Annotated in this window: 47 protein-coding genes, 3 tRNA genes and 2 pseudogenes (1 of these 52 running past the window's edge); 9 read left to right on the forward strand and 43 right to left on the reverse strand. The window is 37.0% G+C overall.

Going from position 1 to position 57,671, the window contains the following annotated elements; all coding sequences use genetic code 11:
* The 3 genes and pseudogenes from ACFIML_RS02850 to ACFIML_RS02860 all read right to left on the reverse strand — a co-directional run.
* A pseudogene (locus tag ACFIML_RS02850) lies at positions 1–76 on the reverse strand (elongation factor Tu); the annotation flags it as partial.
* Positions 77–257: 181 nt separating this feature from the next.
* Positions 258–331: transfer RNA gene (locus tag ACFIML_RS02855), tRNA-Gly, on the reverse strand.
* A gap of 31 nt (positions 332–362) precedes the next feature.
* Positions 363–446, reverse strand: a tRNA-Tyr gene (locus ACFIML_RS02860).
* Between the two features lie 205 nt (positions 447–651).
* On the opposite strand from ACFIML_RS02860, the gene ACFIML_RS02865 reads away from it, so the two are divergent.
* Positions 652–1,482 (forward strand): TrmH family RNA methyltransferase, encoded by an 831-nt coding sequence (locus ACFIML_RS02865; RefSeq protein WP_375614941.1) that lies wholly within the window; start codon positions 652–654, stop codon positions 1,480–1,482.
* Here ACFIML_RS02865 and ACFIML_RS02870 read toward each other — a convergent pair.
* From ACFIML_RS02870 to ACFIML_RS02895, 6 genes are all read right to left on the reverse strand, one after another.
* The gene (locus tag ACFIML_RS02870) at positions 1,479–2,210 is read right to left on the reverse strand and encodes a rhomboid family intramembrane serine protease (RefSeq protein ID WP_375606234.1); all 732 of its coding nucleotides are present in this window, start codon (positions 2,208–2,210) and stop codon (positions 1,479–1,481) included. The two genes, ACFIML_RS02865 and ACFIML_RS02870, sit on opposite strands and share 4 nt — an antisense overlap.
* 872 nt (positions 2,211–3,082) lie before the next feature.
* Positions 3,083–3,508 (reverse strand): DUF2155 domain-containing protein, encoded by a 426-nt coding sequence (locus ACFIML_RS02875; protein WP_375607827.1) that lies wholly within the window; start codon positions 3,506–3,508, stop codon positions 3,083–3,085.
* A gap of 91 nt (positions 3,509–3,599) precedes the next feature.
* On the reverse strand, positions 3,600–3,998 hold the full coding sequence (locus ACFIML_RS02880; protein ID WP_375606235.1) for an NADH:ubiquinone oxidoreductase subunit NDUFA12: 399 nt from the start codon (positions 3,996–3,998) through the stop codon (positions 3,600–3,602).
* A gap of 181 nt (positions 3,999–4,179) precedes the next feature.
* Positions 4,180–5,679 (reverse strand): Asp-tRNA(Asn)/Glu-tRNA(Gln) amidotransferase subunit GatB, encoded by a 1,500-nt coding sequence (gatB, locus tag ACFIML_RS02885; protein WP_375614943.1) that lies wholly within the window; start codon positions 5,677–5,679, stop codon positions 4,180–4,182.
* Positions 5,680–5,806: 127 nt separating this feature from the next.
* Positions 5,807–7,234: a trigger factor gene (gene tig, locus ACFIML_RS02890; protein ID WP_375687328.1), complete on the reverse strand. Its 1,428-nt coding sequence runs from the start codon at positions 7,232–7,234 to the stop codon at positions 5,807–5,809.
* Between the two features lie 134 nt (positions 7,235–7,368).
* A tRNA-Leu gene (locus ACFIML_RS02895) sits at positions 7,369–7,451 on the reverse strand.
* A gap of 133 nt (positions 7,452–7,584) precedes the next feature.
* On the opposite strand from ACFIML_RS02895, the gene trmFO reads away from it, so the two are divergent.
* Positions 7,585–8,997 (forward strand): methylenetetrahydrofolate--tRNA-(uracil(54)-C(5))-methyltransferase (FADH(2)-oxidizing) TrmFO, encoded by a 1,413-nt coding sequence (gene trmFO / locus ACFIML_RS02900; protein ID WP_375687330.1) that lies wholly within the window; start codon positions 7,585–7,587, stop codon positions 8,995–8,997.
* 1,183 nt (positions 8,998–10,180) lie between these two features.
* On the opposite strand, the gene ACFIML_RS02905 is transcribed toward trmFO, so the two are convergent.
* From ACFIML_RS02905 to ACFIML_RS02940, 8 genes and pseudogenes are all read right to left on the reverse strand, one after another.
* A complete protein-coding gene (locus tag ACFIML_RS02905; RefSeq protein WP_273791158.1) occupies positions 10,181–10,459 on the reverse strand; it encodes an HU family DNA-binding protein in 279 nt (92 codons plus the stop codon).
* A gap of 231 nt (positions 10,460–10,690) precedes the next feature.
* A complete protein-coding gene (lon, locus tag ACFIML_RS02910; RefSeq protein WP_375606239.1) occupies positions 10,691–13,117 on the reverse strand; it encodes an endopeptidase La in 2,427 nt (808 codons plus the stop codon).
* A gap of 183 nt (positions 13,118–13,300) precedes the next feature.
* Positions 13,301–14,575 carry an ATP-dependent Clp protease ATP-binding subunit ClpX gene (gene clpX, locus ACFIML_RS02915; RefSeq protein WP_375606240.1) on the reverse strand — a complete coding sequence of 425 codons (1,275 nt, stop codon included), beginning with the start codon at positions 14,573–14,575 and terminating at the stop codon, positions 13,301–13,303.
* Between the two features lie 183 nt (positions 14,576–14,758).
* Positions 14,759–15,391 carry an ATP-dependent Clp endopeptidase proteolytic subunit ClpP gene (clpP, locus tag ACFIML_RS02920; RefSeq protein ID WP_375606241.1) on the reverse strand — a complete coding sequence of 211 codons (633 nt, stop codon included), beginning with the start codon at positions 15,389–15,391 and terminating at the stop codon, positions 14,759–14,761.
* A gap of 146 nt (positions 15,392–15,537) precedes the next feature.
* A pseudogene (locus tag ACFIML_RS02925) lies at positions 15,538–16,345 on the reverse strand (hypothetical protein).
* Between the two features lie 10 nt (positions 16,346–16,355).
* Positions 16,356–17,732 (reverse strand): Trk system potassium transporter TrkA, encoded by a 1,377-nt coding sequence (gene trkA, locus ACFIML_RS02930; RefSeq protein ID WP_375606242.1) that lies wholly within the window; start codon positions 17,730–17,732, stop codon positions 16,356–16,358.
* A gap of 4 nt (positions 17,733–17,736) precedes the next feature.
* Entirely contained in the window at positions 17,737–19,095 is a 1,359-nt protein-coding gene (locus ACFIML_RS02935) for a sigma-54-dependent transcriptional regulator (RefSeq protein ID WP_375606243.1), read from the reverse strand.
* A gap of 1 nt (position 19,096) precedes the next feature.
* Positions 19,097–21,364 (reverse strand): ATP-binding protein, encoded by a 2,268-nt coding sequence (locus ACFIML_RS02940; RefSeq protein WP_375614946.1) that lies wholly within the window; start codon positions 21,362–21,364, stop codon positions 19,097–19,099.
* A 173-nt stretch (positions 21,365–21,537) separates the two neighbouring features.
* Between ACFIML_RS02940 and rirA the strand changes: the two genes are divergently transcribed.
* Genes rirA through ACFIML_RS02955 form a run of 3 tightly spaced genes read left to right on the forward strand, consistent with a single transcriptional unit; the run spans position 21,538 to position 23,684 of the window.
* Complete coding sequence (rirA, locus tag ACFIML_RS02945) at positions 21,538–21,981, forward strand: iron-responsive transcriptional regulator RirA (RefSeq protein WP_375687332.1); 444 nt, start codon at positions 21,538–21,540, stop codon at positions 21,979–21,981.
* A 27-nt stretch (positions 21,982–22,008) separates the two neighbouring features.
* Positions 22,009–23,199, forward strand: a complete 1,191-nt coding sequence (locus tag ACFIML_RS02950) for a bifunctional 2-C-methyl-D-erythritol 4-phosphate cytidylyltransferase/2-C-methyl-D-erythritol 2,4-cyclodiphosphate synthase (RefSeq protein WP_375609617.1) — start codon at positions 22,009–22,011, stop codon at positions 23,197–23,199.
* Positions 23,196–23,684, forward strand: coding sequence for a CinA family protein (locus tag ACFIML_RS02955; protein ID WP_375609609.1), 489 nt, complete (start codon positions 23,196–23,198; stop codon positions 23,682–23,684). The genes ACFIML_RS02950 and ACFIML_RS02955 overlap by 4 nt, the downstream gene beginning before the upstream one ends.
* 599 nt (positions 23,685–24,283) lie before the next feature.
* Here ACFIML_RS02955 and ACFIML_RS02960 read toward each other — a convergent pair.
* From ACFIML_RS02960 to tpiA, 15 genes are all read right to left on the reverse strand, one after another.
* Entirely contained in the window at positions 24,284–24,745 is a 462-nt protein-coding gene (locus tag ACFIML_RS02960; protein WP_273791149.1) for a type II toxin-antitoxin system RatA family toxin, read from the reverse strand.
* 2 nt (positions 24,746–24,747) lie between these two features.
* Positions 24,748–25,710, reverse strand: a complete 963-nt coding sequence (gene lipA / locus ACFIML_RS02965) for a lipoyl synthase (RefSeq protein ID WP_375614947.1) — start codon at positions 25,708–25,710, stop codon at positions 24,748–24,750.
* Between the two features lie 67 nt (positions 25,711–25,777).
* Positions 25,778–27,238 carry a dihydrolipoyl dehydrogenase gene (gene lpdA, locus ACFIML_RS02970; protein ID WP_375687334.1) on the reverse strand — a complete coding sequence of 487 codons (1,461 nt, stop codon included), beginning with the start codon at positions 27,236–27,238 and terminating at the stop codon, positions 25,778–25,780.
* A 223-nt stretch (positions 27,239–27,461) separates the two neighbouring features.
* Positions 27,462–28,805, reverse strand: coding sequence for a pyruvate dehydrogenase complex dihydrolipoamide acetyltransferase (locus ACFIML_RS02975; protein ID WP_375606249.1), 1,344 nt, complete (start codon positions 28,803–28,805; stop codon positions 27,462–27,464).
* Positions 28,806–28,819: 14 nt separating this feature from the next.
* A complete protein-coding gene (locus ACFIML_RS02980; RefSeq protein WP_375606250.1) occupies positions 28,820–30,187 on the reverse strand; it encodes a pyruvate dehydrogenase complex E1 component subunit beta in 1,368 nt (455 codons plus the stop codon).
* Between the two features lie 16 nt (positions 30,188–30,203).
* Positions 30,204–31,244: a pyruvate dehydrogenase (acetyl-transferring) E1 component subunit alpha gene (gene pdhA, locus ACFIML_RS02985; RefSeq protein ID WP_375606251.1), complete on the reverse strand. Its 1,041-nt coding sequence runs from the start codon at positions 31,242–31,244 to the stop codon at positions 30,204–30,206.
* A 136-nt stretch (positions 31,245–31,380) separates the two neighbouring features.
* Positions 31,381–31,692 carry a septum formation initiator family protein gene (locus ACFIML_RS02990; RefSeq protein WP_012754998.1) on the reverse strand — a complete coding sequence of 104 codons (312 nt, stop codon included), beginning with the start codon at positions 31,690–31,692 and terminating at the stop codon, positions 31,381–31,383.
* A gap of 184 nt (positions 31,693–31,876) precedes the next feature.
* On the reverse strand, positions 31,877–32,329 hold the full coding sequence (locus ACFIML_RS02995; RefSeq protein ID WP_375606252.1) for a TM2 domain-containing protein: 453 nt from the start codon (positions 32,327–32,329) through the stop codon (positions 31,877–31,879).
* A gap of 377 nt (positions 32,330–32,706) precedes the next feature.
* Complete coding sequence (locus ACFIML_RS03000; RefSeq protein WP_375606253.1) at positions 32,707–33,117, reverse strand: TM2 domain-containing protein; 411 nt, start codon at positions 33,115–33,117, stop codon at positions 32,707–32,709.
* A 383-nt stretch (positions 33,118–33,500) separates the two neighbouring features.
* Positions 33,501–33,908 (reverse strand): TM2 domain-containing protein, encoded by a 408-nt coding sequence (locus tag ACFIML_RS03005; RefSeq protein ID WP_375606254.1) that lies wholly within the window; start codon positions 33,906–33,908, stop codon positions 33,501–33,503.
* Between the two features lie 115 nt (positions 33,909–34,023).
* Positions 34,024–35,292, reverse strand: coding sequence for a phosphopyruvate hydratase (gene eno, locus ACFIML_RS03010; RefSeq protein WP_375687336.1), 1,269 nt, complete (start codon positions 35,290–35,292; stop codon positions 34,024–34,026).
* A 69-nt stretch (positions 35,293–35,361) separates the two neighbouring features.
* Positions 35,362–36,198 (reverse strand): 3-deoxy-8-phosphooctulonate synthase, encoded by an 837-nt coding sequence (kdsA, locus tag ACFIML_RS03015; RefSeq protein WP_375687338.1) that lies wholly within the window; start codon positions 36,196–36,198, stop codon positions 35,362–35,364.
* A 36-nt stretch (positions 36,199–36,234) separates the two neighbouring features.
* Positions 36,235–37,863: a CTP synthase gene (locus ACFIML_RS03020; protein ID WP_375606257.1), complete on the reverse strand. Its 1,629-nt coding sequence runs from the start codon at positions 37,861–37,863 to the stop codon at positions 36,235–36,237.
* A gap of 127 nt (positions 37,864–37,990) precedes the next feature.
* The gene (gene secG, locus ACFIML_RS03025; RefSeq protein WP_375614953.1) at positions 37,991–38,443 is read right to left on the reverse strand and encodes a preprotein translocase subunit SecG; all 453 of its coding nucleotides are present in this window, start codon (positions 38,441–38,443) and stop codon (positions 37,991–37,993) included.
* 82 nt (positions 38,444–38,525) lie between these two features.
* Positions 38,526–39,290, reverse strand: coding sequence for a triose-phosphate isomerase (gene tpiA, locus ACFIML_RS03030; protein ID WP_375687340.1), 765 nt, complete (start codon positions 39,288–39,290; stop codon positions 38,526–38,528).
* 154 nt (positions 39,291–39,444) lie between these two features.
* On the opposite strand from tpiA, the gene ACFIML_RS03035 reads away from it, so the two are divergent.
* The gene (locus ACFIML_RS03035; RefSeq protein WP_375606260.1) at positions 39,445–41,334 is read left to right on the forward strand and encodes a peptidyl-prolyl cis-trans isomerase; all 1,890 of its coding nucleotides are present in this window, start codon (positions 39,445–39,447) and stop codon (positions 41,332–41,334) included.
* Positions 41,335–42,151: 817 nt separating this feature from the next.
* Here the strand turns inward: ACFIML_RS03035 and ACFIML_RS03040 are convergent.
* The 9 genes from ACFIML_RS03040 to tatA form a co-directional block, all read right to left on the reverse strand.
* Complete coding sequence (locus ACFIML_RS03040) at positions 42,152–43,012, reverse strand: phytoene/squalene synthase family protein (protein ID WP_375610181.1); 861 nt, start codon at positions 43,010–43,012, stop codon at positions 42,152–42,154.
* 875 nt (positions 43,013–43,887) lie between these two features.
* Positions 43,888–44,274, reverse strand: a complete 387-nt coding sequence (locus ACFIML_RS03045; RefSeq protein ID WP_375606262.1) for an Mth938-like domain-containing protein — start codon at positions 44,272–44,274, stop codon at positions 43,888–43,890.
* Between the two features lie 462 nt (positions 44,275–44,736).
* Positions 44,737–45,189, reverse strand: a complete 453-nt coding sequence (gene yajC / locus ACFIML_RS03050) for a preprotein translocase subunit YajC (protein ID WP_375606263.1) — start codon at positions 45,187–45,189, stop codon at positions 44,737–44,739.
* A gap of 684 nt (positions 45,190–45,873) precedes the next feature.
* The gene (locus ACFIML_RS03055; RefSeq protein WP_375606264.1) at positions 45,874–47,055 is read right to left on the reverse strand and encodes a peptidoglycan DD-metalloendopeptidase family protein; all 1,182 of its coding nucleotides are present in this window, start codon (positions 47,053–47,055) and stop codon (positions 45,874–45,876) included.
* Positions 47,056–47,210: 155 nt separating this feature from the next.
* Positions 47,211–47,870, reverse strand: a complete 660-nt coding sequence (locus ACFIML_RS03060; RefSeq protein WP_375606265.1) for a protein-L-isoaspartate(D-aspartate) O-methyltransferase — start codon at positions 47,868–47,870, stop codon at positions 47,211–47,213.
* Between the two features lie 133 nt (positions 47,871–48,003).
* Positions 48,004–49,281: a serine--tRNA ligase gene (gene serS, locus ACFIML_RS03065; RefSeq protein ID WP_375610178.1), complete on the reverse strand. Its 1,278-nt coding sequence runs from the start codon at positions 49,279–49,281 to the stop codon at positions 48,004–48,006.
* A gap of 61 nt (positions 49,282–49,342) precedes the next feature.
* Positions 49,343–50,125, reverse strand: coding sequence for a twin-arginine translocase subunit TatC (tatC, locus tag ACFIML_RS03070; protein ID WP_375606267.1), 783 nt, complete (start codon positions 50,123–50,125; stop codon positions 49,343–49,345).
* On the reverse strand, positions 50,122–50,526 hold the full coding sequence (locus ACFIML_RS03075) for a twin-arginine translocase subunit TatB (protein ID WP_375610177.1): 405 nt from the start codon (positions 50,524–50,526) through the stop codon (positions 50,122–50,124). Before ACFIML_RS03075 ends, tatC begins: the two co-directional genes overlap by 4 nt.
* Before the next feature lie 55 nt (positions 50,527–50,581).
* Entirely contained in the window at positions 50,582–50,884 is a 303-nt protein-coding gene (tatA, locus tag ACFIML_RS03080) for a twin-arginine translocase TatA/TatE family subunit (protein WP_375614381.1), read from the reverse strand.
* A gap of 1,641 nt (positions 50,885–52,525) precedes the next feature.
* Between tatA and ACFIML_RS03085 the strand changes: the two genes are divergently transcribed.
* The 3 genes from ACFIML_RS03085 to pgsA all read left to right on the forward strand — a co-directional run bounded on the left by ACFIML_RS03085 (position 52,526) and on the right by pgsA (position 56,414).
* Positions 52,526–53,389: a 23S rRNA (adenine(2030)-N(6))-methyltransferase RlmJ gene (locus ACFIML_RS03085; RefSeq protein WP_375606270.1), complete on the forward strand. Its 864-nt coding sequence runs from the start codon at positions 52,526–52,528 to the stop codon at positions 53,387–53,389.
* Positions 53,390–53,780: 391 nt separating this feature from the next.
* Complete coding sequence (gene uvrC / locus ACFIML_RS03090) at positions 53,781–55,760, forward strand: excinuclease ABC subunit UvrC (RefSeq protein ID WP_375614383.1); 1,980 nt, start codon at positions 53,781–53,783, stop codon at positions 55,758–55,760.
* Positions 55,761–55,832: 72 nt separating this feature from the next.
* Positions 55,833–56,414 carry a CDP-diacylglycerol--glycerol-3-phosphate 3-phosphatidyltransferase gene (pgsA, locus tag ACFIML_RS03095; RefSeq protein WP_273723320.1) on the forward strand — a complete coding sequence of 194 codons (582 nt, stop codon included), beginning with the start codon at positions 55,833–55,835 and terminating at the stop codon, positions 56,412–56,414.
* Between the two features lie 317 nt (positions 56,415–56,731).
* On the opposite strand, the gene ndk is transcribed toward pgsA, so the two are convergent.
* Positions 56,732–57,154: a nucleoside-diphosphate kinase gene (gene ndk / locus ACFIML_RS03100; protein WP_375606272.1), complete on the reverse strand. Its 423-nt coding sequence runs from the start codon at positions 57,152–57,154 to the stop codon at positions 56,732–56,734.
* Between the two features lie 267 nt (positions 57,155–57,421).
* Positions 57,422–57,671, reverse strand: partial view of a BafA family autotransporter gene (gene bafA / locus ACFIML_RS03105; protein WP_375606273.1) — the 3' end only. It continues 2,327 nt past the right edge of the window; the window shows 250 of its 2,577 coding nt (coding positions 2,328–2,577); its start codon lies beyond the right edge, outside the window; it ends in the stop codon at positions 57,422–57,424.

Below are 57,671 nucleotides of genomic sequence, written 5' to 3' on the forward strand. Positions count from 1 at the left end.
TCTTCCCATGATCAACGTGACCAATCGTACCAATATTAACATGCGGTTTTGTTCGTTCAAACTTGCTCTTCGCCATTGCTATTAATCTCTTGTTTTATTCCCTATTTTTATTAGCACCTAGGGACAGTTCTGCAAAACTTAAGTCTGACCAGACTGTAAACAGCCCAATCACCACAACTCTTAGACGGAAAACCCCACCAAATCTATAAATGGAATATCCTCCATCATACCTATTTGCCCAATCATCAACAACCATTTGGAGCGGGTAGCGGGAATCGAACCCGCATATTCAGCTTGGAAGGCTGCTGCTCTACCATTGAGCTATACCCGCATGACCCACGTACTAACTCTCCTTCGATGAATGGTGGAGGGGGTTGGATTCGAACCAACGTAGCATACGCAACGGATTTACAGTCCGCCCCCTTTAACCACTCGGGCACCCCTCCATTACACCGATAAAGTCGCGCAATGAGACATCACGACAACCATCTTGAATACCCATTCAATTCAATCTGATTGCGAAGTGGTTATGACGATTACTATTGTATCTGTCAACAGAATAAATACAATTCTGTACAAATTTCCTGCTCATAATTTTAAATCATAGATTTTTTCTCTCTATTTTTCTTATTAACACGTTATAAAGAAGCTATGAAAGAAAAAACATCACAAAATTCTCATTATGCTCGTTTGCGTCGCCGATATCGCGATACAAAAGGCTCTCCTTCTCGATCTTTTACACACCCAAAGAAGAAAGCTGCTTCTTTACAGCAAGAGATCATCCATCTTTATGGCATTCATTCTGTTCAGGCTGCTTTAGAAAACCCAAAAAGAATTTTAAAATGTCTTTACGTTACACAAAATGCCTTAAAACGATTAAATATATCCGAATCAGATTATCCTTGCTCTGTTACATTATGCACACCCAAATATCTTGATTCGCTTGTTGGAAGTGAAGCAGTTCATCAAGGTGTTGTGTTGGAAACTCTCCCCCTCAAACCATGCAAACTGTCGGAACTAACCAATACTGATCTGGTCATTGTCATGGATCAAATTACCGATCCACATAATGTTGGCGCTATTATGCGCTCTGCAGTCGCATTGAAAGCTAAAGCACTTATTACAACTTGCCGTCACTCTCCCCACGAAAGCGGTGTTCTTGCGAAAGCAGCATCTGGAGCTCTGGAAATGATTCATTATATTACCGTACGAAACCTTGCTGAAGCTCTTCAAGAACTCCATCAAACAGGTTTCACAAGCTTTGGTCTCGATTCAGAAGGTGAACAACCTCTAGAAACAGCATTAAAAGGAAATAAAATTGCTCTTGTTTTAGGAGCAGAAGGTAAAGGCTTGCGTAAAAAAACACGCGAAACCGTTTGCGCTTTAACACGCCTTGATATGCCTGGACATATTAAATCATTAAATGTTTCAAATGCAGCAACAATAGCTCTTTATGTGGCACATCAATATCTTAGATTCTAGTTTTTAATTTTTTGTGAAACATCAAAAAAACCAACCAACAAAAAACCCGCAAGAAATCCGCCAATATGAGCTTCCCATGCTATTGAGATGCCATTTTCTTCAAACAAAATAGAAGAAATACCTATGATAAAATCAGTCGTCAGCCATACACTCATATAAACAAGAACTCCCTTAGAACACAGAGCTTTTTTGACAGACAATAAAGGTCCCAAAAGTTTTTCGTTCTGCGCATTGACAGCTAGATTACCACTAGGAAAACCGTAACGTGCAATAGCACCCATCATTCCAGATACGGCACCTGACGCCCCAATAAGTGATATGGTACTTTCTTGATGAAATGTAAAATAAGTCAAAACAGAAATAACTGCCGTTAACACCCAAAAAATTAAAAAACGTAAAACACCAAAATGCCTTGCTAAAGGAGAGCCGAAAACCAAAAGCCAAACCATATTAAGAGCAACATGTTTAAAACTACTATGCATAAATGAATAACTTACCATGGTATAACAAAATGCTACAGGATGCCTCTTAAACAATGCTGGTATAAATGAAAAAAACTCAAGGCTTTCAACATAAACATGATGAGAAAAAAAATACTGAGAAATGCAATAAAGACAAAAACAAAATGCTATCAAAACAACTATAATAAATGGAACATTCAATAAGGGTTCTTTAGGTTGTTTCGGCAATCGGGAAACATCATTATGTTGGTGACTAGAAACTTTCATTGTATAAAATCTCGTATTTTTTAGAAAATGGGTTATTCTTTATACAAAATAAATATACCATTCCCAGTGATGCAGAATCTTCTCAACGCCTCCGAAGCCCCTTTTTAAATTTTCAATAGCTCTACATGAAAACACGTGTATTTTATACAAAAGATTTTAAAAAGTATGGATATCAAGAATATGATTTACAAACTTAGTGGTATCCTGCTTACTTAAATGTGAAATTACCATGCAATATACAAGAACTTACGAATAGACAAACTCACTTATGAGGTGGTGTATAATAAAAATATATAAACATTCTTTTCTTACTAGAAATATATTGATTATTGCATTTCTTAAACAAGCTATACCTCGATTGATAAACTTTAAAGAATCTTAAATCTCAATTTTTCCATTAATATGGCCTGCATTGCTTCTACGCTTTGAACGAAAAACGACATCTCTATGAGAAAAAATACCAATACAGCGTTCTCTAGATATAATAATTGGTGTTTCATGATGAATTACTTACTTGATAGTCTGTTTCCCTCATACATGCAAAAGCGTCAGTTCATCTCTTTAACAAATATAAACAAGCCTTTCATTTCAACCTTTAACAGATATAATTCAAGAACTATCTCTTATGAAACACTGAAAAAACATGTTGATTCTAATGATGCATCTTTGAATTTAAACAGTTCATGACGGAATTTTTTATTCCTTTCTCAGACAGTCTTATTGACACATCCGCCACTTGTAACGCGCAAGAGAATAGTTTGGATTATTTAATATAAAAAATTAAATGAGGTAATCATAGGAATTTGCTATTAAGTTGTAAAATGATAAAGGACTATTATAAATCAATGTATTATAAATAGATAACACACTAATTATTGAAGAGAACGATCTTGAGAACTCTGCTTGCAATCCTTTAACCACACATCATAAATAGGATGCTCAACAGCGTTCAAACCAGGACTATCTGCAAACATCCATCCTGTAAAAATACGCCGTATTTTTTTATCTAATGTTACTTCATTGACTTCAACAAAACCAGTTGTACGCGTGGGTTCATCTTTAGAACTCGTATAACATGCACGTGGTGTTACCTGTAATGCGCCGTACTGATAAATTTTACCAAGAGTAACTTCAAAACGTGTGGTCCGTCCCGTGATTTTGTCAAGACCTGCAAAAACAGCAATTCCATTGCTAATACGCTCAGCCCGCACTCCATTATTTAAGGATAAAAACACTAAAATTCCCATAAAAAAAATATATATAAAATGCTTCACCCCTAACAATAAAAAAAATCTCATCATATCAAAATCAATCGCACCTTAAAAAATAATTCTTTTCATAACATAGAGTCAAATAAGACAAAAATACACACGTACATTAAAAAACATGTTATTTTTTAGGTGACCAAGCATCATAATCTTCATGCACACAAGAATGCTCTCCATTGAAAGTGATAGCCCCCTTTGGTCGATAGCCCTCACTTGTTCCTGTCATATTTGCAACATGAGGCTTTTCCCATTCATAAGGATGATAATCCTCTTGTGTTGGTGGACACTCACAGCGATGATGAATCCAGCCGTGCCAACCTGGTGGAATAGTAGAGGCCTCAGAATAGTCTTTATAGATAACCCAACGATGCGGATAACCATCCTTATGAAGTCCTCCTTCATAATATATATTTCCAAACTGATCTTCCCCTATCCGCTTACCTTTGCGCCATGTGAAAAAACGCGTACCAATGGTATTGCCATTCCACCATGTGAAGATTTGCTTTAAAAAACGAGCCATCTGCTATTCCATTCATTTAGTGCGCTCATGAAATTAATCGTTTGAATAAAATTATTAACGATTGAAATTATCGAAAAAGTTACTAGTAAATTCAACTACAATTCCAATTGATAGGTTAACGTGCTATCCTTTAATTTCAAGAAGATATCATATGTATGGCTTCTTCTCCACCCCATAAAATTTAATCTATGCCAAGTTTCATCTTAACCAATTCATTAACAGCTTGGGGATTTGCCTTACCACCTGTTGCTTTCATTACCTGTCCAACAAACCAACTAGCTAAAGCAGGTTTGTGCTTTGCTTGCGCAACTTTATCAGAATTATTGGCAACGATCTCATCAACAGCTCTTTCAATAGCCATTGTATCCGTTACCTGCTTCATATTTCGCTCTTCTACAATTTGGCGTGCATCTCCCCCCTCATTCCAAATAATCTCAAAAAGATCTTTGGCAATTTTTCCAGAAATAACTCCTTCTTTTATAAGATCAATAATGCTTCCTAATTGATTTGGCGATACTGGTGACTCTTCAATCTCACGATTATTTTTATTTAAAGCCCCTAAAAGGTCGTTAATCACCCAATTGGCAACTATTTTTCCATCACGCCCACGCGCTACTTCTTCAAAATAATCAGCAATAGCCTTTTCTGTCACAAGAATGGAAGCATCATACACTGTCAATCCCATTTCCTTAACAAAACGTGCTTTTATAGCGTCAGGTAACTCTGGTAAGTCTGCTGCCAAAGCATCTACAAATGCTTGATCAAATTCTAATGGTAAAAGATCAGGATCAGGAAAATAACGATAGTCATGCGCTTCTTCCTTTGAGCGCATAGAGCGCGTTTCACCTTTAGCGGCATCAAAAAGCCGAGTCTCTTGATCTATGACGCCTCCATCTTCTAAAATTGCGATCTGACGACGCGCTTCATACTCAATTGCTTGGCCAATAAAGCGAATAGAATTAACATTTTTGATTTCACAACGCGTTCCAAACTTTTCACCAGGACGACGAACGGATACATTGACATCCGCACGCATAGAACCTTCATCCATATTACCATCGCAGGTGCCCAAATAACGAACAATTGTACGCAATTTTGTCATATAGGCTTTGGCTTCATCTGATGAGCGCATATCAGGCTTGGAAACAATTTCCATAAGAGCAACACCAGAACGATTAAGATCCACAAAAGACATCGTTGGATGTTGGTCGTGCATCGATTTTCCAGCATCCTGTTCAAGATGCAACCTCTCAATTCCCACTTCTATATCCTCAAATTGGCCATTCGAATCTGGACCAACAGATATGATAATCTTCCCCTCTCCTACAATGGGATAGTGAAACTGAGAAATCTGATATCCCTGCGGTAAATCTGGATAAAAATAATTTTTGCGATCAAAAACAGATTTTAAATTAATACGTGCCTTTAATCCTAACCCCGTTCGAATCGCTTGACGAACACACTCTTGATTAAGAACAGGCAACATACCTGGCATAGCTGCATCAATAAGGGATACATGATTGTTTGGCTCTGCTCCAAATTTGGTGGATGCTCCTGAAAAAAGTTTCGAATTTGATATGATTTGCGCATGAACCTCCATGCCAATTATGACTTCCCAATCACCTGTAACTCCAGAAATAAAACGCTTAGAATCAGGAATACGCGTATCAATGATGCTCATTGCCAATCCATTACCAATATTTAAAATTCACTCATGGCTTATCTAAAACCATTCTCAGTGCAATCCTAGGATATAAATCTTACAACACAAGCCCGATTTTATCGGGCTTGTGTTGTTTGCATAAATATTAAGCTTTTTTAGGAGCCTTTTTCTTAGCTGATGTTTTCTCTGCGGACTTTTCCTTCACTGCAGATTTTTTCTTTGCTGGCTTTTTTTCAATAACATCTGATTCGTCATATTCTTTCATCAACTCTTCAACCGTCACTTCTTTATCTATGACTTTTATCTGTGCCAATAAATGATCAATGACCTTTTCTTCAAAAATCGGAGCACGCAGATTTTCAACAGCTTCTGGCGTCTTACGGAAAAAATCCATAATTTCTTTCTCTTGTCCAGGATACTGGCGAACCTGATCAAAAACAGCTGCCTTTAGCTCATCCTCACTAACTTTAACACCAACCTTTACTCCAATTTCAGAAAGCACTAAACCAAGTCGAACACGACGCTGTGCAAGGACACGATATTCCTCCCTTGCCTTTTCTTCTGTAATACCTTCATCTTCAAAACTGCGCCCAGCCTTTTTCAAATCATCATTAACCTGAGCCCATATATTGCTAAACTCAATTTCTAAAAGCTCTTCAGGAATCTCAAAATTATAATCAGCATCTAAAGCATCAAGAATTTGACGCTTAATTTTTTGACGTGTCATTGAACCATATTGGCTTTCAATCTGTTCACGAATGACCTCACGTAAACGATCTAGAGATTCTAAACCAACTTTTTGCGCTGCTTCATCATCAACTTTTAATTCATCTGGTTTAAAAACAGCTTTAACAGTAATATCAAACTCTGCTTCTCTTCCCGCCAAATGTGCCGCACTGTAATTATCAGGAAATTTAACAGAAATCGTTTTTGCATCCCCAGCCTTCACACCGACCAATTGCTCTTCAAAGCCAGGAATAAATTGTTTTGACCCAAGAATCAGTTGTGAATCACTATCTGTCCCACCTTCAAATGGAACGCCTTCAAGCTTACCTTGATAATCTATGGTAATACGATCACCTTCTTCAGAAGCCCCCTCTTTTAGGGAATAATTACGTGTAGAAGAAAGGACGCGTTTGACTTGATCATCAATCTCCTGTTCAGGGATAGTTGCAATTTCACGGATAACTTCAATATGTTTAAAATCTTTAATGTCAATTTTTGGTAAAACTTCATACTTTAAACTAAAAGTAAAATCAGCCTTGCCATCTAGAATTTTTTCATCTTCATCTATGTCAATTTTTGGCTGCATCGCTGCACGTTCATTACGGTCCGCTAAAATAGAACGAGGCGCCTCACTGAGTATCTCATTGAGAATCTCCGCCATAAAGGATTTACCATACATTTTTCGCAAATGCCCACTAGGCACTTTACCCGGACGAAAACCATTAAGCTTGATTTTTCCCTTGGTATCATCCAACCGTTCATTCAACTTTTCTTCTAAATCTTTCGCTGGAACCACGATCTTAATTTCGCGCTTCAGTCCTTCATTAAGCGTCTCGGTAACCTGCATTAAACACCTTCATTTTTCTAAGGAGAGGGATATGCCCACTCTAATAATCATTACATTCTAACACTTCGAGTGTTACATTACCATGAAGCGGAATTCCAGACACGTAGAAATCCGTAGCACTTAAGGGATTGCTTTGGTGCGGATGGAGGGACTCGAACCCCCACGGTCTCCCGCCAGAACCTAAATCTGGTGCGTCTACCAATTTCGCCACATCCGCCAAACTGACAAGCTAATAACCTTATACAAGCGGCGTCTCTATACCATTAATTACAGAAAAAAAGCAAACAAATATATTAAAAAAAACAAAATCTACGCTTTTCATACACGGTTGCTTACGCTAAAAGTCGATTATGTTAAAAACATTTGATACTCCAATCCATATCATAGGTGGCGGCCTTGCAGGGTGTGAAGCAAGCTGGCAAATCGCTCAGTCAGGAATTTCTGTTATTTTGCATGAAATGCGACCCCTAAAAAAATCAGATGCCCATAAAACCGATCATTTAGCAGAACTAGTTTGTTCAAATTCATTTCGTTGCGATGATTCATCAACAAATGCCGTAGGACTTCTCCATGCTGAAATGCGATTAGCGAAATCATTAATTATGAAAGCTGCTGATACCAATAAAGTCCCTGCAGGGAGTGCTCTTGCCGTTGACCGTGATGGATTTTCAAAAACCGTCACAACAGCACTAGAAAACCACCCTCTTATAACAATCAAACGTGAAGAAGTTCAAAAAATTCCTAAAGCTTGGAAACATGTTATCATCGCAACAGGTCCCCTTACCTCATCTGCACTTGCTCAAGAATTACAAGCAATCACCGGAACAGAATCGCTCTCTTTTTTTGATGCTATTGCACCTATTATCCATACCGATAGTATTGATATGAATATTTGTTGGTATCAATCTCGCTATGATAAAATTGGTCCTGAAGGAACAGGAAAAGATTACCTTAATTGTCCCTTAAATAAAGAACAGTATGAAACATTCGTTCAAGCGTTAAAAAATGCCGACAAAACAGAGTTTCGTGACTTTGAAAAAACACCCTATTTTGATGGATGCCTACCCATTGAAATTATGGCTGAACGCGGACTTGAAACTTTAAGACATGGACCTATGAAACCTATGGGCTTAACCAATGCCCATAACCCTACAGTTAAACCTTATGCTGTTGTTCAATTACGCCAAGATAATAAACTTGGAACGCTTTATAATATGGTCGGCTTTCAAACAAAACTGAAATATGGTGAACAAATTCGCATTTTTAGAACGATTCCCGGTCTTGAAAAAGCAGAGTTTGCGCGTCTTGGTGGTCTTCACCGCAATACCTACCTCAACTCGCCAATCATTCTTGATCAAACCCTTCGTTTAAAACAAAAAAAACGACTACGCTTTGCAGGGCAAATTACCGGATGTGAAGGTTATGTAGAATCAGCGGCAATAGGGCTTCTTGCTGGACGTTTTGCTGCTGCCGAATATCATCATAACTGTCCTTGCCTACCCCCACAAACTACAGCATTCGGAGCCCTATTGAATCATATTACAGGGGGACACATCATAGATGAAAAAGTAGAAACACAATCTTTTCAGCCAATGAATATCAATTTCGGACTCTTTCCCCCTATTGCTTCTATTAAACATTCAGGAAAACGCTTGCCAAGTAAAGAAAAAAAATTAGTAAAAAAACAAGCCATAACAGCGAGAGCTCTCAATGATTGTACTCAATGGTTAGCAGATAAAGAATCAAAGAGCTTCTGTTTATAAAAAACATACGATTCGCCTCTCACCTACTGAATAGATCTTTATGACTCTCGTGAAAAAATCATTCTAAAGCCTTTTAAAGACTGTCTCCCCCAATCAATAAATACTACCCTACGTTTCATCATTTATTCAATTTTGCAGGTGCTGTAAAATAACTTTTTGCTATAAAAAAACTTTACTGCTATCAACAATTTAATATGATTTAATGACTAAAAACAAAATAATCATATAAATATATTATGAATAATCAAAAAAATAAATAGATGGAAAATACACAATTAATACTCTATTATCTTTACTAATAGTTTTTATATTATGTAATGTATATTATTTGATAACAGAAGTTTTCTGTTTTGTAACTTCCTCCCTCAAAATTTGTGATATTCTCTCATTTTAACTCCTGTATGATGAAGAAAAAACGCTCGCCTGCATATCACAAGTAAAATAAAGACAGGAAGAAAAAATATTTTAAGACAGAGCCCAATCTCTCTTTCATTTCAAGCACCAAGAAAAATCACAATATTAAAAACGAAAAAGAATGATGATGCTACTTTATCAATTTACAATGAATTGATTTATAATAATAATTTGTATCTTTCTATATTGCATGAAAAACCTGAATATCGTAAAATTCTTTTATTTCAAACTCATCTTATAGTAAAACAATGAAAATCATCCGCTTGGTGCTTCACAAGCGAAGTTAGTGTGTAAATAAAGAACTATGAAAAAATGAATAAAACTACTCCTTGTGAATCCATCTCAAATACTGAAAGCTCGTCACAATAGTATAGGAACTGAAAATAGCATGACGACACCAACCTTACTCTTTTATTAAGCGTAAAAATGGTGCTATATAATAGTTTTTATACACTTCATAGAGCTTTGTGTCTTACTCTATTTACAGGTCTTTATTTTTAAATAAAGACCAAGCACTTTAAGGTATAATAAAAGCTCCCATCACATTTTATAAACGATACAGTACTCTATTCCATTAAAAATGGCTAAAAACAATCCACTCCAAATCTACGGTATTTTACGCAATATTTAAAATCATTTAAAAATACCAAAATATATAAATAAGAAAAATGCCGCAAAGATTCAGAATTTTTATATGAAAAGCGAGCATAACACATGTGTTAAAAAAACCCGCTTATAAATAAATCGGGTTTTTTTAATGTAGCCTAAATTATTTTTTATTAACTGCTTCTTTAAGGCTTTTTCCTGCAGAAAACTTGGGTACAGAACGTGCTGGAATATCGATTTCAGCACCCGTTGAAGGATTACGCCCCTTTGTTGCCGCACGATGAGAAACTTCAAAAGTGCCAAAACCTGGAAGACGAACATCTCCCCCTGAAGCTAAAGCTTCTGTTACAGAAGCCATAAAAGCATCCACAACAGCACCAGCTTGCGCTTTCGAAACACCTGCCTTTTCAGCAACGGAGCTAACCAATTCACTTTTATTCATAAAATATTTCCTTTCCCTATATTACCTGACAACATGACTTAATCATGTTATTGCTCAGTTTATTGAAAAGTACAGCAAACAGAAGTCTTATTTTTATCCAAAACATTGTTTTTTTAGCAATAATCATAGTTATTCACGGAATTTTTCACTTTTTCCAACAAAAAACAGAATAATAACCTCAAAAACACCTTCTACCACCTAAAAAATGCCATTATAAATGAGATAAGTGAATCAGTGTGCAATCTGTATTCCTTCACTATCGCTGCCCTCTGATCTGATGGGGACAGCCACTGCAGAAGGCTCCTTCCATTCAATAGTATCAGGAAAATGAACCAAAGCGTGTTTCAAAACTTCACTCACATGACTTACCGGAATAATTTCCATGTTATTTTTGACATCATCAGGAATGTCAACCAAATCTTTTGCGTTTTCTTCAGGAATAAGGACTTTTTTTATCCCTCCTCGAAGAGCTGCTAAGAGTTTTTCTTTTAATCCACCAATTGGTAAAACACGTCCACGTAAAGTAATTTCACCAGTCATTGCAATATCTTTATGCACCGCTATCCCTGTAAGTACAGAAACAATTGCTGTCACCATTGCAATCCCAGCAGATGGGCCATCTTTGGGTGTCGCCCCCTCTGGAACATGAACATGGATATCGCGTTTTTCAAAAAGTGGAGGTTCAATACCAAAATCAACAGCACGAGAACGTACATAAGATGCTGCTGCTGAAATGGACTCTTTCATAATGTCACGTAAATTTCCAGTTACAGTCATCTTGCCTTTTCCAGGCATCATGACCCCTTCAATGGTCAATAACTCTCCACCAACTTCTGTCCACGCAAGGCCTGTCACAACACCAATTTGATTTTCTCCTTCAATCTGATTATAGTGGTAACGTTTAACACCCAAAAAATCATTGATATTATTTTCTGTAACTTTTACAGATTTTTGATTTGTTTTGAGAATTTTTGTAACAGATTTACGGGCAACTTTCATGAGTTCACGCTCAAGGTTACGAACTCCTGCTTCACGTGTGTAAAACTGAATAATCGACCTGAGCGCTCCATCAGAAATGCTGAGTTCTTTTTTAGACAAACAGTGATCTTTTAGTGCCTTTGGTAAAAGATGCTGTTTAACAATTTCCATTTTCTCACATTCAGTATAACCCGCAATACGAATAATTTCCATTCGATCCATTAATGGACCTGGAATATTAAGCGTATTTGCCGTCGTGATAAACATGACATCAGAAAGATCATATTCAACTTCCAAATAATGATCAATGAATGTACCATTTTGTTCAGGATCAAGAACCTCTAATAAAGCGGATGAAGGATCGCCACGAAAATCTTGGCCCATCTTATCAATTTCATCAAGCAAGAAAAGTGGATTAGATTTTTTTGCTTTTTTCATAGACTGGATAATTTTTCCAGGCATCGATCCAATATATGTTCGGCGATGTCCACGAATTTCTGCTTCATCTCGGACACCTCCCAATGAGATACGAACATACTCACGTCCCGTTGCCTTTGCAATAGAGCGCGCTAATGATGTTTTCCCCACACCAGGAGGACCTAACAAACAAATAATGGGACCTTTTATCTTTGATGCGCGACTTTGTACAGCCAAATACTCAATAATTCGCTCTTTAACTTTTTCAAGACCGAAATGTTCATTATTCATGACCTTTTCAGCAAAATCTAAATTGTTTTTAATCTTAGATTTTTTACCCCAAGGCATTGCTAATAACCAATCAAGATAATTACGTACAACTGTCGCTTCTGCAGACATAGGAGACATATTCCGTAATTTTCTCAATTCTGCTCCAGCTTTTTCCTGTGCTTCCTTGGATAGTTTTGTATTCTTGATACGTTCTTCTAATTCAGAGAGTTCATCTCGGCTATCATCACCTGCTCCTAACTCTTTTTGAATAGCCTTCATCTGCTCATTGAGATAATATTCTCGTTGGTTTTTTTCCATTTGCCGTTTAACATGCGAACGAATACGTTTTTCAACCTGCAAAACAGAAATTTCTCCTTCCATGAAGGACAAAACACGTTCAAGACGGGCCCGCACAGGTAAGAGCTCTAATATCTCCTGTTTTTCTGCAAGTTTAATCATCAAATGAGAAGCAATCGTATCGGCAAGCTTAGAAGGATTATCAAGCTGGCCAATCGCATTCACAACTTCAGGAGAGATTTTTTTATTAAGCTTTACATAGTTTTCAAAATAAGCAATCACTGACCTTGAAAGAGCTTCAATCTCAACATCACTCTCTCTAGGTTCTTCTGTAACAGTCGCAAAAGCCTGATGATAACCTTCACTTAAAGCAAATTGACTAATTTTTGCACGTGCAGTTCCTTCAACCAAAACCTTTACAGTACCATCAGGAAGCTTTAAAAGTTGAAGAATATTAGCAAATGTACCAATATGATAAATATCCTCTGATTTTGGATCGTCATCAGAAGCATTTTTTTGTGTCACCAAGAGTATTTGCTTATCAACCGCCATCGTTTCTTCAAGAGCACGAATTGATTTTTCGCGACCCACAAAAAGTGGAACAATCATATGGGGGAAGACAACAATATCACGAAGAGGTAAAACAGCATAAACCCCATCTCTTACTTCATCTGTCTTTTCATCAATATATTGCATAACTCTCCTTTCTGGAGCCTATGAGCTATCTACAACAATTAGCCCACCTGTAGAAAATCTCAGCTCTTCACTGTACATGAAGTGGTAATTACTCATACATAAATCAAGCATTATAATGATATTATTAGAAATACCTATCAAATACCGTTCATTACCACCTTTTATATTGCGCATCGCACAATGTCATGCTGATACATTTTCTTTATCTTCTGCACGTTCTGAGTAAATATAAAGAGGACGCGCTTTCCCATCAACGACATCACTCGAAATAACCACTTTTTGAACGCCTTCAAGAGCCGGTAGCTCAAACATCGTCTCAAGAAGGATCTTCTCCATAATAGAACGTAAACCACGAGCACCAGTTTTACGTTCAATTGCTTTCTTTGCAATAACACGTAAAGCATCTTCATGAAATGCTAACTCAACATTCTCCATTTCAAAAAGACGCTGATATTGCTTTACTAACGCATTTTTAGGTTGGGATAAAATTTGCATGAGGGCGTTAACATCTAAATCCTCTAAGGTGGCGACTATAGGAAGCCGCCCAATAAACTCTGGTATTAAACCAAATTTTATAAGATCTTCAGGCTCTAAATCACGAAAAATTTCACCGACACAACGCTCATCCGGAGCCTTAACAGTCGCAGAAAAACCAATAGAAGTTTTTTCACCACGCCCTGAAATAATCCGTTCTAAACCTGCAAAAGCTCCCCCACAAATGAATAAGATGTTTGTGGTATCAACCTGAAGAAACTCTTGTTGCGGATGTTTACGTCCACCTTGTGGAGGAACAGAAGCAATCGTTCCTTCCATAATCTTTAATAACGCTTGCTGAACTCCTTCTCCCGAAACATCTCTTGTAATAGAAGGATTATCTGCTTTACGAGAAATCTTATCAACCTCATCAATATAAACAATACCACGCTGCGCACGTTCAACATTATAATCTGCTGCTTGAAGAAGCTTCAAAATAATATTTTCAACATCTTCTCCCACATAACCCGCTTCAGTCAAAGTGGTCGCATCCGCCATCGTAAAAGGCACATCAATAATACGTGCTAATGTTTGTGCAAGATAAGTTTTACCACAACCCGTTGGACCAACAAGAAGAATATTTGATTTAGTTAACTCAATATCATTGCTTTTAGACTGATGCGCCAACCGTTTATAATGATTATGAACAGCAACAGAAAGAACACGCTTTGCATGCTGCTGACCAATAACATAATCATCAAGAACTGTTATAATTTCCTGTGGCGTAGGAACACCATCACGCACCTTAACCCCAGAAGACTTATTTTCTTCCCGAATAATATCCATGCAAAGCTCTACACATTCATCACAGATAAATACAGTAGGCCCCGCAATGAGCTTACGCACCTCATGCTGACTCTTGCCGCAGAACGAGCAATAGAGAGTATTTTTTGATTCGTTCCCGCTATTGCTAATTTTGCTCATTTTTCTTTCCTTTCACCACGATATATGAACACTTCGCCTTTTCAAAGGAAGCTTTTCATCATGAAAACTAAAAGACATATAGAAAACCATGCATGTCTCAATATTTTTAGGTGTTTCTCTAAACTTTGCGATATTTTTATAAAACTCTTTATTTTAAAGTAGCTATTTTTTCTATAAAAATTCTTAATCTTTTTCTTCTTTTTCAGTTTCTGCACGATATTGTATAACATCATCAACTAAGCCAAACGCTTTAGCTTCTTCTGCTGTCATAAAATGATCGCGATCGAGAGTTTTTTCAATGACCTCATAATCTTGACCTGTATGTTGAACATAAATTTCATTTAAGCGCCGTTTCATCTTTATAATATCTTGTGCATGTCGCTCAATATCTGAAGCCTGGCCTTGAAAACCACCAGATGGCTGATGCACCATAATACGCGCATTTGGCAATGTAAAACGATGCCCCTTTGCTCCAGCTGTTAACAATAAAGACCCCATAGATGCCGCCTGCCCCATGCACAGCGTAGAAACAGGAGGACGAATAAACTGCATAGTATCATAAATAGCCATACCAGATGTCACAACACCACCTGGAGAATTAATATAAAGACTAATTTCTTTTTTAGGATTTTCCGCTTCCAAGAAAAGCAATTGTGCACAAACAAGCATTGCCATACCATCTTCAACAGGACCATTAATAAAAATAATCCGCTCCTTTAAAAGACGGGAAAAAATATCATAGGCCCGTTCACCACGATTGGTTTGTTCAATAACCATAGGAACAAGGCTTAATGTCGTTTTCATTAGATCACTCATATTTTTACTTTCCGTTCATATAACAATCGCTCTTTACACATTCAATGTTTTTATCCATTTGTTAACATTACTCTCTTGTGCAAGCTACAATCAAAAGCCGTTTAGGATAGATTAAAATCCCAATTATTAAAATAGCAATAATAACTCTACCTAAAAAAATCATGAATATCAGGAATGCGAGATACCGCCCAATGGTAAAAACTTCCTTCCTGAGGTTTTTGCGTCGTCTTTATCTTTCTGTGAATATGAAATCCTATCAAGCGTGAATCGGTGAGCGGTTTTACGCCAAAAGCTGGTTCAAAGATATATTCAGACTTTCGCCCAGTCCAATAATAAAAAGTTTCCTTTTCCTTTGCTTCATGAAAAAAACCATATCTTTTTGCTAATCGTGAAATACCATCATTACCAAATATCGTAACGCCAAAATTTCCCGGTAAAATCGGCATTTTTTCCTCTTTAACCAGAACGGTCTCCAAACACGACGCTTAAACCCAAGCCAATGAGGAATAATTTCTGCGCCTGCCCAATAATCTTCAAATACTTTTATAATAGGGTTATCGGGCGGAAAATAAAGTGCAGAAACGCCCACTCTTATATTATTTTCTCTTGCCAACCAAACCTTCTCCGTATCTGGCTGAAATTGTTTAACAAGGTAAACATCTGTATCTAACCAAACACCTTGTTGATATTTCATCAGCATAACACGAAAAAAATCCGAGAACTGAACAATTGTACACCATAGTTTATCATCAGAAAAATCGGGGTCAAGGCGATAAATTGCTGAGCGTGGTAAAATTGATTCGGCTTCATGCAGCTCAACACCAGCAGGAAGATTATCTATTTTTTATCATAACTAAAAAGCTTAACGCGCTGTCCAGTTTTAACCATTGAGGACAAACAAAGCCTATCCACCAATCTTAATTGTCCACTATACCAAAAAGTACAAATATCCATAGATAATATATCAAAAATATTCTAAACTTACGCGAAAGAGTTGTTCAACATCACGAACGAACTCAGCAAGAGCAAAAATCACTATTCTATCACCAGATAAAATACGCGTATCTGCCGAAAGCTGTATTATTGTCTTATTGCGATAAATTGCACCAATTCTCAAACCATCTGATAAATTGAGCTCTGATAATGACTTACCAACCAATGAAGATGTTTGCATCACTTCAGCTTCAATAATTTCTGCTCGGCCATTAAAAACTGAATGAACAGAACGAATACGCCCACGGCGCATTTGTTGCAAAATTCTCGATATTGTAACGCTATGGGGATTAAGATATGCATCCACACCAACAGCACGACTAAATTCTTGATAGGCAACATTATTAATCAATACCATATTGGCTTTGCAGCCCAATCTTTTAGCAATAATAGCGCTTAAGAGATTAACCTGATCTTGATTGGTTAATGTAATCATTAAATCGGACTGATCAATTCCCGCATCTTGAAGAATCACTGGATCTAACACATTACCGTATAAAACTGTTGTTTTTTCAAGCTGATCAGCAATTGTGAGGGCTCTTTCTCTATGCGCTTCTATAATCTTCAATTTTAATTTATGGAAACGCTTTTCAATAGCCTGTGCAACATAAAGGCCAATGTGACCACCCCCTGCAATAATCATGCGGTGGGCATCTTGTTCTTTATGACCAAAAAGCCCAACAGCACGACGCATCTGTTCACGAGCAACAACAAGATAGGTTATATCACCGACACGTAATTGCGTTTCTGAATGTGCAATCAATAATTCCGAGCCACGTTTAATAGCGGTAACCGTTGTTTGAAGATCTGGAAAAAGCTCTGTTAATTGACGCAAAGGTGTATTAATAACGGGGCAATCTTCCATGCATTCCAAGGCTAACGCAACAATATCATCATTACAAAAATAAAGAACATCTATTGCACCAGGTAAAGCAATACGACGCAAAACCATTTCCCCAACTTCAACTTCTGGCGAAATAACCACATCAATAGGAATATTTTCTCTAGAAAAAAGCGTCTTATAACGTGGTTCTAAATAAGATTGTGAGCGAATACGAGCAATTTTTGTGGGCACATTAAATAATGAATGTGCTACTTGGCAAGCTACCATATTAACTTCATCAAACAAAGTGACAGCAATCAACATATCAGCTTTGTCTGCATCTGCAGCCAAAAGAACTTCAGGCCGTGAACCGTGACCAACAAAACCTCTCACATCCAATGTATCGCGAATCTTTTCAATTAATCTTGTTTCAATATCAATAACAGTAACATCGTGATTTTCAGCAGCAAGACGCTCTGCTATCCCATAACCAACCTGTCCTGCTCCACAAATAATAATACGCATCGCTTTAAGAAACTCCAAGCGCTTTAAGTTTACGGTGCAAAGCTGAACGCTCCATGCCTATAAATTCAGCAGTACGCGATATATTTCCACCCAAACGTCCAATCTGCGCCACTAAATATCTCTTTTCAAACAATTCTCGTGCTTCACGCAACGGTAAATCCATTATACTCTCATCCGAATCCATTTGAAGACGTGGCAAAGAATCATTCACTTCACTGGGAAGAAAATCCGCTGTTATAGGACCATCCCCATCCCGCACAAGAATAAGAAGACGCTCAATATTATTACGTAATTGTCTTACATTACCCGGCCAAGCATGCGTTTGCAAAATAGCAATCACATCATCACTGATTTCACGTGGCTTAATCCCAACCTGTTGTGATATTGTTTTTACAAAATGATGGACAAGTTCTGGAATATCTTCACGACGAGCAGAAAGGGGCGGAACAGTAATGGGAACAACGGAAAGACGGTGGAAAAGATCTTCTCTAAAGCGCCCGTCAGAAATAAGGTTTTCAAGATTTTGCGCTGTCGAAGAAATGATACGAACATCTACTTTAACACGTTTTGTACCGCCAACTCTCTCAAATGTTTGCCCCGTTAACACCCTAAGAATCTTACCTTGAGTCTCACGTGGCATATCAGCAATTTCATCAAGATAAAGTATTCCGCCATGGGCTTCCTCTAAGGCACCGATTTTACGCTCTCTTCCCTCCATTTCGCTGCCAAACAGCTCTATTTCCATTCTTTCCGGAGTAATCGTTGCAGCATTTATTGTAACAAATGGCCCATTCGAACGCGTGGAGAGCGCATGAATAGTTCGTGCAACAGTCTCTTTTCCTGCCCCTGAAGGACCTGTTATCATGATGCGACTATTGGTTGGTGCTACTTTTTCTATGATTTGACGCAAATTTTTTATAACTGTCGATTTTCCGAGCAACTCTAATGTCTCGTTCGAACGTTTTCGCAATTCTAAAAGCTCACGTTTTAAATTTGAATTTTCAAGTGTTCTCTCTGCAACCAATACAAGTCTATCAGCTTTAAAAGGTTTTTCAATGAAATCATAGGCTCCTCGCTTTATAGCGGAAACAGCCGTCTCAATATTACCATGACCAGAGATCATAACGACCGGAAGAGCTGGATAGTGTGTTTTAATTTCATCAAGCAGTGCTAAACCATCGAGGCGACTCCCCTGTAACCAAATATCTAAAAAAATGAGCTTTGGAATACGTTCACTAATTTGAGCTAATGCTTCATCAGAGTTACAAGCAACACGCGTTTCATAGCCTTCATCATCCAAAATACCAGCAACAAGTTCACGAATATCCGCTTCATCATCAACAATCAAGATATCTGATACCATACTATTCCCCTATCTTATGATTTATAGCTTGTATAATACTACCCTGCTTACCCCCAACCGTCGGAAACATCAAACGGATCATCGCACCACGACCTTCATAAAAACTCTCCGGTGCATCATGAAGCTCCATGGAACCACCGTGATCTTCAATAACTTTGCGCACAATGGCCAGCCCGAGTCCTGTTCCTTTCTCCCGTGTTGTTATATAAGGTTCTAATAACTTTTGTCTTTGCTCTTTAGGAAGTCCTTTTCCGTTATCAACAACATCCACAACCACCCATTCTTCTTGATGATAAGAACGGACAAGAATATGACCGTGAATATTTTCCTCTCGCATAACTGAATCTATGGATTCGCTCGCGTTTTTGATCACATTGCAAAAAGCCTGTACAATGAGACGGTTATCAAATGCACCCATAAGTGGTAGAGTTCCTAAATCTTGCTCAAAATGAATATCATGTCGCGTCACTTCTATCAAGAAACATGCTTCGCGCAACAATTCTCGTATATCTAAAATATGCATTTTGGGTTTGGGCATACGTGCAAAAGAGGAAAACTCATCAACCATACGCCCAATATCTCCAACCTGCCGAATAATTGTGTCAATACACCGCTCAAAGACCTCTCTATCTTGTGTAATAGCTTTGTTATAACGTTTACGAATGCGTTCAGCGGATAACTGAATAGGTGTAAGAGGATTTTTAATTTCGTGTGCAATACGTCGCGCAATATCCGCCCACGCCGCTGTACGTTGCGCTGCAACAAGGTCTGTAATATCATCAATTGTTAGAACCCAAGATTGCCCCTGTCCATCATCCTCCTCCATCGTAACTTGAACATTACAGACACGCTCTTTTCCTGCAACGTTTAAAGTGACCTGCTCACGATGGTTTTTCCGATCCAATGAACGCACAAACTGAAAAACCTGCCAAATTTCAGCACTTAAAGATAAAAGACTTTTTCCAACAACGTGCTCAGAGCGAATATCAAACATCGCTTCAATAGATCGATTGATAATGGTGATATCACCATTATCATCTATCCCTGCTACTCCCGCTGTTACACCCGATAATACAGCTTCAGAAAAACGCCGTCTTTCATCAATTTGATCACGCACTGCAATCAATTCATTACGCCGACTTTTCAATTCACTGACCATGTAATTAAAAGTTTTGGATAATTGCCCAATATCGCCATCTTTTGCTCGTACTGGCACGAAAATTTCCATATTTCCAGAAGCAACATCATCGGCAGCACTAATGAGAAGACGAATAGGACGTACTAAGCGATCAGCAACAGCAATAGCAGCCCAAATGGCTGATAAGAATAAACTAAAAAAAAGACACAAATAAAGCATACCAAATGCAATCTGTGTCAGCAGGCGATTTTCATTTAAATCACGATAACGATCTGTATTAACTTCTGTCAAACGCAAAGCAGATAAAACACCTTTATCAACGTCACGCACCAAATATAAAAATGTGTTTGGAATATTGGTAAACTTTAAAATAATACCAAAATAATCATGAACGCCTGGTTGAAAAGAAAAAGGTCTCGCACTGGTTGCACGTTCAATAAGATTGGAAGGAGGAATTGGCAGTTTATCTTCATCACCAAGAGCGCTCGATACAAAAATAGCTCCGCTAGAACTTAACAAAAATGCACCACGCAAATTGCGTCCTAGAGCATGACGCGTCAATTGCATCCTATATTCAGCTGGATTACGTTCTAAGAGTTTTTTGTTATCAAGTGCAAATGCCATCGCGTAGGATAAATTTTTTAAATTTTGAAGCATTTCATCTGCATAAGCATTTGCTAAATCAATAGAAGAGCCCACAATTTGCCGCGTTGTTGTATCAAACCATCGATCAAGTCCCAAATTCAGTGCTGGCCCTGACACAAGAGCTACAGCAACAGCTGGCATTGTTGCAACAAGTGCAAACAATGAAATAAGGCGTACATGAAGACGTGAGCCTGCACGCCTTGAACGCCAAGCACGAATGATCGGAATCATCTCATAAAAAACGATGACAATAAGCCCTAAAACCCAAAAACTATTAATTCCTATAAGAATAAGGGTTACTGTTCTACTGGGAACAACAGGAGTTAAGCCAATAAGAATAATGAACGAAACAGAGGCCGTAAGTAAAGCCAATACAATAATTGTAATCCCTAAAAAAATATATACCTTACTTAAACGATACAACTCATCGTTATAAGTATTTTTATCTATGTCTTGAAGATTCGTCACAGATGTTATATTCGTCATGAGCTTACATACCCTTATCTCATTATTATCATATAACCTTTTGTAGCAAAAATTGACAATACTAATACTACATTTACAATAGGGCAAATATAGTCAACGAGAAAAAACTTCTACATTTTGCAAAATATCTTTAAAATAGACTGTGTTCGACAATACTTTACGAAGGAAATGAGATGCGATTAACAAAACAAACAAATTATGCTCTTCGAATGCTCATGTATTGTGCAGATAATCAGGGAACTCTCAGTCGTGTTCCAGAAATTGCTAAAGCATATGCCGTTTCAGAGCTTTTTTTATTTAAAATCCTTCAGCTGCTTGTTCAAGCAGGTTTTATCCAAACAGTGCGTGGACGCAATGGTGGAGTTAGATTGGCTAAACCCGCAGCAGAGATTTCAGTCGCGGATGTTGTGAAAGTAACAGAAGACAACTTTTCCCTCGCAGAATGTTTCGATACTGCAGAACCAACTTGCCCCTTGTTTGATTTTTGTGGTTTAAATACCGCACTTCAAAAAGCATTAAATGCTTTTTTTGAGGTATTATCAGTGATATCCTTGGCTGATCTACAACGATCACCCTTTCAAAATCATTTTAAAATTAATGATAAAAGAGTAAACTGAGGTTATAATAATATAAGGAGATTAAGTATTTCTATTGCAGCAATAATATTAGCCGCTGGACGCGGTGAAAGAGCAGGATCTCCCCATAAAATTCCAAAACAATATCGGCTTCTAGGACAAAAGCCGATTATTTGTCATACCGTGCATTGTTTTTTGCAGCATCCAGCCATCACAACGATTATTCTCGTTATCCATCCAGAAGATCGTCAAATCTGTGAACAAGCTGTCGCCGACTTTAAAGAAAGCCTTATTATCGTTGAAGGAGGAAATACACGTCAAATCTCTACCTTACATGGTCTTCAAGCTCTTAGAAAATTTAATCCACAATATGTTCATATTCATGATGGTGCTCGCCCCTTTATCAAAAATGAGCTCCTTGATCACATTCATACCACCGTTACTCCTCAAGAAGGTGTTCTTCCTGTTCTGCCCATCTCGGATACCCTTAAACGTGTAAATAATCAGCATGTTTTAGAAACAATTCCACGCACCCATCTTTATAGTGCACAAACCCCACAATGTTTTCCCTTCAAAAATATCTTAGCTGCCCATCAACAAGCAAAAAAAGCTTGTAAAGAAGACTTCACTGATGATTGCGCAATTGCCGAATGGTTTGGACTTCCTATGCTTACTGTTCCAGGTGATCCTAACAACATAAAAATTACATGGCATGAAGATTTTGATACCGCCCATTTATATCTCCAGAAAAAAATGCAAATGTTTCCTGATATCCGTACTGGTAATGGTTATGATGTTCATTCTTTTGAAGAAGGAGATTTTCTTATATTATGTGGTATCAAAATCCCTTTTTATAAAAAATTAAATGGACACTCCGATGCGGATGTCGCTCTTCATGCATTAACAGATGCCCTTCTTGCAACTCAAGGTGCAGGAGATATCGGTACTTATTTTCCTCCCTCTGATCTTCAATGGAAAAATGTATCATCAGAAATTTTTCTCCGTCATGCTCTTGAGATTCTAAAACAAGCAGGTGGTCGCATTGCCAATGTTGATATCACAATTATCGCTGAAAATCCTAAAATTGGTCCTTATCGTCATGCCATGACAGAAAATCTTATGACAATACTTGCAATTACGCCTGATCGAATCTCTATCAAAGCAACAACAAATGAAAAGCTCGGATTTATTGGTCGTGGTGAAGGGATTGCTGCTCTTGCAACAGCGTGCGTTCTTTATCCAGGAGAAATTCCCCAATGACATATTTTTGTGAAAAACAAGCGCGTAAAGTCCTTAATACCTGTTGCCAAAAAGGTTTGCTGTTAACAACTGTAGAGTCTTGTACAGGAGGGCTCATTGCTGCAAACCTCACAAATATTGCGGGATCGTCAGATGTTCTGGATTGTGGATTTGTTGTTTATTCAAATGAATCCAAAACACGCCTTGTTGGCGTATGTGCTAAACTTATAAAAACCTATGGTGCCGTTTCAAAAGAAGTTGCTCTTGCAATGGCTGAAGGCGGATTAAAACATTCACAAGCTGATATTGCAGTTTCTGTAACAGGCGTTGCAGGACCAGGAGGCGCAAGTCTCAATAAACCTATAGGACTTGTGCATTGCGCAGTTGCTTACAAAAATCACTCCTTCCTACACAAAGAAATGCACTTTGGTCATCTTAATCGCAATGCTATCCGCCATGCAACAGTTGAAAATGCTTTTAAAATGATTCTGGAATTGCTTCACTGAATTCTCCCCACCAATTTTAAAACTCTCTATTCCACGTTGAGTCTATAATCATCAACCTCTTGAAAAAATAATTTATTGTATCATAAGTTGAAAATAGAAGATCTGAATAGCGTAAAGTTATCTCACTTTAGTCCTGTGTAGATTGAATTAATCAAATTTATTCACTTGCACGCCACAAGAGAAAAAACTGTATAAATAAAATAATTAAAGAAAGAGACACTTGTACTTCTCTCAAGTGCTAAGAGCTGGCATAACATCTTGAGAGATGGCAAATAAATGGTGCAGACTGACTTCTTCATAAGTGTACAAATGTAGATTTTATATACTTTTACGAGAATCTATCCTATTTATTATGAGCACTATTATGAAATGGATATGATGCAAGCATGCTCTATTTGGGCGTTTTGTTTAACAAATGTGCATCCATTAAAAAAGAGAGAAACAAAAGCGTGAAGCTGTGCATCATCTTCATCATTTAAAATGATATTCCTTCAATATGCTTTTGAAAGCTGAATTAAAAACAAATAGTAAAGATGAAAACCCGTTTTCACCTTCACGCTGTTTAAGCAATACGTATTGTTAAAAAATAACAGAATAGACTATGTTACCGTAGAGCCATAAATCTGATGCGCACGCTTCTCAAAAGCCTCGGTAAATTTACGAAACGCAATATCAAACATTGAACCCATCACTAATCCAAGCGTTTTACTTTTAAATTCATAATCAATAAAAAACTCTACATTACATGCATTGGTATTTTCAATATCATGAAAAGCCCAACGATTTTCAAGATATTTGAATGGACCATCAATATATTTAACTTCTATAAGACTTTTTTCCGGCTGAAGAAATACTTGAGTCGTAAAAGTTTCACGAATAATCTTATAACCAACGGTCATATCCGCAAGAAGCAATATTTTTTTTCCATATTCTTTTCGAGAACGTATTATTAAAGACTCACACATTGGTAAAAATTCAGGATAACGCTCAATATCTGAAACCAGATCAAACATTTCACTGGCACTATGGGTGATCTGCCGATGTATTGTAAAAATCGGCATAATTATCTCTGTAAGGAAAATTTTTCATCACGCGCTTTTTGCAAAATGGCAAAATCATCTCCAGCATGATGAGATGAACGCGTTAGAGGATTGGAGGCCATATGTAAAAATCCTTTTACTTTACCAATCTTGGCAAAAGACTCAAATTCTTCAGGAGGCACAAAACGAACAACTGGATGATGTTTTCGTGTAGGCTGCAAATATTGTCCAATTGTCATAAAGTCAACATCAGCAGCGCGCAAATCATCCATCAATTGCAAAACTTCATTTCGCTCCTCCCCAAGGCCAACCATAATTCCCGATTTTGTAAAAATTGTTGGGTCAAGTTCTTTAACACGTTGTAATAAACGAATTGAATGAAAATAACGTGCCCCTGGACGGACCTTCAAATATTTAGAAGGAACTGTTTCTAAGTTATGATTAAAAACATCAGGCTTAGCAGCAACAACAACTTCTAAAGCGCCATCCTTATGACGAAAATCAGGTGTAAGAACTTCAATTGTTGTTTTAGGAGTTTTTTGACGAATCGCATAAATAACTTTTGCAAAATGCTCAGCACCACCATCAGCAAGATCATCACGATCAACAGATGTAATGACAACATGTTTTAGTGCCATCTGTGCAACAGCATCAGCGACACGTTCTGGCTCATTATGATCAACGGCAAGTGGAATACCTGTTGCAACGTTACAAAAAGCACAAGCACGCGTACATATTTCACCTAAAATCATAAAGCTAGCATGCCTCTGGCTCCAACATTCGCCAATATTAGGGCAACCAGCTTCTTCACATACAGTCACTAACTTATGCGTACGTACAATACCATGTGTTTCCTTATAAATTGGTGATGTTGGCGCTTTTACACGAATCCAATCCGGCTTTTTTTGAACGCTTGTATCCGGACGATGCGCCTTTTCAGGATGGCGCAAACGTCTATTCGTAACTCTATCAACAACCGTAACCATTTAAGCCTTTGCCTTATAAATACGAAGGAGCAATGAAAAATTTAAAATCTTTCATACAATCTAATCATCAAGCGTTTAAAACTTGATCATAAGCATCCAATACACTTTCTTTCATCATTTCCGATAAAGTCGGATGTGGAAAAACAGTATGCATTAATTCTTCCTCTGTTGTTTCAAGATTCATGGCAATGACAAAACCCTGTATTAGTTCTGTTACCTCAGCTCCTACCATATGGGCCCCAAGAAGCTGTCCTGTTTTTTTATCAAAAATTGTTTTTACTAACCCTTGATCTTCACCCAGAGCAATCGCTTTGCCATTCGCGGAAAAAGAATAACGACCAATACGTATATCATACCCTGCTTCTTTTGCTGTCGCTTCTGAAAGCCCTACAGAAGCAACTTGCGGTGTGCAATAGGTGCATCCTGGAATTTTTTTCTTATCAAGCGGATGAACATTCTTTAAACCAGCAAGATGTTCAATACATATTACGCCTTCTTCTTCTGCTTTATGGGCTAACATAGGAGGACCAGCCACATCACCGATAGCATAAATACCCGAAACTCCTGTCCAACTCCATTCATCAGTTACAATACACCCACGATCGGTTTTTATTCCCAAAGCTTCTAATCCAAGATTCTCAATATTACCCTGCACCCCAACAGCAGAAATCAACCGATCAACAGTCATTGTCTCTTTTTTACCTTGAATATCAATATGTACAGTTACAGAATCGGAAGATTTTTCAACCCTTGTTACTTTTGCTTGACGAAGAACACGTAAACCTTTTTTCTCTAATTGTTTACAAGCAAATGTTGAAATTTCAATATCTTCAGCAGGCATGATGTGGGGCATTATTTCAACAACAGTGACTGTCGCTCCCATACCATGATAAAAAGAGGCAAATTCAATGCCTATAGCCCCAGACCCTATGACCAAAAGCGATTTTGGCATTTCTGGCGGTATCATAGCTTCAAAATAAGTCCAAATGAGATTTCCATCTGGCTCAATACCAGGAAGGACACGAGGACGTGCACCCGTTGCAATAATGATATGCTTTGCTTGGTAAGTTCCCTCTCCCAAGGTCCCTTTAGGGACTGGATTTTGTGGTTGCATAACCGGTTTGGAGGATGAAGAAACCATAATTTCCGCAAGCTGGCTTCCCTTTGCTTCTTTAGTAAGCTTTGCTTCACCCCAGATAATATCAATTTTATTTTTTTTCATTAAAAAAGCAACACCAGCATTTAAACGTGCTGAAACACGGCGTGAACGTGCCACAACATTTTTGATGTTTGCCTCAATTGAACCATTAATTTTTAGTCCATAATCTTTTGCATGTTCAGCAAAATGTTTCATTTCCGCTGAACGTAAAAGAGCCTTTGTTGGAATACATCCCCAATTTAAACAAATCCCTCCCAAATGTTCACGTTCAACAATCGCAGTCTTAAAGCCACATTGCGCTGCACGAATTGCGGTTACATACCCGCCTGGACCTGATCCAATCACAATTACATCATAAAGATTTGCCACAGTAATTCCTCCATGGATATATATAAAATGGATATGCATTTTTTGAACTTAAAAATGAAAATGAACATAAAAGAATTATCTTATGTCTTTATACTCTAAGCTTTCTATAAATGCTTTACCCAAACTAGAAACAGCAATACCTCTGCTCTTCAAACTCTTTAAATTTGTTTTTATTCTCTTAAATACACTCTCTCACAATTTACGTGAAGAACTGTTAAACAGTTCAAACCAACATTGCTAATGGATTTTCAATCATCTTCTTAAAAGTCCGCGCGAGCTCTGCTGCTAAAGCACCATCGACAGCACGATGATCCGCAGAAATTGTAACTGACATAACTGTCGCAATGGCTAAAGCACCATTTTTAACAACAGCACGTTGCTCCCCTGCACCAATCGCAAAAATTGTCGCATGCGGTGGATTAAGAATAGCAGAAAAACTTTTCACACCATACATCCCCATATTGGATACAGCTGTTGTTCCACCCTGATATTCTTCCATTTTTAACTTGCCCTCACGCGCACGCTTTGCAAAATCCTTCATCTCTTTGGAAATAAGCGATAACGGCTTTTCCTCTGCATGGCGAATAATCGGCGTAATTAATCCATTGGGAATAGAAACAGCAACCCCAACATCACAATGTTTATGATGAAGCATTCCACCTTCAAGCCAAGAGACATTCGCATCAGGAACCGCTTTCAAAGAAAGTGCAACAGCTTTGATCACCATATCATTAACAGAAATCTTATAAGTAGGCTTAGCTTCTTCCTGCATCTTAACCATTGGTGCAGCAACATTCAATTGTGTACGCAGCGCTAATAGCGCATCAAGTTCACAATCTACCGTTACATAAAAATGTGGGACTTTCTGTTTTGATTCCACCAAACGTGTCGCGATTGTTTTACGCATATTATTATGGGGTGTGAAGACATATTCATCCTCTTTGAAGAGTTTCAATATCTGTTTCTCAGAAGCACCTGCGGCTACTGGCTCTCCTGTCTGTGACGAATAAGAAATCTTAGAAATATCACCGCTCATAACTTTTTCTACATCACGCTTAATAATACGCCCATGCGGCCCACTCCCAGAAATAAGGGATAAATCAAGACCTGCCTGAGATGCTAATCGCCGCGCTAAGGGAGAAGCAAAAAGACGAGCTCCCTTTTTATCTTGCTGTATTAATTGCCCAGTTGATGATTCATGAGACATTTTTATTCCCTTTGAGTCCGTCTGTTTCAGAGAATCTGTCTGTTTGATACCCTCTAGTTTTTGTCTTGTAGAAGAAGAGATTTCTTCTGTAACTTTTGCAGCTTCAGCTAAATCTTCACCTTCTTCTGCTAAAACAACAATTAAAGCATTTACTTTAACGCCTTGTGTTCCAGCAGGAACAACAATTTTAGCAACCCTACCTTCATCAACAGCTTCGACTTCCATCGTCGCTTTATCCGTCTCAATCTCAGCAATAACATCACCAGAGGAAACCTTATCTCCCTCCTTAATATTCCATTTTGTTAAATTTCCCTCTTCCATCGTAGGGGAAAGCGCTGGCATTGTAATTTTAATGGGCATTATGCTTTCCTCCGTTATGCTCTGTATGTCACAGCCTTAACGGCCTCAATAATTTCAGCAGTATTAGGCAAAGCCAACTTCTCAAGATTAGCGGCATAAGGCATCGGAACATCTTTGCCAGAAATCGTAGCAATTGGCGCATCAAGATAGTCAAAAGCCTGCTGCATAACACGCGTTGCTATTTCAGTTCCCACGGATGACTGAGGAAATCCCTCTTCAATTGTTACCAAACGACCTGTTTTTTTAACTGAAGAAAGAATTGTTGGAAGATCCATCGGGCGAATGGTTCGTAAATCAATCAATTCAACATCAATACCAAGTTTTTCAATTTCTGGTAATGCTTCAACCGCGTAATGCATTCCAATCCCACATGCAACAATTGTCACATCTTGTCCAGACTTATGAATACGCGCCTTACCAATAGGTAAAACAAAATCATCGAGTTGAGGAACATCAAATTGATGCCCGTACAAAATCTCATTTTCAAGGAAAACAACAGGATTATCATCACGAATAGCAGCTTTCAGCAAACCTTTTGCATCTGCAGCGCTATAAGGCATAACAACTTTCAGACCTGGTATATGACTATACCATGCTGCATAACATTGAGAATGTTGAGCACCAACACGGGCAGCCGCACCATTGGGACCTCGGAAAACCATAGGAGCGGTCATTTGTCCACCAGACATATAACGTGTCTTGGCTGCTGAGTTAATAATTTGGTCCATCGCCTGCATCGCAAAATTAAAGGTCATAAACTCGACAATAGGACGTAACCCACCAAAAGCAGCCCCGACAGCCAGCCCAGCAAAGCCGTGCTCTGTAATTGGGGTATCAATAACTCGGCGTTCTCCGAATTCTTCCAACAAACCTTGACTAACCTTATAGGCACCTTGATATTGCGCAACTTCTTCCCCCATAAGAAAAACTGTTTCATCACGCCGCATTTCTTCAGCCAAAGCCTGATTAAGCGCTTCACGAACTGTCATTGTAACCATTTGTGTTCCCGCTGGAATATCAAAATTAAGAGATGTATCAAAAGTAGGAGCAGCCTGCGGAACTGACAAAGGCAGAGAAAGAGAAGATTCCTTAGGTTTTTGTGCTGTATCAGTAGGTTGCGAAATATCCTCAGCACGCTCACCTTCTTCTAACAAAATTGCGATAACAGTGTTAACCTTTACGCCTTCTGAACCTTCAGGCACAAAAATTTTACCAAGAGTACCTTCATCAACGGACTCTACTTCCATTGTAGCCTTATCCGTTTCAATTTCAGCAATAACATCGCCAGAGCTAACCTTATCACCTTCTTTCTTGAGCCATTTAGACAGTTTACCTTCTTCCATAGTTGGTGAAAGCGCCGGCATCAAAATATCAATAGACATACTTGCTTCCCTCGCATCAAACTAAAATATCAGTATAGAGCTCAGAAGCATCTGGCTCTTGATCACTTTGTGCAAAATCTACCGCATCAGCAACAATTGCACGGACCTCTTTCTCAATAGATTTTAAATCGTCCTCGCTCGCCCAATTTTTTTTAAGAATCCGACTTTTTACTTGATCAATCGGATCGTGTTCCTCTTTTATTTTTTGGACTTCTTCCTTTGAACGATATTTCGCTGGATCAGACATGGAATGACCACGATAGCGATAGGTTTGCATATCAAGAATGATCGGCCCTTTACCTGAGCGTGCCCAAGAAATTGCTTCATCAGCAGCTCCTTTTACTGATCGAACATCCATACCGTCAACAACAATACCTGGAATTTCAAAAGAAAGACCACGACGGGAAAAATCAGTTTCTGCAGATGCACGTGAAACGGACGTTCCCATAGCATACTGATTATTTTCAATAATATAAACAACAGGCAGCTTCCAAAGTGAAGCCATATTAAAACTCTCGTAAACCTGCCCCTGATTTGCAGCACCATCACCAAAATAAACCAATGTCACATTATCTTTATCAAGATATTGATTCGAAAATGCCAAGCCTGAACCAATGGGAACCTGTGCCCCAACAATACCATGTCCCCCATAAAAGTTTTTTTCTTTAGAGAACATATGCATCGAGCCACCTTTCCCTTTGGAAAAGCCCCCTTGGCGCCCCGTTAATTCTGCCATAACACCACGCGGACTCATCCCAACCGCTAACATATGTCCATGATCACGGTAAGACGTAATAACCTGATCACCTTCTTTTGCCGCTTTCAATGTTCCAACAACAACGGCTTCCTGTCCAATATAAAGATGACAAAACCCCCCAATAAGCCCCATACCGTAAAGTTGTCCTGCTTTTTCTTCAAAACGGCGAATTAAAAGCATTTCACGATAGGCAACAATTTCTTCCTCTTTTGTAAAAGAGGCTATTGGTGCTTTCTTTGTAGTGCTTGATAATACAGTGTGCGCTACCGACGCAGAATTTTTTTTAAGTCGTTCTGCCATATTAAACTCCCTTTTATGATTATCTAGGAATAACCTTTACGAACAAAAGTTACAAGCCTTATCAATCGGCTTAAACAATATCATTGCTGATTGTTGTCTAAATTAAGCGATTTTTCATTTACCTTTAGTATCAATTTCAAGGTATTAAGATTGTCAGTTCATTTGGCTTAGAGAAGTTCAAATTCTTTCGGACATACTCATCCAACATATCTTTTTCTATATGCCCGTTGCGTAAAAGAGAAATACGCTTTTCCATGAATATCCGCTCAGCTTCTATTTTATGAAGCTCCTTTTCTAATTCACTAATATGCTGATTAACTTCACTGCGTGAATACAATCCATACTCACCATGATAAATGTGATAACTGAAATAGCTTAAGACTCCCACCGTCATAAGAGGTAGTACAAAGCGTACTTTGATTGATCGACGTTTCTGCTTTGTCCACATAAAATAGCACAGTCTTTACAGCACAAATTCCTCAATACTCAGCCCAACTATGCACGATTTTGATTAACACCTCATTACTCAATCTACACATGCAAACAATTTGTTACCACCAAAGTCCCCCCCCTTAATACAATTAAAGTAAGCTGAATAACCCACTTTTTATATTATAAATATTGGATATCCTCTAAGTTGTGATTTTACACCCATCTTTGTCCTTAAAACTTCCTGTTAAAATGACTATAAAATCAATCAATACCCAAGGTGTAATTATCAAAAAAATTCCTATAAGCCCTACCGGCATAAATATTACACTTATTATACTTATTACACTTATTATATTTATAAGAAGTATTGCAATGCCAGTTCCAACTTTACCAACCATAAAACGATGAATTCCTAGTCCACCTAGAAAAAAACAAACGACCGCTAACGTCACTTTTGATTGCTGTGACTGACCTTCAGTCAAGATAGGGAAAATAGATTTAATGGTATCCCCTTCACACACAAAATCAACTACGTCACCAATTTTCGGCGGCGTTTTTCCTGACCAATCCCAATTCGCAAATTGATAGCGCTTACCATCAGCCCCTGAAATAAAATAATCTCCTTGATCATGACCAATAATTTTACCTTTCATCTTCACCACCTATAAAATTGTTATTCATAAAGAAGCTTTTCTTCTAATATGATAATATATTGGATAAACCTCACAGCATGAATACAATCTGTATTCACCGTGATATATGACAATTTAAAAAGCTTAAAATCCCCCAACAACTTAAAATTCCCGCAATTATAAGTGGTAAGTACGCTGTTCGATTTGCACTTTTGCTTTTTTCATATGAAATAGTACAATCTTTTTCAATAGTTTTATTTAAATATTCATAATTTTCTTTAATATTTCACATTTAAAGACATAGCCTAAAATAATTTACATTATTAAATTAATATATTGACAACATTAAAAGTAAAGAAAGTTTCTAGCTCTTTACATTTTATATTATTCTAAAATTTCTACCAATTTATAATTTTATCCCCATTTTCATCCCTAAAATATCCGGATAAAATAACTATAAAATCAATGAATGTCCACGGTATAGTAACGAGCAATCCTACACCTGTTATCGTTATAAGAAGCATTACAATGCCTGTCCCAACTTTACCAGCCATAAAGCGATGAATTCCCAATAAACCAAAAAACCAACAAACAAGTGCTATCGCCAATCTTGATTTTTCTGACTGCGATTTACTCAAAAGAGGGAGAACAGATTTAACAACATTATCTTCATATACAAAATCAACGGTATCCCCTACCTTTGGTGTTTTTTTTCCTAACCAATCCCAACTCGTAAATTGATAGCGCTTACCGTCAGCTCCTGAAACGAAATAATCTCCTTGATCTTGACCAATAATTTTACCCTTCATCCTTGCCCACCTATAAAGCTACTCCTCATGTGTTATTCATAAAGAGATTATTTCTAATTCGATAATATGCGGATTAACCTCACGGTATAAATAAAACGCATAAAAACCATGATCAACGTGTAATTGGAATAGTCTTGCCCCCCCAAATAACTAATGTTTTCCCTGCTATAAGCAGCAACCTAAAGTACGCTGTAATTGATTTGCGCTTTTGTTTTACCTATATAAAATAGCACAGTTTTTTCAATATTTTTGTTCAACTGGGCATAGCCTTTTAATATTTTACATTAAAGACATGTAATACAATAACGCAGAGCTATTATGAACTTAATATATTGATAAAAATAAAAAGCGGGCTAGATTACCTCCTTTTTATTATAAGATTTTTAAAAATCTGTAATTTGATTCCCATTTTTATCCGTAAATTTTCCTCCAAGAATGACTATAAAATCAACAACTGCCCAAATTCCGGTAATTATCAATCCAAACAATGATAAAGATAGAACCAGCATTAAAGCACCTGTCCTAACTTTACCAACCATAAAGCGATGGACACCAAAGATACCTGCACACCAACAAAGGAGTGCGAACATCATCTTTGTGTTCTCTGTACCTGTTCTCAACAATGGAAAAACAGAACTGACAACGCCCCCTTCATACACAAAATCAACAGTATCACCGATCCTTGGTGGTTTCTTTCCCAACCAATCCCAAGTCGCAAACTGATAACGCTTACCATCATCACCCGAAACGAGATACATTCCTTGATCTTGAGTAATAATTATACCTCTCATCTTAATCCCTATAAATTTAAATACCTATAAAATTACTGCGCATATGTCTTTGATAAGAAATCTCAATTTCATAATCTAAATAATATCATACTCTCACACTTTGTGCTCACAACTATCAACGATATACATCACCAGCATAACGCGCTTGGGTTCCTAGCATTTCTTCAATACGAATAAGTTGATTGTATTTTGCTAATCTATCCGAACGTGCAAGAGAACCTGTTTTAATTTGTCCACAATTCGTTGCAACCGCAAGATCTGCAATAAAAGAATCCTCTGTTTCGCCTGAACGATGAGATATAATAGTACGATAACCTGCTTTATGTGCCACTTCTACAGCATCAAGTGTCTCACTTAATGTACCAATTTGATTCACTTTTATGAGGATAGAATTGCCTACCCCCATTTTGATACCATCACGCAAACGTGCTGAATTCGTTACAAACAAATCATCACCAACAAGCTGACATCTTTCTCCAATTGTATCCGTGAGCAGCTTCCAACCTTCCCAATCATCCTCTGCCATTCCATCTTCAATTGTAATAATAGGATAATTTTTCACAAGCTGCGCTAAATACTCTACCTGCTCTTGGGTGTCACGGCATTTTCCCTCACCTTTATAAAAATACGAGCCATTTTTATAAAATTCGGTTGAAGCACAGTCTAAACCAATGGCAATTTGTTCACCTGGTTTATAACCACATATCATGATAGATTCCATAATAAAATCAATTGCTTGATCAGCGCTTTTAAATTGAGGTGCAAAACCACCTTCATCACCAACATTGGTATTATAACCTGCACCCTTTAAACGCTTTTTCAACGCATGAAAAATTTCAGCACCATAACGAATTGCTTCTCGAACAGTAGGCGCTCCTATAGGAATAATCATAAACTCTTGAAAATCAATCAAGTTATCAGCATGAACACCACCATTAATAATGTTCATCATAGGTGTTGGAAGAATATGCGCTTGTGTACCCCCAATATAACGATACAAAGGTAAATTTAATGAAGCCGCAGCTGCTTTTGCAACAGCTAATGAAACACCAAGAAGTGCATTGGCACCAAGACGGGCTTTGTTTGGCGTTCCATCCAAAGCAATCATGGCTTGATCAATAGCGATTTGATTTGTTGCATCCCGACCACCAAGTTCTTCAAGAATTTCGCCATTGACTGCAGCAACTGCTTTTTCAACACCTTTTCCTTGATAGCGCAAACCACCATCACGAAGTTCTATAGCCTCGTGTGCTCCCGTTGAAGCTCCCGAAGGAACCATAGCACGACCAAACGCACCATTTTCCAAATGAACATCAACTTCTACCGTTGGATTACCACGGCTATCAAGAACTTCACGTCCAATGATATCGACAATTATAGTCATATGTATTTCCTTATCCGATAAAAGTCGCGATTCATTTCTAACAACCTATTAATGAAATACTTTTTCTTCTCAATTCAGTTTCTTTGACAGATAATCGAATTCCATTAAAGTCTCAAGCAATCTTTGTAAATCATCAACTTTAATCATATTGGGTCCATCAGAAGGCGCATTATCTGGATCTTGATGCGTTTCTAAAAAAATACCTGCGACCCCAACAGAAACAGCCGCACGCGCTAAAATTTCAACAAATTGACGCTGTCCACCAGATGAAGAACCATGACCACCCGGCTCTTGAACAGAATGTGTTGCATCAAAAATAACAGGAGCACCCAATGAACGCAAAATAGGCAACGAACGCATATCAGAAATAAGTCGGTTGTAACCAAATGACGTGCCTCGCTCACAAAGCATAACATTCGGATTACCACTGTAAACAACCTTTTTTAAAACATTCTCCATGTCCCACGGCGCTAAAAACTGACCTTTTTTAATGTTAATAACACATTCTGTTTTAGCGGCTGCTACCAAAAGATCTGTTTGACGACATAAAAAAGCCGGTATTTGTAAAATATCAACTGTAGAAGAAACAATTGTACATTGCTCTTCTGTATGCACATCAGTTAATATGGGACAATCAAACTCTTTTTTTAAATCAGAAAAAATAGCCATTGCTTTTTCAAGACCAATGCCGCGTGCCGCACTCAAAGAGGTTCTGTTGGCTTTATCGTAACTTGATTTATAAACAAACCTGATACCAAGCTGATCGGTAATTGTTTTAATGCGACCAGCCATTTCAAAAGCATGATCTCGACTTTCCATCTGACACGGACCCGCAATTAATGAAAGAGGCATTTCATTTGAAAAAATCATATTTCCAACTTTCACACGGGCATTTGGTTTAGTCATTTTATCCCTCAAAAGCAAAGTAACCAAATTTATGCATTAAACTAATCGACTTTGTTCTACAGCGGCTTCAATAAAAGAAGAAAAAAGCGGATGTGGATCAAAAGGACGAGATTTTAATTCTGGATGATATTGAACACCAATAAACCATGGATGATCTACATATTCTATCGTTTCTGGTAAAATACCATCAGGAGACATCCCAGAAAAAATCAAACCACACTGTTCTAACTTATCCTTATAATCAATATTGACCTCATAACGATGACGATGTCGCTCGACAATCTTGGTCATCCCATAAATTTGAGCAATATGACTCTCTTCCTTTAATTCAGCAGCAAAAGCACCAAGGCGCATTGAACCGCCGAGATCACCATTTCTTGTACGTTTTTCAAGAACGTCTCCTTTAAGCCATTCTGTCATTAAACCTACAATTGGATTGTCTGTTTCGCAAAATTCACTTGATGAAGCATTCTCAATCTGTGCAATATTGCGTGCAGCTTCTATACAAGCTAATTGCATTCCAAAACAAATTCCTAAAAATGGAACTTTACGCTCTCGTGCAAATTGAATTGCTCGAATCTTCCCTTCAGACCCTCGTGCCCCAAAAGCACCTGGAACCAAAATTCCATGGGCTTTTTGTAAAGCTGAAACAGAATCTTCTTTTTCAAAAAGTTCCGAATCAATCCACTCAATATTAACCTTCACTTTATTCGCTAAACCACCATGCGCAATCGCTTCGATAAGGGATTTATAAGCATCCTTTAAGCCCGTATATTTTCCTACAACAGCAATCGTAACTTCTCCTTCAGGATGGTGAATGCGATGCGTAATATCTTCCCAACGATCCATCTTGGGGGAAGGAGCCGAATCGATTCCAAAAGCGCAAAGAACTTCAGAGTCCAAACCCTCCTTATGGTATGCCATAGGAACATCATAAATTGTTGGCATATCTAATGCCTGAATGACTGCATTGGAGCGAACATTGCAAAAAAGTGATAATTTGCATCGTTCTGTTTCTGGAATAGATCGATCTGCACGTACAAGCAAAATATCAGGAGAAATACCAACTGCTTGCAATTCTTTGACAGAATGTTGTGTTGGTTTCGTTTTTAATTCACCTGCCGAAGGAATATAAGGCATTAATGTGAGATGGACATAAACGACATTTTGTCTCGGTAGCTCATTGCGAAGCTGACGAATCGCTTCTAGAAAAGGCATTGCTTCAATATCACCAACCGTTCCACCTATCTCACACAAAACAAAATCAAATTCTTCATTTCCCATCGTAATGAATCTCTTAATTTCATCTGTAACATGAGGAATAACTTGGACTGTTGCCCCCAAATAATCACCACGCCGCTCTCGTTCAATGATATTGCGATAAATACGCCCTGTTGTAATATTATCTTGGCTATTTGCAGAACGCCCAGTAAAACGCTCATAATGACCAAGATCAAGATCCGTTTCTGCACCATCATCGGTCACAAATACTTCACCATGTTGATAAGGTGACATCGTACCTGGATCAACATTTAAATAAGGATCAAGTTTGCGAAGACGTACGCGATAGCCACGAGCCTGTAATAACGCTGCTAACGCCGCTGCTGCGATGCCTTTTCCAAGGGAAGAAACCACACCACCAGTAATAAAAACATAACGTGCCATGGGCTTATGGTGATAAGCAATTTATAATGATTTTTCCAGCAAAAAATGCAAAAAGAAACAATTTTTCTTCTAAAATAAAAAAGGTGAAAAAATCACCTTTTTAAAAAGTCTATATTTTCTTAAAAAACTATTTTGTACTGTTATCCGGAACTGTATTTTCAAGAACCGGTGGAACTGGGCTTTCTGCTTCAGGATTTGTGGACTGTTTCTGCTCCTGCGGAGAATTCGAAGGACCTCCTAGCTGCTCAAGAATAGAAGGGGAAGACTCACCATCTGATGATGGGACTGATCCTGAGCCTTTATTGGTAGAATTCTGCTCTGAATTAACCGGTATACGCTTTAAAATATCAGAACTAGAATTTGATATATTACTCACCACGGTAAGTCCAATAGACACAACAAAAAAACAACAGGCTAAAATAGCAGTCAAACGTGTTAAAGGGTTTCGAGATCCACGAGTTTTCATCAACCCTGAGCTATTACTCACACCGAGCCCACCACCTTCTGAAGGTTGAATTAATATAATACCAACCAAAGTAATCACAATCAAAAAATGAATAACAATAAGTACTGTTTGCATAAACCCTGCTCTTCAAATAACTCTTTCGTGGTTATTTACACATAAATAACACACAATCCAAGGGGTAACTCAAATTTCTCCGCTATAATTTACGATAAACATCGCAAATAGTTAAAAAATCAGTCGCTTTTAAACTTGCTCCACCTATCAAAGCACCATTAACATGAGCAATGCTTAAAAGCTCAAATGAATTGGAGGGTTTTACTGATCCACCATAAAGAAGGCGCATATTATTCCCTTCATCCCCAAAACGAGAGCACATCTCATCACGAATGAAATGATGCACTTTTGCAATATCTTCTACAGTTGCTGTATTGCCGGTGCCTATCGCCCAAACAGGTTCATAAGCGATAATGATATTCTCTGCTGTTGCATCATCTGGTAAAGATCCCTCAAGCTGCTGTGCGAGAACATCCAGCACTTTATTATTGTTGCGTTCTTCCAATGTTTCACCAATACATACAAGAGCCACAAGCCCTGCTCGCCACGCTGCTTGCACTTTGGCGCAGACAATAGCATCATTTTCCTGATACACTGTACGACGTTCTGAATGCCCGATAATAACATGACTTGCTCCCGCTTCTTTAAGCATAAAAGCTGAAATATCTCCAGTATAAGGGCCATAGTCATCAAAGTGACAATTTTGTCCTCCTAAAAGGAGATTTTCACCATCCAGCGTATCAGAAGCACGCGATAAAAGCGTTGCTGGAACACAAATTAAAGCTTCAAACAAATGACCTAGATCAGAGCTAACGCCTGTAGCAATAGCACGCAACTCTCCAAGCGATTCACTCGTTCCATTCATTTTCCAATTTCCAGCAAGAAAAGGCCGAATATTTGGAGACATATTTTCACCTCAAGAGCTATTATAATATATTATTTATCTGTAAGTACCAAATTATAAAGTGAAAGCAAGTCTTTAAAGCTTGCATCTTTCGTGTCTTTGTTGCAAATTCCGTTACTGCTTTGATAATAACTCATGTTAAAAGTGGAATTAAACAATGCTTGACATCGTAAGAAATGCTGCAAATTCTTGGATTGCCAGAATTTTCCTTGCTATTTTACTCTTATGCTTCATTCTTTTATGGGGGATACCACAGTTACACACCAAAAATGAAAGAGGCCTTATTACTTCTGGAAAATCCACAGTAACTGTCGATGATTATCGTCTCGCTCTTGCCGATCAAAGCGCACGTTTAGCACATGCCGCTCATCTTGGACGAATGTTTACGCCAAATGAAATGCAGCAATACCAAATTCCCGCTTTTGTGTTTAATCAATTACAACAAAATACACTGCTTGATGAACAAGCCCGTAAAATGAAAATAAGTCTTTCAAAAGATACAATAGCGCGTATGATTGGAACTGATAATATGTTCCAAATAAATGGCACTTTTGATAAAAATTTATTTTATAACTATCTTCAGCATTTACGTATCAGTGAAAGTGCTTTTCTTAATTATTACACCAGAAAAGAAAAGCGTAACCAAATTATTTCAGCTTTATTCTCTGATATGAAAGCACCAGATCTCTTCTATAAAGCACTTGCTCTTTATCAAGGAGAAATGCGTATCGCAGATTATCTCATGATTGATCTAAAAGAAAAGGAAATAACAGCTGATCCTGATGACGAAACACTGCAAAAATGGTTTGAAACACATCAAAATGAATTTCGTACTCCAGAATACCGCACTGTCTCTTTATTATCTATGGAACTTAATGATTTCGTAAAACCTAAAGATATCCCAACAGATGAGGCAAAAGCTTATTATACCCAAAATGCTTCACGTTTTGTAACCCCTGAAAAGCGTACATTCGAAGAACTGCGATTCCCCTCACGCGAAGAAGCCGATAATGCAGCAAAAAAAATAGCCGATGGATTGAGTTTTGATGAACTGGTAAAAGCTGAAAAAAAGACTCTTAATGACATACAAAAAGGGCCTCTCGCAGAAAATGAACTTCCTAGCCATCTAGCATCCGAAATTTTTGAACTCCAACAAGGGCAAGTCAGTGCTGTAATCAATGACTTACAGGGACCTGTTATCATTCGCATCATACATATTGAACCCTCAAGCTCTCTTCCTTTTGAAAGTGTAGAAGAAAATATTCGCCAAATACTTGCCAAAAATCGTGCTACGGATGATATTCGTAATAATTATGTAGCTATTGAAAATGCTCGTTTTGAGGGTGCTTCTCTCAAAGAGTTAGCTGACCAATACAAGTTATCTTTGCGCACAATTACCATTGATAAAACGGGGAAAACGCTTGAAGGTGCAATACTCACGGATTTACCTCAAAAAGATATTTTACTGAATGCCATCTATCAATCAAACGAAGGTGTCGATCTTGATCCTCTCTCTTTTCAAAATGGTGGGTATCTCTGGTATAAGGTCGATAAAATTATTCCTGCCCGCGATAAGACACTTGAAGAAGCTAAGCTAGATGTTCTTTCTCAATGGAAAAATGAGGAAATCCAACGTCTTCTTGATGAAAAAGCCCAAAATGCTCTCAAACAGCTCACGGAAGGAAAAAGTCTTGTTGCTCTTGCTCATACCCTTGGTGTTACAAAACAAACAACACCAGCCCTCCGGCGTCAAGATTCATCTGAAGTCCTTGGTGTTGAAGGTGTTAAAGCCTTGTTTTCTGGTCCCAAAGGTCATTATGGTGTCATAAAAGGACCGGTTGCAACAAACCGTATCATTTATCAAATAAAGACTGTAACAATGCCTAAAGATATCACGTCTCATACTCTTTCAACTGAGGTCCGCGCCAATATAGATATGATGATAAGAGAAGATCTTAAGCTAGAAATGCTCCAAGTTGCCAATAAAGAACATCCTTTGGAAATTAATAGCACAAATTATAATCAGATCTTTAACGCTCTCCAATAAAAAGATTGTGCATAATTTAAAGGGCTTATTTGATAAAGTGTCTATCGCTCTTCGTCTATAGTTTAAGAGGTAAGACAGGTTTCTTGTCTGCATATCTTAGTATCAGCGTTTTTATAATGATTCATTTTCTCGCAAAACAGTGCATGTATGGATTTGCGAGAAAATAGTCAATGGAATGTAGAATCGTTTTTGCAATGCATTAAAAAACATTATCCATCCAAAGGTTGTCGCCCATTAAGCTATAAATGTCATCCCTATCGTCATTCATTCATAGCTCATATTGCTACTCTTAATATTCATTCATAGGGAGCGTATTGCTTCTTCCTTAAATGATTTCATTTACACACCCAACTTATAATAGATAAAAAAACTATTTTTAAAATTCATTATAAAAATGGAGAAATCTTGTTCTATTCAAGACTCTCATTCAATATGAGAAAAAACGAATTATCATTATAAATCAATATATTCATAAATCATAACAGTCATCAATTATGATGTTATAATTTCTCAAAAATAAGAGTTTTTTATAGACTTATAGACTGCTAAGATAACTTGTCTCATAAAATAGAAATTTTATTTCATGTTTTTCTTTCTCTGCATCTCACCTATCCAATACACTGAATAAAACATACTACTGATTAAAAAATATACCGTATTTTCAAGATCACAAAATTTCTTATTCTTTTGTGTTCATAACAACCAAAACATCAACATTTTTTATAACAAAAAAATGGTTTGGAATCACAATAGCTCCTTTATCTTCATATGAGAAAATCAGTCTACATGTCACGCATTCCAACATAGTAATATTCTTTTATAATATCTTTGGAAAATTGCCGCTTATTGCTGCCCTTGTTATCAACCAATAGCGATACATCAATGGCAAAGTTGCGCTCTCTTGAAAAATTGCCGCCCCCAGCTGTATAGCTTTTTGAAGAGAAGCCGGTACAATGACCAATGGAAGAAAAGCTGGCTTAAGAACTCTCGGTAAAGTACAAGAATACTCGTAAAATCGGTTATAATGATCGCGCGATAATGCTACCATAGCTTCAACAATACAATTCTTTTGTTGATCACTGAGACGATGAGATTCCAAATCTTCCCTATTCACTCCTACAGCTTTTAATATATCAGTGGGTAAATAATATTGATATCGTGATTGCATGAATGATAAAAGACGCAATACACCGCTTAATCCTTGAGAAATCCCTCCGTGTTCATAGATATCTGTAAACTCTTGTGCAGTTTCAGGATCTAATATCTGACAAGAAAGCTGTAAAATTATGCCTGCTGTCTCACTACAATAATGCTCTAGATCATGAAGTGTTTCTATTGGATTGTGATAAAGATCTAAAATTTGCGCATCACAATAACGTAAAAAAGCTGTCTTAGGTAAATTAAAAAGAGTCATTGCTTTTAATAAATCATTCAAAATCGGATTGTTTCCACTCGTTTGCATTTCACCATGAGCAATAGCGTCATACCACCAACGTAACCGTATTTCTCCTATAAGTGGATCATGTACACTTTCGCGGATACGAGAAACTTCAGCATTAAATACATAAAGAGCAGCCAATGCTTGGCGCTTTTTTTTAGGCGCAAATAAAACCGATATATAGCGATCACGATCTATGGTACGTAAAATATCAAGACAATAAGGAAGAGAGCCTATCATTCTATGAACCTATTAACGTCCCTTTTTTAGCAATTAAATTAATACCCTCTTTTTATTCATATTAAAAAATGAAAGATAGGCAAATACAGTTCAGAAAATAAGATTTTTAAATGCGTCTCTTAACTGTATTATGAATTAAAATTTCTTTTCTAGTCCCTTTTCGTTTTAGAAAGAAAAAATTAAATAAATAATTTTTCTGATAAAACTTATCTTATCGGACTTCAAGTTTTCATTTGCAGTAAAAAAGCTAAAAACCAATCGTAACATGCATAGTAAAACTTGAACAACAAACAACGCAAAACACTTTTTCAGTGGATAGATGACAATGTTATTTTATAAAAAATGCACTGATCACAAAAACTTCATCAAATCATTGACCTCCTCCCCACTCTAAAAGACAAAGGTTCTTACCAACACCAATTTGTAAAAAATCCAATTGCTCTCGGTGCGTTTCTGTTACTATAAATGCATTGATTTATAATGACAATTTTGTGTTTTGTATGTTAAATTAGAATCCCAAATATCGTAGATATGCTTTCATTTCAAACCAATTTCATGTTACATCAATAAAAACTATTCCCTTGCACGTCACAAGCGGAACTGGCTTGTAGGCAAAAACTGTATAAGAAAGAATTAAAATGCCTCTTATGAACTGTCTCAAGTGCCAAGAGCTGATCACTCATGTGATTCATTAGGAACTACGAGCAAACTTTGTCCTGAATACTTGCTGCTGTATTTAAAAACACTTAATGTGTTAAGTTATGTACATTCTATACCCTTATATCACCGCCTTAAACGACAGTATTTTACAGCGCAGGAAATAATTACACAAGTCTTTCATGCTAGACCAGAGCCTTTTTTTATTAAACAATACTCTATTCTACCGCAAATAATAACGCCGCAACAGCGCGATCTTCAGCCAATAAAACATTAAATGTACGGACCGCCGCTCCCGTACTCATTGTATCTGATGAAATACGTTTTTCCCATAAAAGCACCCGTAACTCTTCAGGTAATCGTAATAATTCAATTCCAGTACCTATTAATAAAACTTCGATTTCAGAAGCTTCTTCTAAAATACGAGATATATCCCCTTGAGTGGGAACAGGCCCTGCCATCTCAATGCCATAAATGCCTGATGGTACACAAATAATAGAACCTCTATGAGACATATCAGCAAAACGAAACCCACCATTTCCATAAGCATCAATAGGTGCGCGACTTGGAAAATGTGCTTCACGAATTTGAATTGCATCGAACATGAATATGCACCTTTTATTTTTGAATAATCCAATTGTCTTTGCTACTTCTCACCATAAAAATTAAAGTAAGGATGATATAAACATTGATATGTTAAACATAGCCTAGTATTGAAGTGAAAATTTTTATATAATACCCTAATCTTATCATACAACAAATATATGAAAATTTGGGAATAAACCGCAGTAAAATGCTATACTTGCTTAAATAAATCTATTTTTTAAAAAGTTTCCTCAGCTTATTTACTCACAAATCTCTTTTTATAAAAACAATGATCTTGTTAAAAAAACAGAAAAAAATTGCGTAATATTCTATAAATAAAACAACTATTTTAATAATCTAAAGAAAACAAAAACTCCATTTTCTGTAGCCACTATAAAAGCCCATTTTTCAATGAAATTGTCTTGATCTTGCCAAGCTTTTTATAAAAATGCTTAAAAAATGTAATAAACTGCCATTACACCTTAAGATGCATTTTCCTTTGATATAGCTTTTTTCTCTTTAGAGATACTCATATCTTCTTTCGTTGCCGTTTTAGATTTAGACTTTTGTGGTCTTTTTGCTTTAGCATTAAGTTTTGATTTTTTTTCTGCAATCGGCTCACCTTTAATGCGCACATCAGCTAATGTTGAGCGAATAACACGAATATTCATACTCTCACCAATTTCAACCTCTAATTCATCACTCTCGTCGTGAACCTTCGTAACCTTGCCGATAATACCACCACCCGTTATAACTGTATCACCACGACGTACTGCATTAAGCATTTCTTGGCGTTTTTTCATTTGGGCACGCTGTGGACGAACGATAAAAAAATACATAATTGCAAAAATTAAAATGAATGGGACAGCGCTAGCAAATGAAATTCCACCGGAAACATCGCCTGCAATTTGAGCATAAGCGTTCGTAATAAACATTTTTATCTCCTATAGTTAAACCTCAGTTATTTCCCACTCTATTAAAATGAAATTCCGATACAGAAAAAATTCCTAAAGAATTTATCATAAAAAGCAATAACTACATAATCTAATCACAGCTTTACAAAAATACAATAAATCCTTAAGAGGCAGAATACCAAAATACAATGAGAAAAATCTTAAAAAATAGATTCACTTTCCCCTATTGTATATCCTACAATACAAATCTTTTCACTAACTCAATAAATTATACGAGATAATTTTTCTAATGAACAAACTTAATTTATATAGATAATTTATCGTTTTTGATATCAAATGACAGATCTAAATACAATAAAACGCTCTCATTTCAAACTTTCTGAATTAATCAAAACGATTTTCTTGCACGTCACACATATGAAATGAGCCTGTAGATAAAAACTTTTTAAGAAAGGCGTGAAATATTTTTTTCATGCTTCTCTCAAATGCAAGAGAAATTGGAACACTCAAAGCTGACAAATAGTATGATACTATTGTCTTACACTTTCATAAATACAAAGATGGTAATACCTAACGACCCCAACGAACTACTTTCCTGAAACCAATGATTTTTTGCTGCAATGTTATTGATTTAAGAAAATCAATTATTTTTCATGAATTTTCTATAAACTGTAAGACTATTCAAATGTAAAAGTCATCAATAAATTAGTTTTCTAAATATTTAAGGGGATCAACAGGTAATGAATTCTTACGCATCTCAAAATAGACACGTGGCGTTTTAACATTTCCTGAAACACCAGATTTAGCAATCTCATCACCGCGCCTTATCCTTTGTCCTTTGTTAACAACAAGCTTACTATTACATCCATAAATAGTGATAATATCATTTTCATGTCGAATCATCACAACATTACCAAGCTCTTTTAGTCCATCTCCCGCATAAATAACCACACCATTTTCTGCCGCCTTTACCGAAGACCCTTCAGGCACTGCAATATCTATTCCTCGATTCATTACTGTTCCCTTTTTTTGACCGAACTGGCTTAATAAACGCCCTCGTACTGGCCAACGCATCTTAGAAATTCCTGTGGCTTGCGGAGTCATCATATTATCTGTATTCGTAACAGTACTTGACAAACCAGTCTCATGTTTCAATTGCATCATCTGTCTAGAAATTTTTTTCTCAGAACTTGATTTGTTCATCTTTGCAGAGAGTGGCGTTGTTACAGGAGCTTTATATATAGGAGAGGACTTCTTGTTTTTTATAGAGGACATCACTTGAGATTGGGATGCAGATTCTGTTGTTGACACTGCCCAATCGTTATTATTGTGTGCATTTGAAGCTGCTAATGTACGCCTGCTTGGAACAACAAGGACCTGACCGATATAAATGGAATTGCCGTTTATACCATTTGCTAATTTTAATGCCTCAACACTAACCCCTACTTGTCGTGCAATACTGAGCAGTGTATCTCCACTCTGAACAATATAAGAATTCCGCCGAAAAATAGGAGATTTATCCATTTCTGAACGAGAAAGTGTTCCAAGATTACGTGGAGGGGCGCCCATAACGCGACCATCAGAAGAAGTTATCCTACCTTGATGTGGAAAATTATAGGGGGAATTATCATCTCCCCACGAATCATCGCTTGATTCCACAGGTGGCAATTCAGTGCTTTGTATCATACCACTACCGTATGATAGCATTCGCGGATCTGTATACATAGTACTTGATATATTTGATTGAGATGATACCGTACGATGAGAGAACGTATCGGAAAAACGCTGTGTACCAGAACTACAACCAGCAACAATAGTTACCACCGCTAACAAAGTTATTCTCTGAAAATTATGCTGGAAAATATTATCCAAAGCTTTTAGACACATCGTTTTGCTCACTCATCAATAATCAACTCACTCCATTAAAGCTTTTTTAAATTACCGAAGAGTTAAAATGAGATGTTTTATTCATAAATATCTTTATATAAGATCAAAATGAATTTAACGTAGGCAATTTGCAGAAATTTCTTAGCTTTTAAAAATTAAAGTATCTCTGCAATGCCTTTAATAAAAGGTTGGTAACGCACTTGGAACAGTTCTAAACACTCAAATCGACTACCGATTTTTGTATAGCGCGTCACCGTTTGTACCCCTTCGTCAGGTCCTATCGCCTGAATGAGAATTCCATTTTCAGCTAAAAGTTCTAAAAATTCCTTGGGTTCATCAAAACGTGATGGCCAAATAAGAATGCGATCAAATGATCCTAAGCCTGTCACACTATGACTTCCATCAATTTGCCGTATAACAATATTTTCAATTCCTAAAGTTTGAAATTTTTGTCGTGCTAAATCAACAAGCGTTTTATAACGATCAATCGTTGTCACACGGTCACTCAGACATGCTATAAGAGCAGTACAAAAACCAGATCCTGTACCAATTTCTAAGACACGATGCCTTTTTTTCAACGATAATGCCGAAAGAATTAAGAGTTGTTCTTCCAAACGTTCCATATATTCACCACACTCAAGGGGAATAACTTTATTATCATAAGCACTATTGAACCAAGGAGCAGCAACAAACTGTTGACGCGGAATTTTCTCTAATGCAGAAAAAAATCGCACGTCATCAATGCCTTTGCTACGCATTTTCAGTACAAGAGCGGCTAACTCCTCACGAAATTGTAAAATACCCTTTTGCCCCATAGTATCATTCAATCTCCAATGAAGGTGCACTTTTATCATACTGACAAACTGCTTCTTTTAAAATGGCAAAAACTTGCGCCTGTGTATCATCACCTCTTGGCAATAAACGCATATTGTCTCTCCTTTCGTAAAATTAAGCAGTAATACAGCGCATGCCTCCCATATAAGGTTGTAAAACATCTGGAATAATAATTGATCCATCAGCCTGTTGATAATTTTCAAGTACGGCAATAAGACAACGTCCAACAGCCGTACCAGAACCATTAAGGCTATGAACAAAATGCAATTTTTTATCGCCGTCTTTACGATAGCGCGCATTCATACGACGACCTTGAAAATCTCCACAAACTGAACAGCTAGAAATTTCACGATAACATTCTTGACCAGGAAGCCAAACCTCGATGTCATAGGTTTTACGCGCTGCAAACCCCATATCACCCGTAGAAAGAACCACTGTGCGAAAAGGCAAATCAAGCCGTTTTAATATATCTTCTGCACATTCAGTCATACGTTCCAATTCAATTAAAGACTGCTCTTCACTGGTAATCGAGACCATTTCAACTTTCCAAAATTGATGCTGACGCAACATACCGCGCGTATCACGACCGGCTGCTCCAGCCTCTGAACGAAAACAAGGAGATAAAGAAGAAAATCGCAGTGGTAAATCTGATATTTCAAGAATTTCATCGTTAACCAAATTAGTTAATGGTACTTCTGCAGTAGAAATAAGCCATCGACCATCTGTTGTCTGAAAAAGATCCTCTGCAAACTTCGGCAATTGTGCTGCTCCGTAAACAATCTCATCACGAACAAGAAGAGGTACTGAGACTTCTGTATAACCATGCTCATTCACATGCACATCAAGCATAAATTGTCCTAATGCTCGTTCTAGCCGTGCTAACGCCCCTGAAAGCACTGTAAAACGTGTTCCAGACAAACGACTAGCTCGCTCAAAGTTCATTTGTTTGAGATCTTGACCAAGATCAAAATGTTCCTTTGGTGTAAAATTAAATGTTGGAGGTGTACCAAAATGTCGAATGACGACATTATCACTTTCATCTTTACCTTCTGGAACATCATCTAATGGAATATTTGGAAGTGCTGAAAGAAGTTTCTCAAGACTCTCCGTCAGTTGCTTTTCTTCCACTGTTGCAGAGGAAAGAAAAGCTTTAATCTCTTCAACTTCAGCTCTAAGACGTTCAGCCATTTGCTGATCAGATACAGCCAAAGCCTGTCCTATTTCCTTTGAAACAGCATTGCGACGTTCCTGCGCCAATTGCACCTTAGCAATATGCGACCGACGTGCAAGATCAAGTTGTATTAACCTTTTAGCTTGTGGCTCAAGACCTCTACTTACGAGTGCTTTATCTAATTTCTCAGGATTGTCACGAATCCACTTAATATCAAGCATAAAAATTCCTCATTTATATTGTTTTTATTCATTCCTTATCGCATAAGATTATACACTTTTCTTAAGCGGATTTTCTTCTCTTTTCTATACTGTAAGCAATTAAAATTGAAATCTCGTAAAGTGCTATCGTTGGTAAAGCCACTGCAAACATCGTAAAAAAATCCGACGGCGTTATGATTGCCGCAATGATAAAAGAGAGCAAAATAGCCCATTTTCGTTTAGACGCCAAATCATGAGATGTTAAAAATCCAATTTTTGTTAAAAGACTGATGACAAGAGGTAATTGAAAAATCAAACCAAAAATTAGGATAAATGATGTCATAAAGCCCAAATAATCAGAAATACGCACTATAAACTCTATTTTTAAATGAACATCTGGAAGAAATTGTTGAGAAAGGCTAAACCATAGTATTATTGGCGCGAATAGACCATAAACAAACGCTCCTCCAATACAAAATAAAATAGGCCCCCCAATGAGAAATGGTAAAAAAGCCATCCGCTCATTTTTATAAAGCCCTGGTGCAATAAAACTATAAAACTGAAAAGCCGTATAGGGAAAAGATAAAATAATTCCCCCAAAAGCAGAAAGCTTCATCTTCGTTAAAAAAGTTTCCCATACTTGCGTTGATTGTAAACGAATTCCCTCAGGATTACCCCCTGCTATTTTCATTGCCCACTGATATGGCCATAGTAAAAAATTTAAGATATAATCTTTAACAAGAAAACACATCATAAAAGCGATCATAAATGCAACCAAGGCAGCAATAATTCGCTGACGAAGTTCAATTAAATGTTCTAAAAGTGGTGCCATATGGGCATCAACTTCATCTTTCTTAACATTCATGACATATCTTCTTTATCTTTAGAAGCGATAGATACTGTCGTATCTTTATTGGTTACGTTTTGATCGCATTCCAAAATTTCTTTATCTTTTTTTGATTTATAGTGTGTTTCCTTAACATCCCAATTATCGTGGATATCCTCTAATATATTTTGAGTGGGATCAAAAGTTTCTGCCAACTTCTTACTTGAATCGCTAATATCCGAACATACTTTTTGCAAATCATCGCGCTCGATTTGTTTTATTAAATTATCAAACTGATGACGAAGTTCATTTGCTGTTGAATACACATACGCTCTTATCTTTGCTACTGTCTTTAATATTTTAGGTAAGTCTTTTGGTCCAACGACAATGATGAGAACAAGTAAGATTACGATAAACTCTGGTCCGTCAATCCCAAACATCTCTTAATTCGACTTTCTCATCAAAAAATATTGCACAATGATGATTGCGTTTTTGTTACTGTTTTTTAGCAACAGATGTTTTGCGTTTTTTAGAAGCAGAAGAAACCTTTCTGCGCACTGTTGCATGTTTTACCGATAACGGCTGAGATTGTTGAGATTCTACATCAATCATTTGGGAAGTAGGAGCCATTTTAACTTTATCCTCAATGCTATCATCTTCTTCCTTCATATTTTTTTTGAAGGCTTTAATTCCTTTAGCAACATCGCCCATTAATTCAGAAATTTTACCGCGACCGAAAAGCACAAAGATAATCAATAAAATTATAATTAAATGCGTTGGTGAAAAAATATTACCCATTATTCTCTCTAACTTTATGCTTTTAAATTTGATTTCATTTATTCATGCTTCCTCTGAAGAATGTATCAAATATAATATCTTACTTATATATTTTCTTCTTAACTTAAAAGCAATTACACGCTTTTATTGCAAAAAGAGCTTTTTATCCTCTTATCGCTTTTTAGCGTACTATAACACAAACCATTCAACAATGATAAACCGCTTCATACAAAATTCAAAACACTTAAAAACTTTTCTAAAATAACTTCATCTGATCTCTTAGGTTACTCATCTTCCTGTAAAGACTATAGCCAACGTCTTTCCTTTTAAACAATGTTGTACGTATCATTACAAATATTTCCGCCAAATTATCCGTTACTGATAAAAATCATAATGCTGTAAAACATTTTACGTATTCAATTAAAAAAATCAGAAAGAAAAATCTCTAAAAAACTTTCTTAACACATCATCAGTCTCTTCAAAAACGATCATCTTACGCACAACATTTATTCTTTGCGTTGGGGTGGGAATTTTATCATCCATTATTCCATACACAATACGAAATATGAGCCATCATCGTATTCAATTAAATATCTGTCGTGTAAATAAAAACTATTAGCGGAAAGAGTAAAAATGTACTTTATGAACCAACGCAAGTGCCAAGAGGTATGGCAATACTGCTAAAAAATAAAAAAGGTACCAGCTTGTGCCTTTATTCAGTAAAATACCTCCATATAACCAGCTCTCTAAGCCACGGCATGCTCTAACTATTACAAGTCTCTGGATTCTGGGCATGCGTTCTCATAATATCATGTGTTTAACCTATCTCAGTATTGAAACCAGAATGGGCATTAATAGAAAATTACATTCAATCAAAAGCATGGCATCGAAGCATAATCCATGTAAAAAGAATTTCTTATCCTAGCCTTTTTTATAAGATTACCTTATAAAGCCGCTCGATAATACAGTGTTAGAGATAGATAAACCTATTTGCTTTAGTTTAAAATTCCTCATTTTATTGAGATAGCTTGCAGAGCACATATCAATTCTCAAAAGTTTTATTTTAGCATCATACACAATAACCTAGCCATTTAGCGTGTATAATGTAAAGCTTTGGCTCTGCTTAAAGCAATGAGATTCATTCATACTTTTACAAAAATCTATCACTATAACACCAGCACTTTATTGCTCTATCCATAATTTTACGCTTGCTAAAAAACTTATAAATGTAACAATGTTTTTATCAAGTATTTGAAATTCTTTAATCTTTAAACAAGAAAATTTATGAATGAATTTGAAAGGTACTCTTCAATTTTTCAACAAACTTCACTAATATTCTCGTTGATTGAGGTTTTTTATAGTATTCCTGGAAGAGACCGCGATCATAAAAAAATTCTCTTACAACATAAATATCTCTATTGAGATGTTTGATCTCTTCTTGTCTATCTCTCATATAAAAAATTTAAAATTTTAACGATTAAGCTCATAATATAAAAATAGCCCTGTGAATAAATGCTCCCATGATATTAATATTTTTTCTGTAGTGTATAATTTGGAAATGAGGGCATTGTTTGATTTCTACAAGAGTATTTTTATGGATATCAATTCTATTATTCTATGCTAATAATCCGGTACAGTTACACATATGATAGAGTTTACTCCATGAATTATCGGCATATTTATCATGCTGGCAATTTTGCTGATGTTTTTAAACACATTATTGTCACTCGCATTGTAGAATATCTCAAACGCAAAGAAAAAGCTTTTCGCGTTATAGATACGCATGCTGGAATCGGTATTTATGACCTTTCTTCTTTAGAAGCACATAAAACAGGAGAGTGGCGCGAAGGTGTCCAACGACTTTTTTCAACTCCTATCCCAGAAGATTTAAGAACACTCCTTTGTCCATGGTGTGACATCATTGATGCCCTCAATAAAGGGGAAAAAGAAATTATATTTTATCCTGGATCTCCTGTTCTTATTCGTCAATTATTACGGAAACAAGATCGCCTCACCGCAATAGAATTGCACAATGAAGATTATCATATTTTAGCAAAAAACTTTGCAGGAGATTATCAGACAAAAGTTCTGCATTTAGATGGTTGGCTTTCCTTAAATGCTCATGTACCACCAAAAGAAAAACGTGGGTTTATCCTTGTTGACCCTCCCTTTGAAAAAGCTGGAGAGTTTTCCCGCCTTATTGAGGGATTAACGAAAGCCTATCGTCGCTTTTCTGGAGGAATCTACGCTTTATGGTATCCTGTTAAATATGACAAAGAAATTGAAAGTTTTCTTCACGCGCTTTATCAAACAGGAATTCCTAAAATTCTCCAGCTTGAAATGCGTATCCGAAAAAAATCAACATCACCTACAATGAATGGAAGCGGTATGATTATTATTAACCCTCCCTACCTTTTGGAAGAAGAAATGAAAAAACTCAGCCCCTTTCTTATCAACCGTCTTGGACAAGATGAAAATGCCAAAATAACGCATAAGTGGCTTCAAAAAGAACATCTATTATTTTAGATCTTTTTCTGATATCTTTCCTAAATCAAATATCATGTTGTAAAATACAAATGCATTAAATGATAAAGTTCTTTGATTCTTTGGATAATATCAACATATTATCATGATAAGCTAATAACGATCAGCGTGAATTATTTTTTTAGAAAGCCTATCCTCTTAATCATCATGGATTTCTTATTTCAATCATTTTAATGGATAAATTGGCCAAATTCATAAAGCTGTCTTAGAATAACAACTCTCATATTTTTTTATGAAAGATCGGCTCTCTAAAATCATACTCTTATGCTATAAGATATATTTATAAAAAAAATTATAAAGACATAAATAATCATTATTTAATAAAAAAGAATATTTCATATATTAAACAAACAACATATTCGTAATAAACGGAATGGTCCTGAAAAATAATACAAATTGTCCGCAAAATGAACGGGAAAAACTTTCTTTTCTCTCTAATGTTACATGGCATAATGCCAATCAAAGCAATGAGAAAAATCAGTTCCAAGGTATCAAGTTCATACAAGAGTTTGTTAGACACCTTCCGCATAAGCCAGGGGTTTACCGGATGATTGGTGCAAATGGTGATATTCTCTATGTTGGCAAAGCCCGTAATCTCAAAAAACGTGTTTCAAACTATACACGTGAACAAGGACACAATAATCGTATTACCCGCATGATTCGTGCAACATATCATATGGAATTTATCGTCACCCATACAGAAACAGAAGCACTCCTTTTAGAAGCCAATCTCATCAAAAGATTGCATCCACATTTTAATGTACTCCTGCGTGATGATAAAAGTTTTCCTTATATTATGATTACAGATGATCATCGAGTGCCTGCACTTTACAAACATCGTGGTGCTCGAATACGAAAAGCTCACTATTTTGGTCCTTTTGCTTCTGCTGGTGCAGTGACACAAACAGTTCATGTTTTACAACGCGCCTTTTTATTACGAACTTGTACTGATTCAGTTTTTGAAAACCGTACACGCCCCTGTTTGCTTTATCAAATTAAGCGATGTTCTGCACCTTGCACTCATGAAATTAGCGACAGTGATTATAAAGAACTGGTGAAAGGAGCAAAAGCGTTCCTTTCGGGAAAAGATCAATCTATTAAAAGCGATATGGTTCAAGCTATGCATAAAGCTGCAGAAAATCTTGATTTTGAACAAGCAGCTTCCTATCGTGACCGCCTATCAGCCCTTTCTCACATACAAAGCTATCAAGGTATAAATCCTCAAACGATAAAAGAAGCGGATGTTTTTGCGATTGCGCAAAAAGAAGGAATGACCTGTATTCAAGTGTTCTTTTTTCGCATGGGGCAAAATTGGGGAAACCGTGCTTATTTTCCTAAAGCAGATCCCTCTTTTTCCCGTACTGAAATTTTAGCAAGTTTTCTTGCCCAATTTTATGATGATAAACCACTTCCCAAAAGCATCCTTTTATCTGAAGAAATTGAAGAAAAGGCACTTCTTACAGAAGCATTTAGTCTCAAAGCAAACCACAAAGTATCCCTCTCTTTACCCAAACAAGGTGAACGGAAAACTCTTGTTAATCGTGCCTATCTCAATGCTCATGAAGCACTTGAACATAAGCTTTCTGAAACAGCCACCCATACAAAATTGCTTCAAGGTCTTGCTAAAACATTCCAACTACCTTTTCCTCCACGCCGGATAGAAGTCTATGACAATTCTCATATCATGGGAACAAATGCTGTAGGGGCTATGATTGTTGCTGGTCAAATGGGATTTATTAAAAATCAATATCGAAAATTCAACATTCGCTCAACAGATATCACGCCTGGCGATGATTTTGGTATGATGAAAGAAGTGATTAAACGAAGATTTTCACGCCTTATCAAAGAGCATGATCTGCCAAATAGAAGTCATAACATAAAAGATGATGATCTTTTTCCCATTTGGCCTGACCTTATCTTAATCGATGGTGGTGAAGGACAAATCAACAGCGTACATGCAATACTTGCTGAATTACAATTAAATGATCTCTTCACAGTTGTTGGAATCGCCAAAGGTGTTGACCGTCATGCGGGACGTGAACGATTTTTTATAAAAGGTATTCCGCCCTTTACACTTCCTCCACGTGATCCTATCCTCTATTTTTTGCAACGTCTGCGTGATGAAGCACACCGTTTTGCGATTGGAACTCATAGGATAAAACGAAAAAAAGCAACATTCAAAAACCCACTTGATGAAATCGAAAATATCGGTCCGACAAGAAAGCGTGCGTTGCTTCATCATTTTGGAAGTGCCAAAGCTGTTGCTAGTGCCTCATTTGAAGATTTAAAAAAAGTTACGGGAATCTCTATGACAATTGCACAAAAAATTCATAACCATTTTCATGAAAAATAAGCTTGTTTCATAACCTTCGCCTTGTTACGTTTAGGAAATATATTCTCTTTCACAAGAATTAAAAATGGCTCCATGAAAAATCATACTTTTTCTTTTCCAAATATTTTAACTTATGCACGAATTGTTGCAGTCCCAATGGTTGTTGCATGCTTTTTTTTAGAAGGGCGGCTACAATCAAGTGATATCACCCGCTGGATTGCTGTTTCCATTTTTATCGTTGCATCCATTACTGACTTTCTTGACGGTTACCTTGCTCGTATTTGGGAACAAACATCCAATATTGGTCGCATGTTAGATCCAATTGCCGATAAACTTCTCGTCTCTGCTTGTTTGCTCTTGCTTGCCGCAGACAGTACCATCGCTGGATGGACTCTATGGGCAGCTATTATCATTCTTTGCAGAGAAATTCTTGTGTCAGGATTACGTGAATATTTGGCTGAGTTAAAAGTTAGTGTTCCTGTCTCTCGTCTTGCAAAATGGAAAACTTTTGTACAGATGATCGCTATTGTATTTCTTTTAGCTGGACCAGCCGGTAATAAAATTTTCCCTTACACAGTAGAGTTTGGTATTACTATGCTGTGGATTTCTGCCCTCCTTACATTGTGGACAGGGTGGGATTATTTTCGTGCAGGTTTAAAACACGTTATCCTATGAATAGTATGGAATTTTATAAAATGATTTATCTTTTTGTACTTAAATAAGAGATGAGAATAGCATAAGATTGATTTATTTTAAATCTATTAATGATAAATCAATAAAACACTTTTTTGCACATTACAAGTAAGGGTAGCGTGTAGATAAAAACTCTTCAGAAAAGAGTAAATAGGCTTTATATTTTCGTAAAAGCAGCTGCAATATTAAAAGCTAAAAAAATGATTAATGGCTCCATATGCTTTCAAAAAAATCTATAACCTCATAAGCAAAAAACCGAAATATAGTGTTTCGGATTTTTGCTTCTTATATACGCTTTATTAACCAACAATTTCTACCTCAGGAAACCAAAAGGCGATTTCTGTTTTTGCCGTTTCAGCACTATCGGATCCATGGACAGAATTTTCGCCAATCGATAAAGCATGAACCTTACGAATTGTCCCTTCTTCTGCATCACTAGGATTCGTAGCCCCCATTACTTCACGGTTTTTAGCTATTGCATTTTCACCTTCCAAAACTTGTACAACGGTTGGACCAGAAGACATAAATTCAACCAATTCACTAAAAAAAGGACGTTCTTTATGAACAGCATAAAATTTTTCAGCCTCACGTCTGCTCATCCAGACACGTTTAGACGCAATAACACGTAGCTCCACATCCTCAAGCATTTTAGTAATTGCGCCAGTCAAATTACGACGGGTTGCGTCTGGTTTAATCATCGAAAAAGTACGCTCTAAAGCCATTTAACCACCTTTATTTCATTGATAATATTCTCTAGCCATTCCTATAGCGAGCAAGGAACCCTTTGCCAAGTGGCTCTGCAAAAATCTACACAAATTCTCAAAAATATAGAATAAATTATAAAGAAAACTTTAATAAAAATCCTGCAATTGCTCATCCCATCATAAAAATGCGCTACCGACTCTTAATAAATATTGAATCTTCTTCCATAATTTTAAATGCTTCCTATCAAAATTATCATTGAAATCAATCAAAAAATAACCATATCGTTAGAAACTATAGCGTACACCTAAAATACCCTGAAAGGACTGTTTTGTTTTATGTCCTTTAACATAATGGGCCTCACCATATAACTTTAACTTCTCACTCACAAAACTGCTTAAACCTAATCCTAACTTACCTGCATTGCCCGATAAGTCCGTGGTAAATGGATGACGTTGATTAATTAACGTTTGATTGTCATCTTTATTCTCACGCAACCATGCTGCTGTAATATACGCAAGCGATGAGGAATCCATG

Source organism: Bartonella sp. AC62GZZY, assembly GCF_042196525.1.
Lineage (GTDB): Bacteria > Pseudomonadota > Alphaproteobacteria > Rhizobiales > Rhizobiaceae > Bartonella.

Coding starts and splice junctions, on each gene's coding strand:
- ACFIML_RS02905 (WP_273791158.1), bottom strand. CDS start 10,459: ATGAATAAAAGTGAATTGGTTAGCTCCGTTGCTGAAAAGGCAGGTGTT.
- ACFIML_RS03035 (WP_375606260.1), top strand. CDS start 39,445: ATGCTTGACATCGTAAGAAATGCTGCAAATTCTTGGATTGCCAGAATT.
- ACFIML_RS03020 (WP_375606257.1), bottom strand. CDS start 37,863: ATGGCACGTTATGTTTTTATTACTGGTGGTGTGGTTTCTTCCCTTGGA.
- ACFIML_RS03075 (WP_375610177.1), bottom strand. CDS start 50,526: ATGTTTGGGATTGACGGACCAGAGTTTATCGTAATCTTACTTGTTCTC.
- ACFIML_RS02990 (WP_012754998.1), bottom strand. CDS start 31,692: ATGTGGACAAAGCAGAAACGTCGATCAATCAAAGTACGCTTTGTACTA.
- ACFIML_RS03055 (WP_375606264.1), bottom strand. CDS start 47,055: ATGTGTCTAAAAGCTTTGGATAATATTTTCCAGCATAATTTTCAGAGA.
- tatA (WP_375614381.1), bottom strand. CDS start 50,884: ATGGGTAATATTTTTTCACCAACGCATTTAATTATAATTTTATTGATT.
- pdhA (WP_375606251.1), bottom strand. CDS start 31,244: ATGGCAGAACGACTTAAAAAAAATTCTGCGTCGGTAGCGCACACTGTA.
- ACFIML_RS02940 (WP_375614946.1), bottom strand. CDS start 21,364: ATGACGAATATAACATCTGTGACGAATCTTCAAGACATAGATAAAAAT.
- ACFIML_RS02975 (WP_375606249.1), bottom strand. CDS start 28,805: ATGCCCATTAAAATTACAATGCCAGCGCTTTCCCCTACGATGGAAGAG.
- lon (WP_375606239.1), bottom strand. CDS start 13,117: ATGCAATATATTGATGAAAAGACAGATGAAGTAAGAGATGGGGTTTAT.
- rirA (WP_375687332.1), top strand. CDS start 21,538: ATGCGATTAACAAAACAAACAAATTATGCTCTTCGAATGCTCATGTAT.
- ACFIML_RS03000 (WP_375606253.1), bottom strand. CDS start 33,117: ATGAAGGGTAAAATTATTGGTCAAGATCAAGGAGATTATTTCGTTTCA.
- ndk (WP_375606272.1), bottom strand. CDS start 57,154: ATGGCTTTAGAGCGTACTTTTTCGATGATTAAACCAGACGCAACCCGT.
- tpiA (WP_375687340.1), bottom strand. CDS start 39,290: ATGTCTCCAAATATTCGGCCTTTTCTTGCTGGAAATTGGAAAATGAAT.
- ACFIML_RS03005 (WP_375606254.1), bottom strand. CDS start 33,908: ATGAGAGGTATAATTATTACTCAAGATCAAGGAATGTATCTCGTTTCG.
- ACFIML_RS02865 (WP_375614941.1), top strand. CDS start 652: ATGAAAGAAAAAACATCACAAAATTCTCATTATGCTCGTTTGCGTCGC.
- tatC (WP_375606267.1), bottom strand. CDS start 50,125: ATGAATGTTAAGAAAGATGAAGTTGATGCCCATATGGCACCACTTTTA.
- yajC (WP_375606263.1), bottom strand. CDS start 45,189: ATGTTTATTACGAACGCTTATGCTCAAATTGCAGGCGATGTTTCCGGT.
- uvrC (WP_375614383.1), top strand. CDS start 53,781: ATGGTCCTGAAAAATAATACAAATTGTCCGCAAAATGAACGGGAAAAA.
- ACFIML_RS02880 (WP_375606235.1), bottom strand. CDS start 3,998: ATGGCTCGTTTTTTAAAGCAAATCTTCACATGGTGGAATGGCAATACC.
- ACFIML_RS02955 (WP_375609609.1), top strand. CDS start 23,196: ATGACATATTTTTGTGAAAAACAAGCGCGTAAAGTCCTTAATACCTGT.
- ACFIML_RS02980 (WP_375606250.1), bottom strand. CDS start 30,187: ATGTCTATTGATATTTTGATGCCGGCGCTTTCACCAACTATGGAAGAA.
- kdsA (WP_375687338.1), bottom strand. CDS start 36,198: ATGACTAAACCAAATGCCCGTGTGAAAGTTGGAAATATGATTTTTTCA.
- ACFIML_RS03040 (WP_375610181.1), bottom strand. CDS start 43,012: ATGATAGGCTCTCTTCCTTATTGTCTTGATATTTTACGTACCATAGAT.
- ACFIML_RS03060 (WP_375606265.1), bottom strand. CDS start 47,870: ATGGGGCAAAAGGGTATTTTACAATTTCGTGAGGAGTTAGCCGCTCTT.
- secG (WP_375614953.1), bottom strand. CDS start 38,443: ATGCAAACAGTACTTATTGTTATTCATTTTTTGATTGTGATTACTTTG.
- pgsA (WP_273723320.1), top strand. CDS start 55,833: ATGAAAAATCATACTTTTTCTTTTCCAAATATTTTAACTTATGCACGA.
- ACFIML_RS02995 (WP_375606252.1), bottom strand. CDS start 32,329: ATGAAAGGTAAAATTATTGGTCATGATCAAGGAGATTATTTTATTTCA.
- ACFIML_RS02935 (WP_375606243.1), bottom strand. CDS start 19,095: ATGGTATCAGATATCTTGATTGTTGATGATGAAGCGGATATTCGTGAA.
- trkA (WP_375606242.1), bottom strand. CDS start 17,732: ATGCGTATTATTATTTGTGGAGCAGGACAGGTTGGTTATGGGATAGCA.
- lipA (WP_375614947.1), bottom strand. CDS start 25,710: ATGGTTACGGTTGTTGATAGAGTTACGAATAGACGTTTGCGCCATCCT.
- clpX (WP_375606240.1), bottom strand. CDS start 14,575: ATGAGCAAAATTAGCAATAGCGGGAACGAATCAAAAAATACTCTCTAT.
- serS (WP_375610178.1), bottom strand. CDS start 49,281: ATGCTTGATATTAAGTGGATTCGTGACAATCCTGAGAAATTAGATAAA.
- eno (WP_375687336.1), bottom strand. CDS start 35,292: ATGACTATAATTGTCGATATCATTGGACGTGAAGTTCTTGATAGCCGT.
- tig (WP_375687328.1), bottom strand. CDS start 7,234: ATGCAGGTTACCGAGACGCTTAATGAAGGACTGAAGCGCGAAATTAAG.
- ACFIML_RS03045 (WP_375606262.1), bottom strand. CDS start 44,274: ATGTTCGATGCAATTCAAATTCGTGAAGCACATTTTCCAAGTCGCGCA.
- ACFIML_RS02875 (WP_375607827.1), bottom strand. CDS start 3,508: ATGAGATTTTTTTTATTGTTAGGGGTGAAGCATTTTATATATATTTTT.
- clpP (WP_375606241.1), bottom strand. CDS start 15,391: ATGAGTGATCTAATGAAAACGACATTAAGCCTTGTTCCTATGGTTATT.
- ACFIML_RS02870 (WP_375606234.1), bottom strand. CDS start 2,210: ATGAAAGTTTCTAGTCACCAACATAATGATGTTTCCCGATTGCCGAAA.
- trmFO (WP_375687330.1), top strand. CDS start 7,585: ATGTTAAAAACATTTGATACTCCAATCCATATCATAGGTGGCGGCCTT.
- ACFIML_RS02960 (WP_273791149.1), bottom strand. CDS start 24,745: ATGCCGATTTTTACAATACATCGGCAGATCACCCATAGTGCCAGTGAA.
- ACFIML_RS03085 (WP_375606270.1), top strand. CDS start 52,526: ATGAATTATCGGCATATTTATCATGCTGGCAATTTTGCTGATGTTTTT.
- gatB (WP_375614943.1), bottom strand. CDS start 5,679: ATGAGCATCATTGATACGCGTATTCCTGATTCTAAGCGTTTTATTTCT.